This window comes from Roseobacter sp. SK209-2-6, from assembly GCF_000169455.1.
Lineage (GTDB): Bacteria > Pseudomonadota > Alphaproteobacteria > Rhodobacterales > Rhodobacteraceae > Pseudophaeobacter.
In genome coordinates, this window is record NZ_AAYC01000004.1 from 224626 (window position 1) to 280624 (window position 55999).

General features: G+C 59.4%; 50 protein-coding genes and 1 pseudogene (2 of these 51 running past the window's edge). 24 read left to right on the forward strand and 27 right to left on the reverse strand.

Features of this window, described 5'->3' with window-relative positions:
• Positions 1–353: the 5' portion of a threonine/serine dehydratase gene (locus tag RSK20926_RS08520; protein WP_008205858.1), read on the reverse strand. 568 nt of this gene lie to the left of the window's left edge; the window shows 353 of its 921 coding nt (coding positions 1–353); it begins with the start codon at positions 351–353; its stop codon lies beyond the left edge, outside the window.
• Positions 354–551: 198 nt separating this feature from the next.
• Here RSK20926_RS08520 and RSK20926_RS08525 point away from each other — a divergent pair, with 198 nt between their 5' ends.
• The gene (locus RSK20926_RS08525; RefSeq protein WP_008205861.1) at positions 552–1397 is read left to right on the forward strand and encodes an LOG family protein; all 846 of its coding nucleotides are present in this window, start codon (positions 552–554) and stop codon (positions 1395–1397) included.
• 73 nt (positions 1398–1470) lie between these two features.
• Here the strand turns inward: RSK20926_RS08525 and RSK20926_RS08530 are convergent, their stop codons facing one another.
• From RSK20926_RS08530 to RSK20926_RS08540, 3 genes are all read right to left on the reverse strand, one after another.
• A complete protein-coding gene (locus tag RSK20926_RS08530; RefSeq protein WP_008205863.1) occupies positions 1471–1689 on the reverse strand; it encodes a hypothetical protein in 219 nt (72 codons plus the stop codon).
• 177 nt (positions 1690–1866) lie between these two features.
• Entirely contained in the window at positions 1867–3057 is a 1191-nt protein-coding gene (rlmN, locus tag RSK20926_RS08535; protein WP_008205866.1) for a 23S rRNA (adenine(2503)-C(2))-methyltransferase RlmN, read from the reverse strand.
• 164 nt (positions 3058–3221) lie between these two features.
• Positions 3222–3755: an invasion associated locus B family protein gene (locus RSK20926_RS08540; RefSeq protein WP_008205868.1), complete on the reverse strand. Its 534-nt coding sequence runs from the start codon at positions 3753–3755 to the stop codon at positions 3222–3224.
• Between the two features lie 172 nt (positions 3756–3927).
• On the opposite strand from RSK20926_RS08540, the gene RSK20926_RS08545 reads away from it, so the two are divergent.
• Positions 3928–4926: an asparaginase gene (locus RSK20926_RS08545; RefSeq protein ID WP_008205869.1), complete on the forward strand. Its 999-nt coding sequence runs from the start codon at positions 3928–3930 to the stop codon at positions 4924–4926.
• Positions 4927–5058: 132 nt separating this feature from the next.
• Here RSK20926_RS08545 and RSK20926_RS23160 read toward each other — a convergent pair.
• From RSK20926_RS23160 to RSK20926_RS08555, 3 genes and pseudogenes are all read right to left on the reverse strand, one after another.
• A pseudogene (locus RSK20926_RS23160) lies at positions 5059–5384 on the reverse strand (hypothetical protein); the annotation flags it as partial.
• Positions 5385–5463: 79 nt separating this feature from the next.
• Positions 5464–7881 (reverse strand): DNA topoisomerase (ATP-hydrolyzing) subunit B, encoded by a 2418-nt coding sequence (gyrB, locus tag RSK20926_RS08550; RefSeq protein ID WP_008205871.1) that lies wholly within the window; start codon positions 7879–7881, stop codon positions 5464–5466.
• A gap of 84 nt (positions 7882–7965) precedes the next feature.
• Positions 7966–8559 carry an NAD(P)H-dependent oxidoreductase gene (locus RSK20926_RS08555; RefSeq protein ID WP_008205872.1) on the reverse strand — a complete coding sequence of 198 codons (594 nt, stop codon included), beginning with the start codon at positions 8557–8559 and terminating at the stop codon, positions 7966–7968.
• Positions 8560–8655: 96 nt separating this feature from the next.
• Here RSK20926_RS08555 and RSK20926_RS08560 point away from each other — a divergent pair, with 96 nt between their 5' ends.
• Entirely contained in the window at positions 8656–9249 is a 594-nt protein-coding gene (locus tag RSK20926_RS08560) for a TetR/AcrR family transcriptional regulator (protein WP_008205874.1), read from the forward strand.
• A gap of 55 nt (positions 9250–9304) precedes the next feature.
• Here RSK20926_RS08560 and recF read toward each other — a convergent pair whose 3' ends face one another.
• The 4 genes from recF to rpsT all read right to left on the reverse strand — a co-directional run bounded on the left by recF (position 9305) and on the right by rpsT (position 14188).
• Positions 9305–10402: a DNA replication/repair protein RecF gene (gene recF / locus RSK20926_RS08565; RefSeq protein ID WP_037254382.1), complete on the reverse strand. Its 1098-nt coding sequence runs from the start codon at positions 10400–10402 to the stop codon at positions 9305–9307.
• Positions 10403–10478: 76 nt separating this feature from the next.
• A complete protein-coding gene (gene dnaN, locus RSK20926_RS08570) occupies positions 10479–11600 on the reverse strand; it encodes a DNA polymerase III subunit beta (RefSeq protein ID WP_008205877.1) in 1122 nt (373 codons plus the stop codon).
• 302 nt (positions 11601–11902) lie between these two features.
• Entirely contained in the window at positions 11903–13372 is a 1470-nt protein-coding gene (gene dnaA, locus RSK20926_RS08575; protein WP_008205879.1) for a chromosomal replication initiator protein DnaA, read from the reverse strand.
• Between the two features lie 552 nt (positions 13373–13924).
• Positions 13925–14188 (reverse strand): 30S ribosomal protein S20, encoded by a 264-nt coding sequence (gene rpsT / locus RSK20926_RS08580; RefSeq protein WP_008205880.1) that lies wholly within the window; start codon positions 14186–14188, stop codon positions 13925–13927.
• Positions 14189–14457: 269 nt separating this feature from the next.
• On the opposite strand from rpsT, the gene RSK20926_RS08585 reads away from it, so the two are divergent.
• Positions 14458–15000, forward strand: a complete 543-nt coding sequence (locus tag RSK20926_RS08585; protein WP_008205882.1) for a hypothetical protein — start codon at positions 14458–14460, stop codon at positions 14998–15000.
• 142 nt (positions 15001–15142) lie between these two features.
• Here RSK20926_RS08585 and RSK20926_RS08590 read toward each other — a convergent pair whose 3' ends face one another.
• The 3 genes from RSK20926_RS08590 to RSK20926_RS08600 all read right to left on the reverse strand — a co-directional run bounded on the left by RSK20926_RS08590 (position 15143) and on the right by RSK20926_RS08600 (position 17501).
• Entirely contained in the window at positions 15143–15919 is a 777-nt protein-coding gene (locus RSK20926_RS08590; RefSeq protein ID WP_008205884.1) for an enoyl-CoA hydratase, read from the reverse strand.
• 63 nt (positions 15920–15982) lie between these two features.
• The gene (mutM, locus tag RSK20926_RS08595) at positions 15983–16834 is read right to left on the reverse strand and encodes a bifunctional DNA-formamidopyrimidine glycosylase/DNA-(apurinic or apyrimidinic site) lyase (protein WP_008205886.1); all 852 of its coding nucleotides are present in this window, start codon (positions 16832–16834) and stop codon (positions 15983–15985) included.
• The gene (locus tag RSK20926_RS08600) at positions 16827–17501 is read right to left on the reverse strand and encodes a hypothetical protein (RefSeq protein ID WP_037254454.1); all 675 of its coding nucleotides are present in this window, start codon (positions 17499–17501) and stop codon (positions 16827–16829) included. The genes mutM and RSK20926_RS08600 overlap by 8 nt, the downstream gene beginning before the upstream one ends.
• Before the next feature lie 85 nt (positions 17502–17586).
• On the opposite strand from RSK20926_RS08600, the gene ubiE reads away from it, so the two are divergent.
• The gene (ubiE, locus tag RSK20926_RS08605) at positions 17587–18339 is read left to right on the forward strand and encodes a bifunctional demethylmenaquinone methyltransferase/2-methoxy-6-polyprenyl-1,4-benzoquinol methylase UbiE (RefSeq protein WP_008205889.1); all 753 of its coding nucleotides are present in this window, start codon (positions 17587–17589) and stop codon (positions 18337–18339) included.
• A gap of 3 nt (positions 18340–18342) precedes the next feature.
• On the forward strand, positions 18343–19872 hold the full coding sequence (ubiB, locus tag RSK20926_RS08610; protein WP_008205891.1) for a 2-polyprenylphenol 6-hydroxylase: 1530 nt from the start codon (positions 18343–18345) through the stop codon (positions 19870–19872).
• Between the two features lie 134 nt (positions 19873–20006).
• Here the strand turns inward: ubiB and RSK20926_RS08615 are convergent, their stop codons facing one another.
• A complete protein-coding gene (locus RSK20926_RS08615) occupies positions 20007–21182 on the reverse strand; it encodes an acetyl-CoA C-acyltransferase family protein (RefSeq protein ID WP_037254457.1) in 1176 nt (391 codons plus the stop codon).
• A gap of 182 nt (positions 21183–21364) precedes the next feature.
• On the opposite strand from RSK20926_RS08615, the gene RSK20926_RS08620 reads away from it, so the two are divergent.
• From RSK20926_RS08620 to tdh, 3 genes are all read left to right on the forward strand, one after another.
• A complete protein-coding gene (locus tag RSK20926_RS08620) occupies positions 21365–21931 on the forward strand; it encodes a helix-turn-helix domain-containing protein (protein WP_008205895.1) in 567 nt (188 codons plus the stop codon).
• Positions 21932–22269: 338 nt separating this feature from the next.
• The gene (locus tag RSK20926_RS08625; RefSeq protein WP_008205897.1) at positions 22270–23457 is read left to right on the forward strand and encodes a glycine C-acetyltransferase; all 1188 of its coding nucleotides are present in this window, start codon (positions 22270–22272) and stop codon (positions 23455–23457) included.
• A gap of 23 nt (positions 23458–23480) precedes the next feature.
• Positions 23481–24506, forward strand: coding sequence for an L-threonine 3-dehydrogenase (tdh, locus tag RSK20926_RS08630; protein ID WP_037254459.1), 1026 nt, complete (start codon positions 23481–23483; stop codon positions 24504–24506).
• A 301-nt stretch (positions 24507–24807) separates the two neighbouring features.
• On the opposite strand, the gene RSK20926_RS08635 is transcribed toward tdh, so the two are convergent.
• The 4 genes from RSK20926_RS08635 to RSK20926_RS08650 all read right to left on the reverse strand — a co-directional run bounded on the left by RSK20926_RS08635 (position 24808) and on the right by RSK20926_RS08650 (position 29758).
• Positions 24808–25542 (reverse strand): metallophosphoesterase family protein, encoded by a 735-nt coding sequence (locus RSK20926_RS08635; protein WP_037254386.1) that lies wholly within the window; start codon positions 25540–25542, stop codon positions 24808–24810.
• Between the two features lie 14 nt (positions 25543–25556).
• Positions 25557–26735 (reverse strand): cytochrome P450, encoded by a 1179-nt coding sequence (locus RSK20926_RS08640; protein WP_008205902.1) that lies wholly within the window; start codon positions 26733–26735, stop codon positions 25557–25559.
• A 130-nt stretch (positions 26736–26865) separates the two neighbouring features.
• Complete coding sequence (gene serA, locus RSK20926_RS08645) at positions 26866–28461, reverse strand: phosphoglycerate dehydrogenase (protein ID WP_008205903.1); 1596 nt, start codon at positions 28459–28461, stop codon at positions 26866–26868.
• A 151-nt stretch (positions 28462–28612) separates the two neighbouring features.
• Positions 28613–29758 carry a phosphoserine transaminase gene (locus tag RSK20926_RS08650; protein ID WP_008205905.1) on the reverse strand — a complete coding sequence of 382 codons (1146 nt, stop codon included), beginning with the start codon at positions 29756–29758 and terminating at the stop codon, positions 28613–28615.
• A gap of 355 nt (positions 29759–30113) precedes the next feature.
• Between RSK20926_RS08650 and serB the strand changes: the two genes are divergently transcribed.
• The 5 genes from serB to RSK20926_RS08675 all read left to right on the forward strand — a co-directional run bounded on the left by serB (position 30114) and on the right by RSK20926_RS08675 (position 33266).
• Positions 30114–30989, forward strand: coding sequence for a phosphoserine phosphatase SerB (gene serB, locus RSK20926_RS08655; RefSeq protein WP_008205907.1), 876 nt, complete (start codon positions 30114–30116; stop codon positions 30987–30989).
• A 6-nt stretch (positions 30990–30995) separates the two neighbouring features.
• On the forward strand, positions 30996–31754 hold the full coding sequence (locus RSK20926_RS08660) for a TSUP family transporter (protein WP_008205909.1): 759 nt from the start codon (positions 30996–30998) through the stop codon (positions 31752–31754).
• 354 nt (positions 31755–32108) lie between these two features.
• A complete protein-coding gene (locus RSK20926_RS08665) occupies positions 32109–32441 on the forward strand; it encodes an ArsR/SmtB family transcription factor (RefSeq protein WP_008205914.1) in 333 nt (110 codons plus the stop codon).
• Positions 32442–32882, forward strand: a complete 441-nt coding sequence (locus RSK20926_RS08670) for an SRPBCC family protein (protein WP_008205916.1) — start codon at positions 32442–32444, stop codon at positions 32880–32882. It begins immediately after the preceding gene.
• A gap of 69 nt (positions 32883–32951) precedes the next feature.
• Positions 32952–33266, forward strand: coding sequence for a YciI family protein (locus RSK20926_RS08675; protein WP_008205917.1), 315 nt, complete (start codon positions 32952–32954; stop codon positions 33264–33266).
• Positions 33267–33362: 96 nt separating this feature from the next.
• Here RSK20926_RS08675 and RSK20926_RS08680 read toward each other — a convergent pair whose 3' ends face one another.
• The 3 genes from RSK20926_RS08680 to RSK20926_RS08690 form a co-directional block, all read right to left on the reverse strand.
• Positions 33363–34529: an alanine racemase gene (locus RSK20926_RS08680; RefSeq protein ID WP_008205919.1), complete on the reverse strand. Its 1167-nt coding sequence runs from the start codon at positions 34527–34529 to the stop codon at positions 33363–33365.
• Entirely contained in the window at positions 34526–35776 is a 1251-nt protein-coding gene (locus tag RSK20926_RS08685) for a D-arabinono-1,4-lactone oxidase (RefSeq protein WP_008205921.1), read from the reverse strand. Before RSK20926_RS08685 ends, RSK20926_RS08680 begins: the two co-directional genes overlap by 4 nt.
• Before the next feature lie 176 nt (positions 35777–35952).
• Entirely contained in the window at positions 35953–37326 is a 1374-nt protein-coding gene (locus RSK20926_RS08690) for an aspartate aminotransferase family protein (RefSeq protein WP_008203792.1), read from the reverse strand.
• A gap of 263 nt (positions 37327–37589) precedes the next feature.
• On the opposite strand from RSK20926_RS08690, the gene RSK20926_RS08695 reads away from it, so the two are divergent.
• The 3 genes from RSK20926_RS08695 (at position 37590) to RSK20926_RS08705 (ending at position 43798) form a co-directional block, all read left to right on the forward strand.
• On the forward strand, positions 37590–39068 hold the full coding sequence (locus tag RSK20926_RS08695) for a Y-family DNA polymerase (protein ID WP_008205924.1): 1479 nt from the start codon (positions 37590–37592) through the stop codon (positions 39066–39068).
• The gene (locus tag RSK20926_RS08700) at positions 39065–42523 is read left to right on the forward strand and encodes an error-prone DNA polymerase (RefSeq protein ID WP_008205925.1); all 3459 of its coding nucleotides are present in this window, start codon (positions 39065–39067) and stop codon (positions 42521–42523) included. The genes RSK20926_RS08695 and RSK20926_RS08700 overlap by 4 nt, the downstream gene beginning before the upstream one ends.
• A gap of 162 nt (positions 42524–42685) precedes the next feature.
• On the forward strand, positions 42686–43798 hold the full coding sequence (locus RSK20926_RS08705) for a class II histone deacetylase (RefSeq protein ID WP_008205927.1): 1113 nt from the start codon (positions 42686–42688) through the stop codon (positions 43796–43798).
• 94 nt (positions 43799–43892) lie between these two features.
• Here RSK20926_RS08705 and RSK20926_RS08710 read toward each other — a convergent pair whose 3' ends face one another.
• On the reverse strand, positions 43893–45443 hold the full coding sequence (locus RSK20926_RS08710) for an alanine/glycine:cation symporter family protein (protein ID WP_008205929.1): 1551 nt from the start codon (positions 45441–45443) through the stop codon (positions 43893–43895).
• Positions 45444–45452: 9 nt separating this feature from the next.
• Complete coding sequence (locus RSK20926_RS08715) at positions 45453–45890, reverse strand: universal stress protein (RefSeq protein ID WP_008205932.1); 438 nt, start codon at positions 45888–45890, stop codon at positions 45453–45455.
• A 185-nt stretch (positions 45891–46075) separates the two neighbouring features.
• On the opposite strand from RSK20926_RS08715, the gene RSK20926_RS08720 reads away from it, so the two are divergent.
• From RSK20926_RS08720 to RSK20926_RS08735, 4 genes are all read left to right on the forward strand, one after another.
• Positions 46076–46522, forward strand: coding sequence for an Lrp/AsnC family transcriptional regulator (locus RSK20926_RS08720; protein WP_008205933.1), 447 nt, complete (start codon positions 46076–46078; stop codon positions 46520–46522).
• Between the two features lie 38 nt (positions 46523–46560).
• Complete coding sequence (locus tag RSK20926_RS08725; RefSeq protein ID WP_037254392.1) at positions 46561–47439, forward strand: haloalkane dehalogenase; 879 nt, start codon at positions 46561–46563, stop codon at positions 47437–47439.
• A gap of 116 nt (positions 47440–47555) precedes the next feature.
• Positions 47556–49745, forward strand: coding sequence for a dehydrogenase E1 component subunit alpha/beta (locus RSK20926_RS08730; protein WP_008205936.1), 2190 nt, complete (start codon positions 47556–47558; stop codon positions 49743–49745).
• Complete coding sequence (locus RSK20926_RS08735) at positions 49742–50788, forward strand: ACP S-malonyltransferase (RefSeq protein WP_008205938.1); 1047 nt, start codon at positions 49742–49744, stop codon at positions 50786–50788. Before RSK20926_RS08730 ends, RSK20926_RS08735 begins: the two co-directional genes overlap by 4 nt.
• 99 nt (positions 50789–50887) lie before the next feature.
• Here the strand turns inward: RSK20926_RS08735 and RSK20926_RS08740 are convergent, their stop codons facing one another.
• The 3 genes from RSK20926_RS08740 to RSK20926_RS08750 all read right to left on the reverse strand — a co-directional run bounded on the left by RSK20926_RS08740 (position 50888) and on the right by RSK20926_RS08750 (position 53767).
• Positions 50888–52540 (reverse strand): DUF427 domain-containing protein, encoded by a 1653-nt coding sequence (locus tag RSK20926_RS08740; protein WP_008205940.1) that lies wholly within the window; start codon positions 52538–52540, stop codon positions 50888–50890.
• 260 nt (positions 52541–52800) lie between these two features.
• Positions 52801–53502, reverse strand: coding sequence for a winged helix-turn-helix domain-containing protein (locus RSK20926_RS08745; protein ID WP_008205941.1), 702 nt, complete (start codon positions 53500–53502; stop codon positions 52801–52803).
• A complete protein-coding gene (locus RSK20926_RS08750; protein ID WP_008205942.1) occupies positions 53474–53767 on the reverse strand; it encodes a hypothetical protein in 294 nt (97 codons plus the stop codon). Before RSK20926_RS08750 ends, RSK20926_RS08745 begins: the two co-directional genes overlap by 29 nt.
• 193 nt (positions 53768–53960) lie before the next feature.
• Between RSK20926_RS08750 and RSK20926_RS08755 the strand changes: the two genes are divergently transcribed.
• The 3 genes from RSK20926_RS08755 to RSK20926_RS08765 form a co-directional block, all read left to right on the forward strand.
• On the forward strand, positions 53961–54428 hold the full coding sequence (locus RSK20926_RS08755; protein WP_008205944.1) for a hypothetical protein: 468 nt from the start codon (positions 53961–53963) through the stop codon (positions 54426–54428).
• A 145-nt stretch (positions 54429–54573) separates the two neighbouring features.
• Positions 54574–55191, forward strand: coding sequence for a ribonuclease HII (locus tag RSK20926_RS08760; RefSeq protein ID WP_008205946.1), 618 nt, complete (start codon positions 54574–54576; stop codon positions 55189–55191).
• Between the two features lie 107 nt (positions 55192–55298).
• Positions 55299–55999, forward strand: the 5' portion of a protein-coding gene (locus tag RSK20926_RS08765) for a site-specific DNA-methyltransferase (protein WP_008205948.1). 406 nt of this gene lie beyond the right edge of the window; the window shows 701 of its 1107 coding nt (coding positions 1–701); its start codon is at positions 55299–55301; the stop codon falls past the right edge of the window.

Here is a 55999-nt window from a genome sequence, read left to right on the forward strand (position 1 = left end):
CCGGGCACAACCTGCAGATCGGCGCCGCTGTTCCGGATCAAGGAGATTTTTGCAGGGCCCGCCATTTCTGGCACATAAATTCGTGCGCGATGCCCAAGCTGATGCGCCGCATAGGCCACGGCTGCCCCATGGTTACCTCCAGATGCGGCAACCAATCCCGCCTCTGGCACATCATGGCTCAGCAGGGTGTTGAAGGCACCGCGCGCTTTGAAACTACCCGTGTGCTGCACCTGTTCGAGCTTTAGCTGGATTGGGAAATCTAGGCCAAAACCTGTACAGCTCAGCACGGGTGTTTTCTGGATATGGCTTGAAATACGCTCACTGGCTTTTGTGATTTCTGTGTTCCAGTCCATGGTATTCTCCGCCAATTGCTGTCTGTCCGCTTTGGGGGCGACCTTAGACGAGGGGGTATGAGGTGCAAGCCCTGGCGCCGCGTTACAAATCAGCGGGCTTGCAAGTTTCTTGACGCAGCAGAGAAGCAAGGCTGGTGTCCAGCCCCGTGCCGAGGTTAAGCTGAGGATCCGATTTTAGCCAAGGATTGCAAACCGCCCATGACTGATGACCGCCACAGCCGCTTCCCCGATGCTCATTCTGATCGAAGCCGCGCAGAACATGTTCCTCAGACACCGCAATCGGCCTCTCCTGCCTACCGACTGGCTTTTGCGGATGAGGATTTCCTGTGCCGGGAGGAATTGCGTCCGGTGCGTCTGCAGCTGGAGCTGCTAAAGCCGCAACTGCTGCTGGACGAGCAGGGTATTGAAAGCACCATCGTGATGTTCGGCGGCGCACGGATCCCAAGCCCTGCTAACAAGGACAAGGCCCGCACGCAGACTTTGGCGGATCTCTCGCATTTTTACGATGAGGCGCGGGAATTTGCGCGGATGATGACTGCGCAGTCCATGACCGAGGGCGGGCGCAAGAATGTCATCGTGACTGGCGGCGGCCCCGGCGTCATGGAGGCCGGCAACCGTGGCGCAGAGGATGCGGGCGGGCGTTCCGTTGGGCTGTCTATTGTGCTGCCGCACGAGCAGGCGCCAAATGGGTATGTGACGCCTGAGCTCAGCTTCAATTTCCACTATTTTGCGATCCGCAAGATGCATTTCCTGATGCGCGCGGCTGCCATCACCGTCTTCCCTGGCGGATTTGGCACGCTGGATGAGCTGTTTGAAACTCTGACGCTGATTCAAACCGGCCGGATGGAGCGGGTTCCGTTTATTCTGTTCGGGCGGGAATTCTGGGAGAAGATCATTAACTGGGAGGCGCTGGCCGATGCGGGCACCATCTCGGAGCAGGATCTGGATCTGTTCAAATTCGTCGAAACCGCTGAAGAGGCGGCCCAGATCATCAACGAATGGGTGCCTGAACCACCGCGCGACAGCCTGCCTGGCCGGGAGTGATAGGTACAGGTTACTGCGCTTCCCAGAACTGTGGGTGTGGGTGGAAGATCGGGAAGCGCAGGGTTTTTGGATCTTAGGCGAACTCGGCTGGGAGAACGCCAATCTCGGTGCCTTGTGGGAGGCGCGTCAGAATCTGCTCACCCGCAACCCGTTTGATTGCCAGGCCATAGCCCCGTAGGCGGAATTGCCACTCTCGTGGGCTGAGGGCCTTTTCCCGTTCGTCCCGGATAAGATCCAGAACACTGGGCTCCAGAGCGCTTGGGCGTGCGGTGTTGTCTGCGTTTGGTGACATGCTCGTTCCTCGTGAGAATCTTTTTGATTGTCTATGGAATCGAGACTGATTGTTTCTCGTGGCGGGATTTTATCCGGTTTGAGGAAAATTTGTGGCAGATGCCAGTTGTTCACATGCCAAAGAAAAGCCCCGCGCGGGTGGCGCGTGGGGCTCATTCAAAACGGTATTTTGGTTGCCTCAGGATTTAAGCCCAGCTTCTGCTTCAATCTGCTTGCGGCTTTTGCGGGCGCGCTCGGTGGCGGATTTCAACTGGCCGCAGGCGGCCATGATGTCATCGCCCCGGGTTTTGCGGATCGGCGAGGCATAGCCTGCCTGGTAGATGATATTGGCAAAGGCGCGGATCCGGTTGTTCGAAGAGCGCTGATATGGGCTGCCCGGCCATTCGTTGAAGGGGATCAGATTGATCTTGGCCGGGATATTGTAGCGTTTGATGTGCTCGATCAGACGGTGCGCGTCCTCATCGCTGTCATTCACATCCTTCAGCATCACATATTCAAAGGTGATCCGTTCAGAGTTCGAAGCCTTGGGGTAGTCCGCCAGCGCCTGCAAGAGCGCGTCGATGTTCCAGCGCTTGTTGATCGGCACCAGTACGTCGCGCACGTCGTTGGTGGTGGCGTGGAATGAGATCGCCAGAAGGCAGCCGATTTCCTGCGCGGTGCGGGCAATCTCGGGCACCACGCCCGAGGTAGAGAGCGTGATGCGGCGACGGCTGAGCTGGATGCCCTCCGGGTCCATGGCAATTTTCATCGCGTCGCGCACGTTTTCAAAGTTATACAGGGGCTCACCCATGCCCATCAGCACGATATTGGACAGAAGCCTGGTTTCGTCTTTGGGGGCGCCGGGGATGGGCCATTCTTCCAGATCATCGCGGGCCATCATCACCTGGCCGATGACCTCACCTGGGGTGAGGTTGCGCACCAGCTTTTGAGTGCCGGTGTGGCAGAAGGAACAGGTCAGGGTGCAGCCTACCTGGGAAGAGATGCAGAGCGTGCCGCGATCCTCCTCGGGGATATAGACCACCTCAACCTCATGGCCGCCAGCAATTCGCACCAGATATTTGCGCGTGCCATCGGTGGAGACCTGCTTGCTGACGACCTCCGGGATGCGGATTTCAAAATGCTCGTCCAGCTGGGCACGGTAGGCCTTGGCCAGGTTGGTCATATCCGCAAAGTCGCGCTTGCCCCACTGATAGATCCATTGCCAGATCTGGCCAACCCGCATCTTGGCCTGCTTTTCCGGGGTGCCATGTTCTATCAGCACTTCGCGCATCTTGTCGCGTGTCAGGCCCACAAGGTTGATCTTGCCGCCCTCAGGCTCTTTGCGGGGCACTGTCAGGATGTCCGGGGTGATCGGCGCTTTGGCGGTCATGGCTGGTCGACTCGACTGTTGGAGGCTGGATGGGGCTCTATATAGGAGATTATCCAGAGATCAAAAGAAATCCTTTGAAATCGGCAATCCGTGCCCAGCACAGACAAAAGAAAACCCCGGGCCTTGGCGCCGGGGCAATTCATTGATGAAGAGGGTGGCTTGCCTTACTGGGCGCAGCGTTTTTCCGCATCTTCGATTGCGGCGGTAAAGCCCAGCAAAGAGAAGGCGTCTTTGGTCTGGGTACCGCGGGCGGAGCGAGCGGTCAGTACGGCGCTGGCGCCGCGTTTCATGGCGGTTATAATCTTTGCATCATCCGCTGCGGTTGCGGGCCAGGCCCATTCGCCCTCGGTGAAGAGTTCAAACTCTGACTCACCGATTGCCATATTGACGGTTGAACCTGGTGCAAAGGGATAGCCGCCGGTAAATGTGACTTGCCCCTTGGCGCTGCTGTCGGGGCGGTAGAAAACAAAGAGCTGGATTGCGCTGCGTCGAACAGCGACAACCCGTCCGTCGCGAGTGTTGACGCTTTCCTTGGGTGCAGAGACTCCCCAGCATTCTTTCGGGCTATCACCCTGAAAGACGCTCCAGTCGACGTTAGCGCCAACCCGGTTGTCGGTTGTAGTCTGCTGCGCTGCTGCGGTTGTGGCCATAGCGGCCAGACACAGGCCCGCTACGATGCGGACGAGTTTCGATGCCATTTGTCCCGACTCCAAGACTGTCTTATACCTCAAATTGCCAGAGAGCGGGCGGCGTGAGACCGCCGTCTTTACCTGTTGCCCTCGCGTGCCTTACAGAAGCACACTAATGCGGCGAGCGCTACGGGCGAAAGGGTGATTTGGCAGGAAATCGCCAAGAAAAGAGGCTGAAAATATGACAAAACCGGTTCCAATGGCTGAGATATGGCGCGGAGAGCTGCTTGAGAGCCTTCATCTGGGCCATGCGGTGGTCTGCGATGAAGCTGGGCAAATTGTGCGCAGCTGGGGCGATCCGAAGGCGGTGATCTATCCGCGCAGCTCGGCCAAGATGATCCAGGCCCTGCCACTGATCACTTCAGGGGCGGCAGCTAAATACGGCCTCAACTCAGAGCAATTGGCCTTGGCCTGTGCCTCGCACAATGGGGCGCATATCCATACGGATCGGGTCAACGCCTGGTTGGATCAGCTGGGGTTGGCGGATGCGGATTTTCGTTGCGGGCCGCAACTGCCGGACGATATTCCTGCCCGCAATGAGCTGATTAAAACCGACAGTAGCCCTTGTCAGGTGCATAACAACTGCTCGGGCAAGCATGCTGGGTTCTTGACGCTGTCTCAGTTCTTGGGCGCTGGGCCAGAATACATCGAAATGGGTCACCCGGTGCAGCAGGCCTGCCTTAGCGCCTTTGAGGAGGCGACCGGGGAAAACAGCCCTGGCTATGGGATTGACGGTTGCTCGGCTCCGAACTTTGCAACCACCGTCCACGGGCTTGCGCGCGCTATGTCCTGGTTTGCCTCTGCCGGTGGGCGCAGCGACCGGGCCTCGCAGGCGGCAGCGCAATTGACATCCGCGATGGCCACCCACCCTGAACTTGTAGCCGGTGAAACCCGTGCCTGCACCAACCTGATGCGTGCCATGGGGGGTAAGGTTGCGATCAAAACCGGTGCCGAAGCCGTGTTCGTCGCGATCATTCCAGAGAAGAAGCTGGGTGTTGCCCTCAAGGTTGTGGATGGCGCAACCCGGGCAAGCGAATGTGCGATTGCCTCTATCCTTGTTGGTCTTGGGGTTCTGGAGGCGGATCATCCGGCCACCGGGAAATACATGAATGTACCAATACTGAACCGCCGCAAAGTCAACTGTGGATCCGTTCGTCCAAGTGCGGAACTTCTGTTCTGAGCAACTGTCTCGCCGAGGGGGGGGGCGGGGCCTGTGGGAGTGCCCCCCTGGGCGAGGCTCTGTTGCCCAAACCGGGTGATGGGCGCGCCCATTGCCCAGCAGGAGATTTCTGCAAGAAATCTGCCGGGAGGGACCGATGTTGCTGGCAGTGACTTCGACGGCGCGCACTCTCAGAGTTTCTTCGTCGATCACCATGTTTATCTTACGCCAAATCCGGCGTTTCGGGCCGCCCGCTGCCTGGCAGCACATGTATTGCTAGTGTGAGAGGGAGCTTTCGGGTGTTCTGCTCACTTTCACTTTCACTTTCACTTTCACTTTCGCCCTCGACCTTAATCCTGTGCTATCCCAGCTTACCGGTGCCGCCGCGATAGGGCAGGCTCACATTCAGGCGCTTCTGGCGGTGGCACCCAAACCATCTCGGGATCAAACCAGATTGACAGCGATCCATGCCGCTTCAAGTTGGCATTGTAAGCCCGCCAGTTCGTGGTCTTGTACTTCGTAGGAACCCCGCAGAGCTATGGGGATCCCTACAAGTTTTTAGAAATCCAAGTTTTCCACGCTAAGCGCATTCTTCTGGATGAACTCGCGCCGAGGTTCGACGACGTCGCCCATGAGCTTTGTAAAGAGGTCATCGGCTTCAACCATGTCATCGACGCGTACTTGCAGCAGGGTTCGGGCGTCTGGGTCCAGTGTGGTTTCCCAGAGTTGATCCGGGTTCATCTCGCCGAGACCTTTGTAGCGCTGCAGCGACAGGCCCTTTTCGCCCTCTTCCAGAATGGCTTTCAGCAAGTCCAGTGGTCCGTGGATCATCTGGACACGGTCGCGGCGGATGAGCTGCCCGGTGGTGCCGTAGATTTCCTGCAGGCTTTGGGTAAAACTGCCGGTCTTGCGGGCCTCGCCAGAGCGCAGCATCGGGCCGTCCAGGGTACGGACTTCCTCGACGCCGCGCAGGATGCGGGCCAGGCGAATACCGTGATCCTGGGTGATCCGCCCCTGCCAGCCGCGCTCGTACTCCAGCGCAATGGCGTCGAGCCGCTGGGCAACCTTGTCGGCCACACCCTGCAGGTCGGAATCGACTGCACCGGGCACAAAGGCACCGGCTACGGCGGCCTGCTCCAGAATGTGGCGCGGATAATGTGTCGGGAAGGCATCCAGCACACGCTTCAGCTGGCGGGCTTCGTCCACGATTCGGGTGAGGTCGGCACCTGCGATCTCGGAACCATTACCCAGTTTGAGCACCGCGCCATCAACGCCCTGGTTGATCAGGTAATCATCAAGTGCCGCCTGGTCTTTGAGATAGACCTCGGATTTGCCACGCGCGACCTTAAAGAGGGGCGGCTGCGCGATATAGAGATAGCCGCCCTCGATCAGCTCCGGCATCTGGCGATAGAAGAAGGTGAGCAAGAGCGTTCGAATGTGCGCGCCGTCCACATCCGCATCAGTCATGATGACGATTTTGTGGTAGCGCAGTTTTTCGATGTTGAACTCGTCCCGGCCGATGCCGGTTCCCAGCGCCATCACCAGGTTGCCGATTTCCTGTGATCCCAGCATCCGGTCAAAACGGGCGCGCTCCACGTTCAGGATCTTACCACGCAGCGGCAAAATGGCTTGTGTCATCCGGTCCCGGCCTGTCTGGGCGGAGCCGCCGGCGGAGTCACCCTCGACCAGGAAGACTTCGGTCTTGGAAGGGTCCTTCTCGGAGCAATCCTTCAGCTTGCCCGCGAGGAAGTTCACATCCATCGCCGTTTTGCGGCGAGTCAACTCGCGCGCTTTGCGGGCGGCTTCGCGAGCCAGGGCGGCCTCGACGATCTTGCCAACGATCTGTTTGGCCTGGTTGGGGTTTTCCTCAAACCACTCCGCCAGCTTCTCACCCATCAGGCTTTCGACCACCGGCCGCACCTCGGAGGATACCAACTTGTCCTTGGTTTGGCTGGAGAATTTCGGATCCGGCACCTTGACGGACAGAACGCAGGTCAGGCCTTCGCGGGCGTCATCACCGGTGAAAGAGACCTTCTCTTTCTTGGCGATGCCGGAGGATTGCGCGTAGTTGTTGATGGTCCGGGTCAGCGCACCGCGGAAGCCCGCCACATGGGTGCCGCCATCGCGCTGCGGGATGTTGTTGGTAAAGGGCAGCACCGTCTCGTGGTAGCTGTCGTTCCACCACATGGCGATCTCAACGCCGATGTCATCCTTTTCGCCCACGATATAGACCGGGGCTTCCATCACCGGTGTCTTGTGTCGGTCGAGGTATTTGACGAATTCCTTGACGCCGCCGTCGTAAAACAGTTCTGCCGTCAGCTTCTCTGCGGGGCGTTCATCTTCCAGAATGATGCGCACACCGGAATTCAGGAAGGCCAGCTCGCGCAGGCGCTTTTCCAGGGTCTCGAAGGAGTATTCCAGATTCGAAAACGTGTCGGTCGAGGCCATGAAGCGCACTTCGGTGCCGGTGCGGTCGCCACAATCGCCGACCACCTCCAGGTGCTTGGCAGTATCGCCACGCTCAAAGCGGGCGACATGTTCCTTGCCGTTGCGCCAGATGCGCAATTCCAGCCAATCGGAGAGTGCGTTCACAACCGAGACACCCACGCCGTGCAGACCGCCCGAAACCTTGTAGGAGTTGCTGTCGAACTTACCGCCCGCGTGCAGCTGGGTCATAATGACCTCGGCGGCGGACACACCTTCTTCGGGGTGGATATCCACAGGAATTCCGCGCCCGTTGTCGCCGACCGAGACACTGGAATCGGCGTGAATTTTCACTGTGACATGGTCAGCATGGCCCGCGAGGGCCTCATCGATGCCATTGTCCACCACCTCATATACCATGTGGTGCAGGCCGGATCCGTCATCGGTGTCACCGATATACATTCCGGGGCGTTTGCGAACAGCTTCCAACCCTTTGAGAACCTTAATGGAATCGGCACCATATTCGGCTGGGCTTTGCTCGTTCTCGGACATTCGCGTCTTCCTGTATTGCTTCGGGATTTTATACGCAGTCCGGGGGGGAATGTCACCTCCATCCCCCCTTTTTTCTTAGCGGATTCAGGCCGCTTTTGCCCCTAGGAGAGCGGCTTTGCTCAGCCAGGCCTTCACTTTGCCCTCAGGCGCCTCAGAGGCCGGAGCAAAGGCGGTAAACCTGGTTGGCTTGATCCCGACGAAGCCAAGGATCTGACGGCTGATCACGTGTTTGATTGCATTGGCATAAAACAGTCTGAGCCAGATGCTGGGCGTGTCTGAGGTCAGGAAGACCCTGGCGGTTTTGCCATTCAGCATTGGGGCAGGGAGGCCCAGGGAATTCCGGTTGCGGGGATCAAAGGCGACGCCTGGTAGCAGAGCACGGTCAAACAGGCCCTTGAGCTTTGCAGGAATGGCGCCCCACCACATCGGCGTGGCCATCACAATATGATCCGCCCACTCCAGATCACTCTGAAAAGCTGTCAGGTCAGGTTCAAGTGATTTGGTGTTCTCGTAACTCCCTTGGCCAAAATCCGGATCAAAACGCATATTCGGCAGCTCATGCAGCCTAACCTCGTGACCTTCGCGCTCAGCCGCCTCTCGATAGGATCGGCAGATAGATTGCGAGAGGGAGGTTGAACCAGGGTGCCCATTCAAAATGATGATCTTTCGTGCAGACATTCGTTGCATCTCCTTATAAACTGACTGTGGTCAATTTAGGAGTAAAGTGACCGTGGTCAAGTTTAAATTTGACCACGGTCATTATTTTGGAGCATCATGACACGCGCACCCCAAAAACGTCGTCTGGAAACGAGAGCCGCGTTGCTACGCGAAGCGGAGGGTCTGATCCTGGAAAATGGGTTTTCCGCTCTCAGGGTTGAGGATGTTGTGGAAAGAGCAGGTGTGGCCAAGGGTACGCTCTTTTCCCACTTCAAAGACAAGGACGGCTTGCTTGCTGTGCTGATTGGCGCACGCGTGATGGCACTGATGGACGAAATGGAAGCACAGCCCAGTCCTGAGGATGTCGAGGATCTCTGTGATCTCCTCTCGCCGCTCTTGTGCTTCATTGCGCAGGACCGAGTGGTTTTTGATATCCTGCTGCGCTACTCAGGATCTACCAGCGCTGTAATTGATGAGACAGTCACGCAGAGTTTCCATCGTCAGATCAATCAGTTGTCGGCTTGGATTTCGGTGTTACAAAATACCGGTCAAATTCGCCAGGATGCCGCGCCGGAGCTGCTGGCGGAAGGCATTCAGGCCTTTCTCAACCATGTCCTGGCGCTTTGGTTCTGTGTAGATCACGAGAATGGAGAAACCCCAAGTTCTGCTTTGTTGCCCCTTTTGCAAACCTGGTTGGCGGCCCCGGCTTAAGGCGTTGTTTGAAAGAAATCTTTCTGGGGGCGCTACGAAATGGCAAGAACACCTGTCATCCGTCTGACAGCTTGGAGATGCCAGCGTCCTCGGAGACTTCCAACATCTGTGCACGATCTTTGAGTTCTGCAAAGAGTTCAGATCCCGTTCCAGTCATCCATGCCTGAGCTCCCAGCGCGCAAATCTCATCATAGAGGGCTTGGCGCCGGTTGGCATCGAGATGGGCCGCGACCTCATCCAAAAGCACAAGTGGCGGTGCTCCTGTTTCCTGCATCAAGGCGCGAGCATTTGCCAGAATCAGTGAGACAAGCAGGGCCTTTTGCTCACCGGTTGAACAGTCTTTTGCAGCAACACCTTTGGCGGCATAATGGCCGAGAAGATCACTGCGATGCGGGCCGATCAGTGTGCGACCCACCGAAAGGTCCCGCGATCTATTTTCTGCCAGAGCATCCACGAATTCTGCTTCACTCTGTGGCATTTCCCCTTCGGATTGCAGTAGTTGCAATTCCGCGACGGGAAATGCGGTTTCGGCCTTTCTCTGCGCGTCCAGCAATTTCTCGATGGCATGCGTGCGGGCCATATGAATGCGATGACCTGATGCGGCCATCTGCGCTTCCAGAACACGATACCAGACAGGGTCGCGCACTTGCTCTTTCAAAAGTTTGTTGCGCTCGCGCATGGATTTTTCATAGGTGAGCGAGGCCTCAGCATGGGCGGGATCAAAGCTGAGGGCGATACGGTCCAGAAACCTACGCCTGCCCTCTGCCGCTTCCACCCAAAGGCGATCCATTACTGGAACCAGCCAGACGACGCGGCAGATCTGTCCCAGTGCAATCTGATTTGCCGGCTTGCCATCGATGCGGACCTGCCGCGCTGCGCCCTCATCCGACCAGGTCTCTATTTCATAGGGTTGGGCAGAGGTCTGCAAAACGCCCTTCAGCTTCCAGCCCAGGCCCTCAGGACGGCGGGTCATCTCGGCGGCACTGGCACGGCGAATCCCGCGACCGGGTGAAAACAGTGAAACCGCTTCCAGAATATTGGTCTTGCCTGCGCCATTCGCCCCAAAGAGGGCAACAGGCCTGCCGTCCAAATGCATTTCCGCCCGCAAATGCGAGCGGAAATGAGAAAGAGTCAGGGAGGTCAGTGCCTGCATTGCGCGGATTCCGGTTTCATCTTTCCCCAAATATCCCCGCCGGAGGCAGGGCCAAAAGGCCCTTCAACCCTTCAGATCACACACGCATCGGCATGACGACGTAGACAGCGCTTTCGTCATTGCCTTCACGCATCAGCGTTGGATCGCCGGAGGAGTTGAACAGGAAGACCGCGTTTTCGCGGTCCACCTGGCTGGCGATTTCTAGCAGATATTTGGCATTAAAGCCGATCTCCAGGCGCTCATCGCCATAGGCAACCGCCAGCTCTTCTTCGGCCGCACCGCTATCAGGCGCATTCACGGACAGAACCAACCGGTCTTCTTCAAGCTGCAGCTTTACAGCGCGGGAGCGTTCGGAGGAAACGGTCGCAACCCGGTCAACGGCCTTTGCGAATTCAGAGGCATCCACCTCCAGACGGCGGGTGTTTCCAACCGGAATCACACGCGTGTAATCGGGGAAGGTCCCATCGATCACCTTGGACGTCAGGGTGATATTCGGGGTGGCAAAGCGGACTTTGGTTTCCGAAACCGAGACGGCGATATCCATCTCATCATCGTCCAAAAGCTTGCGCAGTTCGCCCACGGTCTTGCGGGGTACGATAACGCCGGGCATATCTTCGGCGCCCAGTGGCAAAGGCGCGTCGATCCGGGCCAGGCGGTGGCCATCTGTCGCAACACAACGCAGCGCCTTACCGCCTTCGGCAGCATCTGACACATGCATGTAAACGCCGTTCAGGTAATAGCGGGTCTCTTCGGTAGAGATGGCAAATTTCGACTTATCAAAGAGCCGCCGCAGCATCGCAGCATTGGCGGTGAAATTCGAATGATACTCAGAGGTGGCCATGACCGGGAAATCTTCGCGCGGCAGGGTGGCCAGCGAGAAGTTGGAGCGGCCTGCATCCACCGACAGGCGTCCGGTTGCAGCATCAGAGGTCAGGGTGACCAGCGCCCCGTCGGGCAGCTTACGCACGATTTCATGCAGAGTGGTGGCGGCAACGGTCGTGGCGCCGGCGCGCTCTACCTGTGCAGGTGCCTTGTCCACGACTTCAATGTCCAGATCGGTTGCGCGGAATTGGGCGGTATCGCCCTCGGCTTCAATCAACACATTGGCCAGAATTGGGATGGTGTTGCGGCGCTCTACTACCGATTGGGCCTGCGCAACGGCCTTCAGGAGCGTGCCGCGTTCAATGCTGATCTTCATGTCGCTTTTCCTCTTCGTCAAACCCTGCGCATCCGCATGGTCACCGCCCGTTGCAACAGACAGAGACCGGGACCGGTAAGGTAACGGTTTACCCCTGCTGCACAAGGTCTTTATCGAGTTTTCCTAAGGAAATTCAGCAGCGTCAAGGCCTGCTCCGCACCGCGTGCGGGAAAGCTGTAAAACGTTGCTGTGGAACACCCAGGATTTTCATCACAATAAAAAGCGGCCCAGGTGAAACCCGGGCCGCTTTGTAAGAAAAACGTACCCAGAGCGCGCCAAGACGCGCACTGGGTTCAATGTTTTTATGACTCAAGAGAGCGGCGCAGCATTTCCACATCTTCGGCGATTTGGCCGTCAGTGCTCTTCAGCTCTTCGATGCGGCGCACACCATGCATGACCGTCGTGTGATCGCGACCCCCAAAACGGCGGCCAATCTCAGGCAGGCTACGGCTGGTCAGCTGCTTGCAGAGATACATCGCAACCTGGCGCGGACGTGCATAGGAGCGCAGACGCTTTGGGCCGATGATATCCGACATGCGGATATTGTAATACTCGGAGACCTTACGCTGGATTTCTTCGACGGTAATCTTACGCTCGGAAGCGCGCAGAACATCCGCCAGACAATCCTGGGTCAGATCCATGTCGATTTCACGCCCAACCAGCGAAGCAAAGGCAAAGAGCCGTGTCAGCGCACCTTCGAGCACGCGGACATTGGTAGAAATCCGGTGCGCAAGGAACTCCAGCACGCCATCGGCAATCTGTAGATCCGGATAGGTGGCCTGCTGCATCTGAACCTTGGTCTGCAGAATGCCCAGTCGCAGTTCGTAATCTGTGGGGTGCAGGTCGACGACCAGACCACATTGCAGGCGTGATTTCACCCGATCCTCAAGATCCTTGATCTCACCGGGGGCGCGATCTGCGGAGATGATGATCTGCTTATTCTGATCCACCAACGCGTTGAAGGTGTGGAAGAACTCTTCCTGCGTGGAATCCTTGCCCGCGATGAATTGCACATCATCCACCATCAGCACATCCACCGAACGGAACAGATGTTTGAAATCCATCATCTTGCGCTCGCGTAGCGCCTGGACAAAGCGATACATGAATTGTTCCGCCGACAGGTACAGCACATTGAGATGGGGGTTCTTCTCTGTCAGTTCCCAGGCAATCGCATGCATCAGGTGCGTCTTACCCAGGCCAACACCGCCATACAGCACCAGCGGGTTGAACGTGACTGGTCCACCTTCGGCAACGCGGCGCGCAGCGGCATGGGCCAGTTCGTTGGGCTTGCCGACAACAAAGCTGTCAAAGGTAAAGCGCGGATCCAGCGGTGCTGCCTGCAGCGAGCTCAGAGGGTCCCGCGCGCTGGCCTGAGCCGAAAGAGAGCTCCCAGAGGCAGAACTCTTAGAAGGTGCTTCCGCCCAATCCGTACGCGAATCTGTGGTCCCGCCAGTCGCGTGTCCGGCAGTCGTGAGTTCCGCATAGGGTTCTGCTGGTTGATCCGCTTCACGTGCCGGCCGGGCCGGTGAATTGGCTGCAACCTTAAAGGCCAATCTCTGTACAGGCTCGCCTGAGAGATTGAACTCATGCAGGATCAGATCCGCAAAGTTCTGGCTGACATAGTTGCCCATGAAATTGGTCGGTACATGGAATAGAGCAACACCATCATCCACAGAGCTAAACTCTAGCGGTTCGATCCAGGTGGTAAAATTGTTTTGGCCCACGGTCTTTAGGAGCCGGGTTCTGAGTTGTCCCCATTTTTCTTCAGTCATGCTGCGCCTCACGCATCCCCAAAAGCAGCGGCCAATAGTCATTGGCCTGTCATTTCATCTTCGTGCCCGTCCCAGGGCAGCTTCACTCACAGCATGTACGTCTACTGACAGGAGAACCTGCAGCATTCCCTTGCGGGTAACGGATCGTTCCAACAAGGGCCCCATCCAATTGGATTGCAGCCCTTCAACACCTAAGGAACCGTTATTCTGTACACAAATGGAACAGGGCTGCCTAACAACCTTCGCTCGAAAGCGTCGCGCAAAAAACCAACGGAGCCCTATGGCCCCATTCGTTTTCCTGCGCGTTCAGTGACCTTAATGCCCGTCAAAGTCACCTAGAGCAGCCTGTCCCCTAGCGAGTGAATCGCTGTAACAGTGGTAGCAATTCAGAAGGGGCAGCGGCAACGAAACTCTGCGGTTGACTCCCGCTTTCGCGCTAAAGAATCTCTCGCACCTGCAGCAGGCCTTGAGTCCTTTGAGGAAAATGAAAAAGGCGCCGCAAAAATGCGACGCCTAGGATTTTTATGAGCCTGTAATGCTGGCTCAGAAGAATCAGCCGATGGCTTTGACGCGTGCTGCCAGACGGGAAACTTTCCGCGAAGCGGTGTTCTTGTGGTAGACGCCTTTGGTCACGCCGCGCATCAGTTCAGGCTGAGCAGCGCGCAGAGCTGCGGTTGCCGCTTCTTTGTCGCCGGAGGCGATCGCTTCTTCAACTTTACGCAGGTAGGTGCGGATGCGCGAACGACGGGCTTTGTTGACTGCAAAGCGCTTTTCGTTCTGACGTGCGCGCTTCTTTGCTTGGGGGCTATTTGCCATGGTGAGTAACCTTATCTCGGGTTCTGTTTCTATTTCGGACGCAATGCCAGCCAGCCCCGGGGTCGTTCACCGGTGTGATTCTAGCCTAAGCGGGCTGCACGCGCATGTATGACGGCGGTCTATACAAGGGGGGGCAGGGTTTTGCAAGTGGGTCGGCGACACCTATCAGAGGCATTGCCAAGTAAATAGGCAGTCTAGAAAAACTGCTAGTTAGCTTCAAGCTAGTCCTGGTCATTGAGATTAACCGCTCCTCATGCGACAGGAGAAGCATGGACAAGAAAAAACCTCCAACCGCACAAAGAGGAATACCGACGAGGCGGCAACGCTGGCAAGTCGGGGCAATAGTCGAGATACCAATTGGCGAAAACTGTTGGGCCTATGGGCAATTGGGCGAGGAGTATGTCGTCGCAGTTCTTGATGGGTTTTTCTCCGCGCGCCCGTTTATAGAGGATGTGACGCAGCTACCTATTTTATTCAAGTCAATTGTCTATCGAGACGTTGTTAGCAAAGGGTATTGGGTAAGAATCGGTCGAGCTGAACCTCGAAGTGATGTGCTACAGGAAGATTACTGTTTCAAGCAGGACCAATTTACCGGAGCTCTTTCGCTCTATCATTCTGACTTTTCGGAGCAAGGATGGGAAAAACCGGCACTTTTGAGCGAATGCCTTGGGTTGGAATGTGTGGCTGTTTGGGAAGCTGGTCACGTTGAGGACAGGATCATCGCAACGCGTGATGGCTTGAAATGTCGTTGGGTCAGTTCCTTGGCTATCGACTTGTCTAGAGTACCGGCGCACCAGAATGACGTTCACTAATTGTGACAAAGGATAGCAGCCTAGCCTTTCCTTCCCATTCCGGCTCTTTCCAGCAAAGCGGGCAATGTAGATACAAGACTCGGGCAAACAAAAAGGCCCCCGCTTGGCGGAGGCCTTTCAACGAATCTTTGTCAGCCCTGGCTCACTTGTCCCGGAACTGCGCCTCGCGTTTTTCCAGGAAGGCGGCCATGCCCTCTTTCTGGTCTTCGGTGGCAAACATCGAGTGGAAAACACGCCGCTCGAACAGCATGCCTTCGCTCAGGGGTAGCTCGTAAGATCGGTTGACCGCTTCTTTGGCCGCCATCGCCGTGAGCAGGGATTTCTCTGCAATCTTCTGGGCTGCGCCCATGGCTTCTTCGATCAGCTTCTTGGCAGGTACCACGCGGGACACCAGGCCTGCGCGCTCGGCCTCTTCGGCGCCCATAAAGCGGCCGGTCAGGTTCATATCCATGGATTTGGACTTACCCACAAAGCGGGTGAGGCGCTGGCTGCCACCCATGCCGGCAATAACGCCCAGATTGATTTCGGGCTGTCCGAACTTGGCGGTTTCGGCGGCGATGATGAAATCGCACATCATGGCAACTTCGCAGCCACCGCCCAGCGCATAGCCCGCCACAGCCGCGATGATCGGCTTGCGGATTGCGGCGATACGATCATTGGCATCGGCAAAGAGATTGCTGGTGAAAACATCCGTAAAGCTCATCTCGGACATTTCTTTGATATCCGCACCAGCCGCAAAGGCCTTTTCCGACCCGGTCAGGACGATGCAGCGTACCTTGTCGCTTCTGTCGGCCTCTTCCAGGGCGGTGCACAGCTCACTCAGGAGCTCTGCGTTGAGAGCATTCAACGCCTCGGGGCGATTCAGTTTGATAAGACAAACGTGGTCCTGCACATCGACGTTGATCGTCTCATAGGCCATGATTTTTGCTTTCGTTGTTCCGTCTAGGGAAGAGTCCTTATCATGCGTACATTCGCATTCAAGCTATCTTTGGCACTTGCCACAATAGAAAGAAGAGCGCCCCGATTGGGTGATTCTGCTGATTGTGCCACCACAGCCATCGCGTCGGCAGGCCTCTCCTTCGCGACCATAGACATCAAAGCTATGCTGAAAATATCCAAGCTCTCCATTAGCTTGGCGAAAATCTTTGAGGGATGAGCCCCCCGCGGCAATGGCATCTTCCAGCACTTTGCGGATGACAGGAACAAGGCTGGCAACACGGGTCTCGCTGATCTGTCCTGCCTTGCGTTTTGGGGAGATTGCGCAACGGTAAAGGGCTTCGCAGACGTATATGTTACCAAGTCCGGCAATGATTCCCTGATCCAGTAGCGCAGACTTCACCGGCGTGTTTTTGCCCCGAAATGCCGCAATCAGGTGCTCTTCGTGAAAGTCATTGCCCAGAGGCTCTGGCCCCAGCACCGCGAGCAGTTTGTGAGAATCGGCAGTTGCCGTCTCCAAGAGGTCCATGGCGCCAAAGCGGCGCGGGTCGTTAAAGGTGATGCGCGCGCCGTTCGCCATATCAAAGATGACATGGTCATGTTTTTGCGCTTGCGGGTGCTCATGCACGAATTGCCCCAGAGGATCGCCAGAGACGGTCATGCGCCCCGACATGCCCAGATGTATCAGCAGGGTCTCTGCGGTATCCAGCTCCGCCAGGATGTATTTCGACCGCCGCCGCAACGCCACAACCCTCGCCCCCGTCAGCCGTTCTGCCATACGTTCGGGGAAAGGCCAGCGCAGATCAGGCCGGTTCACCCGCGCTTCTTTGATCACGGCCCCTTCCATCGAAGGCTGCAAACCCCGCATCACGGTCTCGACCTCGGGCAGTTCAGGCATGTTCGGTCCTAATTAGGCAGTTGTCCAATGCACAGTCATGAGGGTAAAATGGTTCAGCAGCAACAAGGATTGCTTGGGCACCCGTCATATGAGCACTCAGATCGATTGAACGCTTGCCGGTAAACCTGAGTTGGTAGTTGCGAGGCGACTTTCTGGTTAGCAACACCCCCTCCCGTTTGCTGATGTCCTCAAGTTTGTAAGGACCTTTTCGCAGGCTTGGCTTTAGACCGCCTGAGGTCCAGATCTCGCCTTTTTGCAGTAAAATGCGATACGTTGCACAATGGATAGTTGCACCACAGCCAAGGGCAAAAACACCAAGGCCCATGATTGCTCCTAAAAAGCGTATTGATGTTAGATCCTCAGCGCCTCCAACAAGCACGAAAAACAGCACAATACCCCCACCACTAACTGCGAGGGCGCCGGAAGCCAACGCATGCCCAATAGGGTAGCGGGACACGACTACCCCGTCAGGGTTTGTCGCGGGGCGCTCAGAACCGATCCAGAAAAGCCCTGACAACGCCGCAACTAACCCTACAGTAAATGGGGGGATAGCGGCATATCCCAGGGCGCCGCCCAGGTTAGAAGCTCCCCAGATGCCAAAGCAGAAAAGAACGCTTCCCCAAAGAAACCGCCGCCCAAACCTGTCTTGCCAAAACAACGCCTTCATCCAAGCCCCCTGATGAACATTCGCCCAATTGTGTTCCCGGTCTTGGTCTCTATAAGAGGGGGCGGCATTCGCAGAGGCAAGTCCCATGGCAGAGAGATCAGACAACACCACCCATTTTGGCTTTGAAACCGTACCCGAGCATGAAAAGGCCGGGCGGGTTCAGGGGGTCTTTAATTCGGTGGCCTCGAAATATGACATCATGAATGATGTGATGAGCGTCGGCATTCACCGGATCTGGAAAGATGCGATGATGGATTGGCTGGCGCCGCGCCCGGGGCAGCGGCTTTTGGATGTGGCCGGCGGCACTGGGGATATCTCCTTCCGCTTTCTGAAACGCGCGGGCTATGGCCATTCCACTGTGCTGGATCTGACTCGTCCAATGCTGGAAGAGGGCCGGAAACGCGCCGAGGCCGAGCAGATGGCCGAGAGCCTTGATTGGGTGACTGGCGATGCTATGGCACTGCCGTTCAAGGACAATACCTTTGACGTCTATACCATCTCTTTTGGCATCCGGAACGTGACCCGCCCGCAAGAAGCCCTGAACGAGGCCTACCGCGTGCTGAAACCCGGTGGTCGCCTGATGGTGCTGGAGTTCAGCCAGCTACCGAATGAGGGCATGCAAAAGCTCTATGATCTCTACAGCTTCAACGTGATCCCGCGCATGGGGCAGCTCATCGCTAATGACTATGACAGCTACCAATATCTGGTGGAATCGATCCGCAATTTCCCGGACCAAGAGACCTTCCTCGGAATGGTGAAAGAGGCGGGTTTTGCCAATGCCAAGTATCGCAATCTCTCTCTGGGCATCGCTTGCCTGCACTCGGGCTGGAAAATCTGACCGATGCGCGGCCCTCACAATATCATCCGCCTGATCCGAACCGGCGCCACGTTTGAGCGCACCGGCGCGATGAACCTGGTGCTGGATGCTTTTGAAACACCCAAGCCTCTGCGGATCCTGGCGCATACTTTGGGCTGGCCCTTCAAGTGGCTGGGCTACAAGGGCGACCCCACAATGCCGCCCGCCACCCGCGCGCTTACCGCGCTGGGGCCTGCCTATATCAAGTTTGGTCAGGTGCTCTCTACCCGTCCGGATGTGGTTGGCAGCGATCTGGCGCAGCAGCTGCGGGTGTTGCAGGATCAACTGCCGCCCTTCTCTCGCGCTGAAGCCATGGCCGAGGTGGAGAGAGAGCTGGGTCGACCGATCAATCAGATCTTCTCGGAGTTCAGTGATCCGATTGCTGCTGCCTCCATCGCGCAGGTCCATCGCGCCCGGTTGGTGGAAACCGGCGAGGATGTAGCGGTCAAGGTATTGCGTCCCGGCATCGAGCGCGCCTTCAACAAAGACGTTGACGCCTTCTACTTTGCCGCCCGCATTGCGGATCTCTTTGCTCCGGGCGCCAAACGCCTGCGCCCGATGGAGGTGATCGAGCATTTCGATGGCGTGGTGCAGGGAGAGTTGGATCTGCGCTTGGAAAGTGCTGCCGCCTCTGAGTTTGCCGCCAATACTGAAGGCGATGCGGGCTTTCAGCTGCCTCAGGTGCGCTGGGCTTACTCAGCGCGCCGGGTGATGACCCTGGGCTGGGCCGATGGGGTGGCGCTGGGCGACAATGCTGCATTGGATGCGGCTGGCCACGACCGCACAGCGCTGGGCAAAAGGGTGCTCTCGCTGTTCCTGCAGCATGCGCTGCGCGACGGCTATTTCCATGCCGATATGCACCAGGGCAACCTCAAGGTCGCCGCCAATGGCGATATCATCGCCTATGATTTCGGCATCATGGGGCATATCGACGAATACACCCGCCGGGTCTATGCCGAGATCCTCTATGGTTTTATCAAACGCGATTACAAACGCGTGGCGGAGGTGCATTTCGAGGCTGGTTATGTACCCGCCGACCGTGATGTCGATGAGTTCGCCCGCGCTATCCGCGCCGTAGGGGAGCCGATCTTTGGCATGGACGCCAGCCATATCTCCATGGGCAGTCTGCTGAACTACCTCTTTGAAGTGACTGAGCGTTTCGGCATGGAGACCCGTACCGAGCTGATCCTCTTGCAGCGCACCATGGTGGTGGTCGAGGGCGTCGCCCGTTCGCTGGATCCGCACATCAATATCTGGGAAGCGGCTCAGCCGGTGGTCGAAGACTACATCAAGAAGAGCATCGGCCCGCGAGCTGTGGCCGCTGACCTCTTGAAAACAGCAAAAGTCCTGGCCCGGTTTGGCCCCAGACTGCCAGCGTTGATGGAGCAAGCGCTCATCGCGCAGGGGCAGGACCCTGCCGCACAAAAGAAGCCTCGCCGTTCTTGGCGGCGCGCAGCCGCTTTGGGGGCCGCTGCAGGCGCATTGGTGACTCTGCTCCTCACTCAACTGGTTTGAATTGTCTTGGGAAAGGGGCAGCCAGCAGCTACGCCCCTTTCAGCTTCTTTCAAATATTCTGGGTTAATGGCCCTCTAGGGTTCCAGTGGGCCAGAGGGCAAAGCCCCTCCTCCTCCGTATGTCTTCTTGTGGCTTCAGATCCGCTCAATTGCCAGGGCAATGCCCTGACCACCACCGATGCACATGGTGATCAAAGCCTTGGAGCCGCCGGTGCGCTCCAGCTCATAGAGGGCTTTCAAGGTGATGATCGCGCCTGTGGCGCCCACGGGGTGGCCCAAAGCGATGGCGCCGCCATTGGGGTTTACCTTGGTCGGATCCAACCCCAACTCCTTGTTCACCGCCAAGGCCTGGGCGGCAAAGGCCTCGTTGCTTTCGATGACATCAAAGTCACTGGCGCTAAGGCCGGTTTTGGCCAGCAGGTTCTGAACCGCGGGAACCGGACCAATCCCCATGACCTCCGGCCGCACGCCCGCATGGGCATAGCCCAGAACCCGCGCCTTTGGTTTCAGACCTGCGTTCTCAGCGGCTTCTGCGCGCGCCAGCACCAGAGCCGCAGCGCCATCATTGATTCCGCTGGCATTGCCGGCGGTGACACGGCCATCCTTCTGGAACACGGCCCGCAACCCGGATAGCGCCTCCATTGAGGTGCCTTTGGGGTGCTCGTCCACTTCAAAGGGCACCATGTCGCGCTTGACCTTCACCTCAACCGGGGTGATCTGGCTCTGGAAGTGTCCCGCCTCAATTGCCGCGGCTGCGCGGGTCTGGCTGGCCAGGGCAAAGGCGTCCATCTCTTCGCGGGTGATCTCATGCTCGTCAGCGACATTTTCCGCAGTGACCCCCATATGGCCGGTGCCAAAGGGACAGTTGAGCGCGCCCAGCATCATGTCGAGCGATTTCACATCACCCATCTTCGCGCCCCAGCGCTGCTGGGTCATGATGAAGGGGCTCTTGGACATATTCTCCGCCCCGCCGGTCAGCGCGTAATCCGCATCTCCCAGCATCAAGGATTGGATGCCCGACACAATCGCCTGTGCGCCGGAACCGCAGAGACGGTTCACATTCATCGCAGGTGTGCCATTGGGAATACCTGCCTGCATCGCTGCCACCCGGCTGAGGTACATATCGCGGGGTTCGGTATTGATGACATGGCCAAAGACCACATGACCGATCTGGTCAGGTTCTACCCCCGAACGCTCCATTGCAGCCTTAGAAGCCGTTGTGGCCAGGTCAATGGGGCTGGTATTGGCCAGGGAACCCCCAAAAGTGCCGATGGCGGTGCGGGCTCCATCCAGGATGACAATCTCTGACATGATCTCTCTCCTCATGTATTGGTTGTCCTCATTATGCAGGCGCAGCATCACCCTGTCTGCCCCTTGACCGCAGGACGTTCCGTCACCGGTAGTGCATCTGTGATGTCGGTACATGGTAGGGGTGCTGCAATCAAAAGGATGGGGATTTGACAAACGCTCCCTAAAGGCGCAGAGAATCCATCATGACGGAAAAAACAGACGATATCCTGACATTGCTGCCCGCCCGCCTGAAGGAGGCCCGGCGCGCCCAGGGCCTCAGCCTGGAGGCGGTGGCCAATCTCTCGGGCGTCAGCCGCTCGATGGTGAGCCAGATCGAGCGCGGCGAAAGCTCTCCCACCATTGCGACGCTCTGGAACCTCACCCGCGCGCTGCAGGTGGATTTTGCCGGCCTTTTGGAAGATGGCGGCATGAAAGACCGCATCGAAGTGCTGCGCGCCGGAGATGTACCCAAGATCGAGAACATGGGCCAGGGCTGCCGCATCCGTATCCTGTCACCCCCGGAAGAGGCCGGCGGCCATGAGGTCTATGACATCCGCTTTGATCAGGGCGGCGCTCTGGTGAGCCAGCCCCATACCCGCGGCGCAATGGAACAGCTGACGGTGCTGGAGGGCGATATCGAGGTGAGCTCCGGCAATGCCAAGGATACCCTGCAGGCAGGCGACACCGCGCGCTACGCTGCCGATGTCACCCATGCGATCACTGCGCCCAATGGGCCAGCACGGGTGTTTTTGATCGTGAAGAACGCTTAGAGCCGCGCCCTCCGGTAGAAGGCCAGGCAAGATATACGAGGCTTAACTTATCTTCCTGTCCGCCTGGAGCATATGCGCCAGGCACGCGTCCGTCGGCCCCACGGCGGGCGCCCATTTTTTACCTCCAGTTCCAATTCCCTGCCACGTTCTGGGCTGAAAGCCTGGACAGCGCCCGACCCTCCCCACGGGAGGGCGCTTCACGCCCACCCAGGGTCAGGCGCTGCCCTCTGAGAGGTAAATCCATCTTCACGGATTTTTTTCCGAAATAGTGAAATCTTCTATTTGGGAATTTCATCCGTTATGGTAGATGCGATTCCACGGATAAGGAGTTTCCCGCCATGAGCACTGCATTTCTGAACGACATCTCTGAAACGCTGGCCCAGATTGAGGCTGACGGCCTTTATAAGCGGGAACGAATGATCACCTCCCCGCAGGGGGGCGAGATCAAGGTGGGGGACCGCGAGGTCATCAACCTTTGTGCCAACAACTACCTTGGTCTGGCGGATCACCCGGATCTGATTGCCGCTGCACGCGGCGTGATGGATGACAAGGGCTTTGGCATGGCCTCGGTCCGCTTCATCTGCGGCACCCAGGACATTCACCGCGAGCTGGAGCAGCGCCTTGCCAAATTCCTGAACAAGGATGACGCCATCCTCTTTGCCGCTTGTTTTGACGCCAACGGCGGGCTGTTCGAGCCGCTCCTGGGGCCAGAGGATGCGATTATCTCCGACAGCCTCAACCATGCGTCCATCATTGACGGGGTGCGGCTCTGCAAGGCCAAGCGCTACCGCTATCTGAACAGCGATATGAGCGATCTGGAGGCCTGGCTGAAACAGGCGCGCGAAGATGGCGCGCGGCATATCATGATCGCCACCGATGGCGTCTTCTCGATGGATGGCTACCTGGCCAAACTGCCGGAGATCCGCGCCCTTGCGGACAAATACGATGCCATTCTGATGGTGGACGACTGCCACGCCACCGGCTTTATGGGGCCGAACGGGGCGGGCACTCCGGATCACTTTGGTGTGGATGCGGATATTCTCACCGGGACTTTGGGCAAAGCACTTGGGGGGGCCATCGGCGGTTATATCGCCGGGCCGCAGCCAGTGATCGACCTGCTGCGGCAGCGGGCGCGGCCCTATTTGTTCTCCAATTCGCTGCCGCCCTCCATTGTTGCCGCCGGGCTGGAGGCCATCCGCCTGGTGGAACAAGGCGCTGATTTGCGCGCCCAGCTGTTTGAGAACGCCCGCTACTGGCGGTCCGGGCTGGAAAAACTTGGCTTTGACATCCTGCCGGGGGAACACCCGATCATCCCGGTGATGCTGGGTGAAGCACAGCTGGCGCAGGACATGGCGGCAAAGCTGTTTGACGAAGGCGTCTATGTTTCAGGCTTCTTCTTCCCGGTGGTGCCGCGCGGCCAGGCCCGCATCCGCACCCAGATGAATGCGGCCCTCACCCGCGAAGAACTGGACCGTGCCCTGGCCGCCTTTGGCAAGGTGGGCCGCGAACTGGGGGTGATCTCATGACCAGCTGGGCCAAGCCAAACAGCATGAAGGCGCTGGAAAAGAGCCATCCCAAGGAAGGCCTGTGGATGGTGCAGGCGCCGGTGCCGGAGATCGGCCCGGACGAGGTCTTGATCAAAGTGAACAAGACCGGGATCTGCGGCACTGATATACACATCTGGAACTGGGATGAATGGGCGGCGGGCACGGTGCCGGTGCCGATGATCACCGGTCATGAGTTTGCCGGTGAAATCGTTGAACTGGGCAAGGATGTGACTGGCCTTTCGATTGGCCAGCGCTGCTCGGGCGAAGGGCATCTGATCGAGCATGACTCGCGCCAGAGCCGGGCAGGCAAGTTCCACTTGGATCCCGGCACCCGTGGCATTGGCGTCAACGAGCAGGGGGCTTTTGCCCAATATCTGCGGTTGCCGGCCTTCAACGTGGTGCCCCTGCCCGATGACATCCCGGATGAGATCGGAGCTATCCTCGACCCCTTGGGCAATGCGGTGCATACGGCGCTGAGTTTTGAACTCTTGGGCGAGGATGTGTTGATCACCGGCGCCGGCCCCATCGGCATAATGGCCGCCGCCGTTGCCCGTCATGCAAGTGCGCGCAATGTGGTGATCACCGATGTGAACCCGGACCGGCTAGCGCTGGCGGAAAAGGTTGCGGATGTGCGCACGGTGAATGTCGCCCAGGAAGACCTGAACGACGTGATCTCAGAGCTGGGTATGAGCCAGGGCTTTGACGTCGGTCTTGAGATGTCCGGCAACCAGGCCGCCTTGGACCAGATGGTTGAGGCCCTGGTGATGGGCGGCAAGATCGCCCTCTTGGGGATCCCGCCCGGCAAATCACCAGTCGACTGGAGCCGTATCGTGTTCAAAGCCATCACGCTGAAGGGCGTCTATGGACGCGAGATGTTCGAGACCTGGTACAAGATGATCGCCATGCTGCAGAACGGGCTGGATGTGAGCCGGGTGATAACCCACCGCTTTGCCGTGAATGAGTTTGAACAGGGTTTTGCAGCGATGAAATCCGGCAGCAGCGGCAAGGTTGTTTTGGACTGGTCTTGAGGCGCTGAAGCCGGTGCCCCAAAACGCAGGGCCTCTCGATCAGTGAGGGGAAGAGGCTTTGGCGGTGCCAAATTGGTAGCGCATTAGGACAGGTTTCATCAAAAAATTCGCCCGCCTGGGAAAAGGCGGGCGATTTGCGCCACAAACGTGGCCAGCGGCTAAACATAAGCCTCACCATCGGGGACCCTTGAAAGTAAAACTGGTTACTGGGCCGCCAACCACAACACCACCATAGGATGAAATTCGTAAACCGCACGACAACAACAGCACTCAATCGTTTGTTTTTGCGCTTTTTTCATTCTTAGGTGGCGGGCGTGAGTGGGTGTCGACCTTCTGCCGTCAGGACCCAGGTTTCGCGCCCCTCAAAGACCGCGACCGTCAGTGGTCTCCCATAGCCCGCACCGCTATCGAGGTTGATGCGATTGCCATAGTGGGTTGGTTTTTTCACCGGGGTATGGCCATGCACGATCAGTTTTGGGTGCGGATCCGTCACCTGGTGAAAGGCTTGTCTGATCCAGATCAGGTCATTTTCGTTCTGTCTATCAAGCGGCACTCCGGGGCGGATCCCAGCGTGAACAAAAGCAATTTCCTTGGTTTCGTACATTGGCTTAAGGGACCGTAAGAAGTCCACATGGGCCTCAGGAACCAGAGCCTTGGCCTTTGTGTGCAGATCTTCCAGCCGGGTACGGTCGGCAAATGTGGCGCCATAGTTGGCAAGCGTATCACTGCCTCCCAGCTTTTCGTGCAGCCAGTGATAGCCAATCAGCAGATGTGGGTCATGGCGGGGCACCTCCTCCATGAACCAGGCAAACATGCGGTCGTGATTGCCCAGAAGGGTAATCCAGTCCCGCCCCTCTGCCTGGCCTTCGATCAGCCGGTCAATGACGCCAGGACTGTCCGGCCCGCGATCGGTATAATCCCCAAGGAAGACAATGCGCGCATCCTTGCCGCCATCCGCCTCGATCCGGGCAAGCGCCTGGTCCAGCATCTCCAGTTGGCCGTGGATATCGCCGATGGCGTAAATGGGAGAAGTCATAGAAATTCCGGTTTTCAAGCAAGCGTAACAGGCAGGGACAGCGGGCCACGGAAGGCAAAGCCGTACCAGGGTACCGCCGCCGGGTCAGCCAAGGACATATTCGGATAGCGCTCGAAGAGCAACGGCAGCAGGATCTGTGCCACCATCATCCGCGCCACATGGGTTCCTTGGCAAAAATGCGGGCCGCTGGCAAAGCTTTGATGGGTCTTGTTTGCGCGGAAGAGGTCAAAGACCTCCGGGTTTTCGTGGATCTCCTCGTCATGCCCGGCACTGGCCTGGATCGTCATCACAATCTGATCCTTGGTGATGGGGAAGCCGCGGATCTCTGTCTCTGCCGCAGCGCGGCGCGAGCTGGTCTGGATCGGCGCCACCCAGCGCACCCCTTCCTCGAAGGCTTCGACAAACCACTTGGGATCTTCCTTGACCGCAGCAGTGTTTTCAGGGTTCTGCAACAAGCCAAAGAGGATGGTGCAAAAGGCATCGCGCGGCTCATTGATGCCGCCGCCGATAGCGATCTTAAGATTGGCCCGGATCTGCGATAGCTCCAGCGGATCCACCGCGTTGACCATAGCGGAGAGGGCTGACGGGCCCTGTTCTGCCAGATGCCGCTCGCTCTCACGGTCAAAGAGCGCATTCATCTCTTCGTGGGCCGCATCGGTTGCTGCAAATGGCGCCGGGTCCCAGGCGAAGTTCCCGGCCCCGTCAATCAGGGCCTGCGACCAGCCTATCAGCTGGGTATTGCTGGCACTCTCGATCCCCAAGAGATGCGCCAGGCAGCGGGCGGCAAAGGGCGCAGCCAGGGCGCTGAACAGATCTGCCGTGCCGCTCTTTGGCAAATCATCCAGGCAGTCATTTGCGATCCGGGTGTAAACTTCTTGCCAATGGTTCCGGATAGTCCGCGGCGAAAAGGCCGGGGCCATGGCCAGCCGGTCGCGCTGGTGTTCTGCGCCATCCTTGCGCATCAAAGTCACCGCCTGAAAAGCCCGCTCCATCGGTGTCTCGGTCCCGCCGGACCGGAACAGATCCGGGTTGTCTTTGACCGCCCGGATGTCCGTCGCCTTGGTCAGGAATATGCGCCCCAGGACAGGCACCTCCATCACCGGTGCCTCGTGGCGCAGGCGGCGGTAGACCGCATAGGGGTCAAGGTGCAGCGCCCCGACCGTGATCGTGGGATCTGAAGGGATCTTTGGCATTTCCGGCCTCCTGCAGTTGAGGCCAGCATAACAAAACTCGTTAACAAAGCAATTTACTCAGAGGCGCCTGCCCGAAATAGGAAACGCCCCTCTCTGAGGGGCGTTTCCCGGAATGAAAAGCTGACGCGCCTCAGGCGACGTCGAACTGCAGCGGCTTGATCTGGTTGAAGAGATCTGTCTCCGCCAGTTTGGCGCGGGCCTCTGCCGGGACCGGCTCGTCCACATAGAGGAGCGCGATGGCTTCGCCGCCGGCCTCGGACCGGCCCAGGGTAAAGTTGGCGATATTGACGCCATGCTCGCCCATGGTCTGTCCCAAAGAGCCGATGATGCCCGGCACATCGTTGTTGGTGGTATAGAGCATATGGGCGCCGACCTCGGCGTCGATATTGATGCCCTTGATCTGGATGAAGCGTGGCTTGCCGTCAGAGAAGACGGTGCCGCCAACCGAGCGCTCGCGCTTTTCGGTCACAGCTGTCACCTTGATGTAGCCGTCAAAGGTGCCGGATTTATCCTGATTGGTGGTGGAGATCTGGATGCCGCGCTCCTTGGCCACCACGGGGGCAGAGACCATGTTCACATCCGGGTTCACCTTTTTCATGATGCCGGCAACCACGGCGCAGTTCAACGCATCAAGGTTCATTTCAGAGGCCACACCATCATAAAGGATGTTGATCGCCTTGATTGGCTCATCGGTCATCTGGCCGACAAAGGCGCCCAGATGATCAGCCAGCTTGATCCAGGGGCCCATGATCTTGGCCTCTTCGGCGGTCACGGAGGGCATGTTCAGCGCGTTTTCCACGGCACCGGTCAAGAGGTAGTTCGACATCTGCTCGGCCACCTGCAGGGCGACGTTTTCCTGCGCCTCGGTGGTGGCGGCACCCAGATGCGGCGTGCAGACCACATTGGGCAGGTTGAACAGGGCGTTCTCCTTGGCGGGCTCTTCGGAGAAGACGTCAAAGGCCGCACCGGCTACATGGCCCGAGGTCAGGGCCTCGGCCAGGGCGCCCTCATCCACCAGGCCGCCGCGGGCACAGTTGATGATGCGCACGCCTTTTTTGGTTTTGGCGAGGTTCTCTTTGGAGAGGATGTTGCGGGTCTGATCGGTCAGCGGAACATGCAGGGTGATGAAATCGGCGCGCGCCAGGAGGTCATCCAGCTCGACCTTTTCGACGCCCATCTTGTCGGCCTTTTCCTGCCCCAGGAAGGGGTCATAGGCTACGACCTTCATCTTGAGGCCGCGGGCGCGGTCGCAGACGATACCGCCGATATTGCCCGCACCGATGACGCCCAGGGTTTTGTTGGTCAGCTCGGTGCCCATGAATTTGGACTTTTCCCATTTACCCGCATGGGTGGAGGCGGAGGCCTCGGGGATCTGGCGCGCCACTGCAAACATCATCGCAATGGCGTGCTCGGCGGTGGTGATCATATTGCCAAATGGCGTGTTCATCACGATCACGCCACGCTTGGAGGCCGCTTCCTTGTCGATGTTGTCGGTGCCGATGCCGGCGCGGGCGATGACCTTGAGGTTATCAGCATTGGCCAGGATCTTTTCCGTCACCTTGGTGGCGGAGCGGATGGCGAGGCCGTCATACTGGCCGATCACTTCGGCCAGCTTGTCCTTGTCCTTGCCGAGATCCGGCTGGAAATCGACCTCGATGCCGCGGTCGCGGAAGATCTGCACCGCTGCTTCGGAGAGTTTGTCGGAGATGAGTACCTTGGGAGCCATTTTTGAGCATCCTTTTATGCGGGGGCCTTTGGGGCCTGAATGATGTCGCTTAGGGGAGCGCCTGACCCTGGGCGGGTGCGAAGCGCCCTCCTGTGGGGAGGGTCGGGCGCTGCCCGGCGGTACCGCCGGGCGGCAGGATCAGCCTTGAAAATCAGCCCTGTGCGGCGATCTCGGCCTCAAAGGCCCAGGCGAGCCAGGGCAGCATGGCCTCGATGTCTGAGGTCTCTACCGTGCCGCCGCACCAGATCCGCAGACCGGCGGGCGCGTCGCGGTATGCGCCTACGTCCAGGGCCACGCCATTTGTCTCCAGCCGTTTGGCAACGGCCTTGGCAAATGCCGCCCCGTCCTGAATGCGGCCATCGGTGAACTTCAGGCAGACCGAGGTGTTTGAACGGGTTGTGGGATCTGCGGCCAGATTGCCGATCCAATCATTGGCATCGGTGAAATCATGAATGGCCTGCGCATTGGCATCCGCCCGCGCCTTCAGCCCTTCAAAGCCGCCAATCGAGCGGGCCCAGTCCAGCGCCAGCAGGTAATCCTCTACGGCCAGCATCGAGGGCGTGTTGATCGTGGCACCAGTAAAGATCCCCTCGATCAGCTTGCCGCCTTTGGTGAGGCGGAAGATCTTGGGCAGGGGCCAGGCGGGGGTATAGCTTTCGAGGCGCTCTACTGCACGCGGAGAGAGGATCAGCATGCCATGGGCCGCTTCGCCGCCCAGCACCTTCTGCCAGGAGAAGGTGGTTACATCCAGCTTGTCCCAGGGCAGATCCTGCGCAAAAGCCGCCGAGGTTGCGTCACAAATGGTCAGGCCTTCACGGTCATTGGCGATCCAGTCGCCATTGGGAACCTTCACACCCGAGGTGGTGCCGTTCCAGGTAAAGACAACATCATTGGCGGGATTGACCGAAGCAAGATCGGGAAGCGCACCGTAATCGGCAGTTTTCACTTCGGCATCGATCTTCAGCTGTTTGACCACATCCGTAACCCAGCCGGCACCAAAGCTCTCCCAGGCCAGCATCTCGACCTTACGTTCCCCCAAGAGGTTCCACAGCGCCATCTCGACCGCGCCGGTGTCTGAAGCCGGCACGATGCCAATCCGGTAATCGGCGGGGATGCCCAGGACCTCGCGGGTGCCTTCGATCGCGGCCTTCAGCTTGTCCTTTCCGACAGCGGCGCGGTGCGAACGGCCCAGCGGCGCGCCTGCGAGTTTAGAGAGATCAAATGCGGGGGGTTTGGCGCAGGGGCCGGAAGAAAAACGCGGATTGGCCGGCCGCGTAGCCGGTTGCTGAGTAGCCATCAATGCTATCCTTACAGATATATGCCTCTCGTTGGGGAGAGGTGTCCCACGCACAGAGCTAGGGTGCTGCAACGCGGCGCGCAAGCGGGAAAATGGGAAAATAGCGACTGTTTGCGTGCGATCTGCGGCTAAAATTTCGCCTTTCGGAAACTCACGCTCCATTTTGGTACAGAAGAGATCAGGGTGTAGGTTGAGAGAGTTTCAACAATTAACAGTATGTAAATAAAAGATTTTACAAGACCGTCTCTCTGTGATTGGGAGTTCTTCTAGCGCTTGGGGCAGAAGTGTCGGGCTGGTTCCTCTGGTCGCTCAGGGCTAAGAGAGAGCAGAATCATCCAATGACCGGAGCCTGCCGATGTTTATTGCGACCCTGCTGTGCAACCCTGCCAACCCGGTCCTGGACCCAGCCCTGCCCGAGAACCTGCGCAATGCCTGGGGCGGCGGAGAGGTCAAATGGCTTGCACCGGGCATCGCGGCGGAATTTCCGCTGGGGGCGCAGCCGGAGAACCAGTGGCAGGTTTGGGAAGATCTGCAGAAATTGGGCATTGATCTTGTGCTCACTCCAGCTGAGGGACGGCGTAAAAAGATGCTGCTGGCCGACATGGACTCGACCATGATCCAGCAGGAATGTATCGACGAGCTGGCCGAGGAGGCGGGCGTCGGTCCTCGGGTGAAGGAAATCACCGCGCGTGCCATGAATGGTGAGTTGGATTTCGACGGGGCTCTGACCGAGCGGGTTGGCCTGTTGAAGGGGCTGCCGGAGGAGGTCATCACAAAGGTGCTGGAAAACCGCATCACCTTGATGCCGGGTGGTCCTCAGCTCCTGGCGACGATGAAGGCGAATGGCGCCTATGCAGCCCTTGTATCAGGGGGCTTCACTGCCTTTACTGCCCGCATCGCGGAGCTCTTGGGGTTTGACGAAAACCGCGCCAACACTTTGCTGGTTGAAGCGGGCAAGCTCACAGGCGCACCGGGCCTACCGATCCTGGGTCGCGAAGCCAAGGTCGAAGCCTTGGAGCAGATCACCGCAAGGCAGGGCCTCTCTGAGGCGGATGTGATTGCCGTTGGCGACGGGGCCAATGATCTGGGCATGCTGAAACGCGCGGGCTTTGGTGTAGCGCTGCATGCAAAACCATCGGTCGCGGCAGAGTGCAGCATCCGTATCAACCACGGCGACCTCACCGCACTGCTTTATGTGCAGGGCTACGCCCAGGACGAATTCAAAGGATAGGACCTCATGTTGGAAGTGGGTTTTGAAACCCTGCTGCTCCTGCTGGCGGCAGGATTCGTTGCGGGCTTTATCGATGCGGTTGCTGGGGGCGGGGGGCTGATCACCGTGCCAATCTTGCTGATAGCAGGCGCCAGCCCGGTGACTGCTCTGGCGACCAACAAGATCCAGGGGCTCTTTGGGGCCGCGACAGCGGCGCTGACCTATGCTCGCGGGGGCTATGTGGATCTGCGCAGCCAGGCCGGATCCGCTCTTATTGCCTTTTTCGCCTCGATTGCCGGTGCTTTGCTGATCACAGTGCTGCCGACGGAATGGATCCGGTTGATCCTGCCGGTTTTGCTTATTGGCATCGCCCTGTTCTTTGCCCTGAAAAAGGGCCTGGGCGATCTGGACCGCGCACGCCGTATCAGCCCGATGCTTTTTGCCATGACCATGGTGCCGCTCTGCGGCGCCTATGACGGGCTACTTGGCCCTGGGGCCGGCAGTTTCTACATGCTCGCCTTTGTGTCACTGGCGGGCTATGGGATCCTGAAGGCCACGGCCCATACCAAACTGTTGAATCTGGCGTCCAATGCGGGTGCGCTCTGTGCCTTTGCACTGGTGGCCACGCCTTGGTGGTTTACCGGGTTGGCCATGGGGGTGGCGCAGATCGCCGGCGCCCATGCCGGGGCTCGACTGGCGCAAAACAAAGGCGCCACACTGATCAAACCTTTGCTGGTCCTGACTTCGATTGCGCTCGCGCTGAAGCTGCTCTGGGATATGCTCTAACGGGTGCTGCAAACCAGCCTAGCAAAGGGTCCCCCAGGCTGGTTTGGGTGTTGCGGCCCCTTTAGGGGCAGTAGGGGTAGGCCATCGCTCTAGGCTGGAATGAGAACCGTCCAGAGCAAAAGGAATAACAGGGTGAGGATCGTGACCGGGCCAATTGCGGCCAGTGTTTCCTTGTGGTGCAGCAGTGACAGCACTGCCGCCGACATGATTGCAACGCCCAGGAGAGCCCCCCAGGTGGTCGCCGTTCTACATTCGCAATGAAATGTTTTGTGTTTTTGGTGGCTTAGGGTCACCCAACCAATTCTTTTAAAATTAACACTTTCATTAATTAACGCTTTGGTTAATATGATAGGTATGAAACCGCTTTTGAAAACCTTTTCTGCCCTCGCGGATGAGACCCGCATGGCCATCGTGGAACAGCTGATGGATCACGGAGAGCTTGCCGCTGGCGATCTTGTGCGTGGGGCCAGCATCTCAGCGCCTGCGATTTCCAGACACCTTAAGGTGCTGCGGGAAGCTGGCCTGATCGATCAGCGGGCCAAAGGCACCAAACGGTATTACTCGGCGCGACCAGAAAGCCTGCGCCTGATCGCAGATTGGACCCAGTCACGGCGGGCCTTTTGGGAAAGCAGTCTGGACCGGCTGGAGGCAGCCTTGCTTGACGATGTCGAAAATGGAGATAGCTAGATGAACGTTGCTCTGACTGATTTGCAGCTCAACCGCAGTTTTCCGGTATCGCCAGAGCGGCTCTTTGCCTGGGTGACGCAGGCTGAGAAGCTGATGCAATGGTGGGGACCTGAAGGGGTTGATGTGGTTGAGAGCGCATTGGACCTGACCCGTACCGGGCCCTATTTTGCCAAGATGCAGGGAAGTGAGGGACAGATCTATCATGTCTCGGGCCATGTGACCCATGTTACGCCCTCGCGCTCTGTCGGGTTTACCTGGGCTTGGCATGATGATGCCGGGGTGCGGGGCGCAGAAAGTCATGTCACCTTCACGATCGAAGCCGAAGGGGAGGGGGCGCGGCTGGTAATTGACCATCGCGACTTGCCCGATGGGGAGTTGGCGCAAAGCCATCGCCGAGGCTGGACCTCAACACTCGACAAATTGTCACGCAAGATCGCCTGAGCAAAAGCCCGGTAGGCGAAGGGTCGCCAAGTCAGAGATTTCAGCAAGACCAAAGAAAGGGAGAAAGTCATGCCTCAGTTTATTTTCGCCTATCATGGCGGCAAAGCACCTGAATCCGCAGAAGAAGGCGCAGCGGTGATGGAAGCCTGGAAATCCTGGATGGGAGATCTCGGCACGGCCCTGGTCGTTCCTGGCAACCCTGTTGGTCTGTCCAAGACGGTCAGCGGAGCGGGAGTGGCAGATGACGGTGGTGCAAACCCCGTTTCGGGCTATTCGGTGGTCGAAGCCACTGATCAGGCTGCGGCCTGCGAGATGGCCAAAGGCTGCCCAATGGTAGTGAGCGGCCATGGCTCGGTCGAAGTTGCGGAGCTGATAGAGATGTAACATTGCCGGGCCTTGGGTCTTGGCACCCAGGACGGCATCTAGAATAGGCAGGGCCACGCAATTGCGGAGGCCCTGTTTTTCGTTCGACTGGCCCCGCTACAACTGGCATGAGGGCGAAAAACAGGGCCAATGCTCCAACTCTTGCTGTTCACTCACGACCAGTAATTCGCCAAACTCAGGCAAGATGGCTTCGCTTTGATCCGGGCGCAGAAAGGCATAGCCACCTACCGGTGACTGTTTCAGCCTTGGCCCGCTCCAAACCTCCTGATTTGAGGAGCGGCCAAAAATGCCAGAGTAGCCGTAGTCTTTGGGATAGACCGGGCTGGCCTTCCAATACCCACCATAGATCGCCAGATCGGCACGATTGCGAAGACCTGTGAGGGGGGAGAGCGCCTCCAACCCCGGAATGGGATTGCGGGGCATGTATTTCAATACTGGTGTGGCAATGAAAAGCGCTGGTGCAAAGCCTTCCGTAGCAGGAAGACCAAAGTCCTTGGGCTTTACCAGAAGTGAGCCGAGGGCCACTTCACTCACCCCATGCTGCGGGCCGTAGCGATCAAAGGTCAGGCTGCCTCCGGTGTTGATGATCGGGGTATTACAATGCACCTGCAGCATCTCGCGCGCCAGTTTGAGGCCACTTTCAACACGGCGGCGGGCTGCGGCGCGCAGCAGGGCTGGCAGTTTTGCAAGATGCGGCTCATAGCCCATTGCCCCCTGCAGCCGTAGCCCTTTCAGTGTGCTGATCGCCTCAATCGCGGGGGGCAGCGTCTTGGTGGTAAACCCGCCACGATGCAGACCAACATCCAATTCCACTGCGATGGGCAGCACAAGGCCCCGCTCCCGTGCCAGCGCATCATATTGCTGTGCTCGTTCCAGTGTGTCGATCAGCCAGATCACCTGATCTCGGGCTCTGACATTGCGATCCAGAATGCGGGCTGCGGCCGGGGCGGGCAGGGGCTTGCCCAATAGATGCTCTGCATTGGGTCGCAGGTGGAGCAGCTCCTCCAGCATGGGGGCTGAGAAACTCATGACGCCACGCGCATCCAGTTGTTCCATGGCAAGGTCCAGCAAGGGCGGCGCGGCCAGGGATTTTGCCACGACCCGGACCTCAACACCGGGGTGCAGCCTCTCCCTTGCAAGCGCCAGATTGTGCATCAGCCGCCCCTTGTCGAGGATCAGACAAGGGCCCGTGACGCCGGTTTGGCGCAGCATCTCTTCCCAGAGCTTAAAATCCGGAAGGGAACCGTTCCTGTGGGGGCTCATGGGTGAAAGATCCGGGCCAGCTCCGGCGACAGGAACCGGTCCTTGGGGTCCATGCGGGCGCGCAGGGCGTCGAACCTGCCCAGATCGGGATAAAGCTCCTCCAGATCCTTACGGGTGAGGCCGTGCAGCTTACCCCAATGCGGGCGGCCCCCAGCGGTGCGGAACAGGGCCTCGCAATCGCGGAAGAACCCCTCATACTGTTGCGCAGCATGCATATGCACCGCGATGGAGACACGCGGGCCATGCTGGAAAGGCGACAGCCAGGCGCTGTCCCCCGCTGTCTGGCGGACTTCGATGGGAAACCAGACATCGCTGTGACGCGTCTCGATCAGTTGGGCGATCTCTTTCAACACCCCGGCAGCATTTTCGGGCGGCAGATGATACTCCATCTCATTGAACCGCATCGCGCGGGTGGAGCTGAGCACCCGCCAGCTCTCGCCTGTGAAATCCTCCTCTCCCTGCAGCTTCAACATCAGCGAGAGAAGACGTTTCTGGATGCCGGGGTGAAAGCGGCGCAGCTTGCTCGCCAGCTTCATCACTCCCAGGCCGAGGGCATCCAGATCCAGCGGAGGCTTGTCCGGCAGCGCCTCTGTGATGTCGTGGGAAATCCCGATGCCCTTACCGCTATGGGGCAGCAGGAAGAATTCATAGCAGCGGTGCGCCAGCCATTTCTCGTGCATGCTCTCCAAGAGCTGGTCAAAGGATCGCACTCCAACCCGGCGGCGCAAGTTGAAGGCCGGTACGGTGTTGAGCTCGATTTCCAAGAGCACCCCCAGAAGACCCAGGCTCACCTGCACACCGGGCAGATCCTCGGTGCTGACCTCGATGACCTCGCCATTGCCGTTCAGGAGCTTGGCGCCTGTCATCTCGGCTGAAATGCAGGGCAGGGTTCTGCCGGTGCCATGGGTCGCGGTGGACATGGCACCCGCCAGGGACTGCACATTGATATCACCGAGGTTGCGAAAGGCCTGGCCCTCCTGTCCCAGCGCCTCCGACAATTGGTGCAGCGGCGCATTGGCATTGACCCTGGCCCGGCCTTCGCAGAGGTCCAGCACCAGAGGCGTATCCAGCTGATCCAGCCGCAGAATATGCGCGCCGCCAGTGACCAGCGGCGTAAAGGAATGTCCGGCCCCGACCGGCCGCAGCACTTCCTTGCCTCGGCTCAGAAGAGCCTGCAGCTCCGCAATCGAGGAGGCCGCCATGACCGCAGCGCCTGAGTTCTGATTGCCCGACCAGTTTCGCCACATTACCGCTATCCCCTGTTGCGCCCGCGCATTTGCCACAGTCTAGTCCGGCCTCCCCCCGCCCTGCCAAGTTTGACCGCGCGTCAAGGCTGGCTTGACCCGGCGAAGAGTTCACCCTGAATACAGAAAAAGGGCCGGAAATCCCCGGCCCCTCAGCTGCTGTCTGATCTGCTTCGGTGTTACCCGAGCACGGATTTGACCGCCCTCTGGGTTGCGGCAACCACCTGATCGGCCTCTGCGCGTGTCAGGCAGAAGGGCGGGGCGAAGCCCAGGATGTCACCCTGCGGCATGGCGCGGGCAATGACCTTGTCCTGCTCCAAAAGCTTGGCCGAGATCTGCGGGCCGATCTTGTCAGCAGCGTCAAAGAAGGTGCGGTTGTCCTTGTCCTTCACAAATTCCACCGCACAGAGCATCCCCTCACCGCGCACTTCACCGACATGGGCATGACCCGACAGCGCCTCTGCCATGCAAGCGTTCAGATAGGCGCCCACCTCGCCGGCGTTTTGCACCAGGTTCAGATCGTCAATCAGCTTGAGGTTGGCAACACCGGCTGCGGCCCCGATAGGGTGGGCAGAGTAGGTCCAGCCGTGGCCGATCGGTCCGTTCTCATCCGTGCCCTGCTCCAGCACCTTCCAGACCTTGTCCGAAATGATCGAGCCGGAGAGCGGCGCATAGGCCGAGGTCAGCCCCTTGGCGATGGTGATGATGTCGGCCTCGATGCCGTAGTGGTCAGAGCCGAACATGCTGCCAAGGCGCCCGAACCCGGTGACAACCTCATCCGCCACCAGCAGGATGTCGTGCTTTTTCAGAACCGCCTGAATGGCGTCCCAATAGCCTGCGGGCGGCGGCACAATGCCACCGGTGCCCAGAACCGGCTCGCCGATGAAGGCGGCGATAGTGTCTGCGCCTTCGCGCTCGATCAGCGCTTCCAGCTCCGCCGCGCAATGGGCCACGAACTGCTCTTCGCTCTGGTCCAGATTGTCCCGGCGGTAGTAATAGGGCGCCTCGGTGTGGATCACCTGTTCCACCGGCAGGTCGAACTTCTTGTGGAACAGCTCCAACCCGGTCAACGAGCCGGTGATCAGGCCCGAGCCATGATAGCCGCGCCAGCGGGAGATGATCTTCTTCTTCTCCGGGCGGCCCAGGATGTTGTTGTAATACCAGATCAGCTTGACGTTGGTTTCATTCGCGTCAGAGCCGCCAAGGCCGAAATAGACCTTGGACATATTCTTCGGCGCCCGGTCCAGGATCATCTTGGACAGGGTGATCGAGGCCTCGGTGCCGTGGCCAACGTAAGAGTGGTAATAGGCCAGCTCCTTGGCCTGATCACCGATGGCCTCGGCGATCTCCTGGCGCCCGTAGCCGACGTTGACGCAATAGAGCCCGGCAAAGGCATCCAGCAGCCGGTTGCCGTCGCGGTCCTCGATAAAAACGCCGGAGGCAGTCTTGATCACCCGGTTGGGGCTTTCGCCGCGGGCGTGCTGGGCCAGATGGGTTGAAGGGTGAAAGAAATTCTCGCGGTCCCACTGGTCGAGTTGGTCATTCTTCAGCATGTCTTTTCCTTACGATTTGCAGGAGAATTTGCCGGATCTGCGCAGAGGATGTGACTGAAATTTCTATGTCTGGCAGGCGAAACATCTGTCTGCCTGACCGTTGTGACTGCTGCTTATTGGCGGGTATGGGCTGCATTCTGAGCGCTGCGCTAGGCGTCTTCTGGTCGATGCCCCTTGCAACTGCGACTCGACTCTCTTGCGGGAACTGGCGTAAAAGAACAAAAGATGAACATTACCTAGATCTACCTATATGAGTCTGAGAGATGCCAGCCGAGAGCACGCGCCGCATTCTGTCCCTGTGGTTTCCCCGGATGGCCAGCGACCGGGCCCTGCGCTCGCGCCCGGTGGAGGGGCCCTTTGCGCTGACCCTGCATGAGAAGAATGCCAGCCGGATCTATTGCCTCAATGAGACGGCGGAGCGCCTGGGCCTCAACCGCGGTATGCCCCATGCGGATGCCCGTGCCTTTTGCCCCGAGCTGCAAAGCCGCCTGGCAGAGCCTGAGGCGGAGCAGCAGTTCCTCCTGGCCCTGCGCCGCTGGGCCCTGCGCTACAGCCCTTGGGCGGGCCTGGAGCGGCGCGACGGGCTGGTGCTGGATATCAGCGGCGCGGCGCATCTCTTTGGCGGCGAGGCCGCGATGCTGGCGGATATGCGCCAGCGGCTGATGCGGGCCCAGGTCACCGCGCGCATCGGCCTGGCGGACAGCCGGGGCGCAGCCTGGGCCCTGGCGCATTTTGGCGAGGGCGTGGCCCCTGCGGGTGAGATGCTCAGCGCGCTTTGCGAACTGCCGATGGCGGCCCTGCGCCTGGAGGAGAAGACCTGCACCGCCTTGGGGCGCCTGGGGCTGCACCGGATCGGGGATCTGGAGGGGGCCGCCCGCGCGCCCCTGGCGCGGCGCTTCGGGCCGGATCTGCTGCTGCGGCTGGACCAGGCCCTGGGACGGCAGCCGGAGGAGGTCTCCCCGCTGGAGGAACCGCCGCGCTACCGTGCGGCCCTGTCGCTGCCGGAGCCTATCGGCCTCGCGAAGGATGTCATGGCAGGCACCGCCCGCCTGCTGGAGCGGCTCTGCGCCCGGCTGAAAGCGCAGGAGGCGGGGGCACGGGTGCTGCTTTTGACCCTCAGGCGGGTCGATCAGGACAGCCAGCAGGTGGAGCTGCGCCTGGCCCGGCCCCTGCGGGATGCAAAGCGCATCCTGCCGCTGTTTGAACGTGGCATCAGCGGGGTTGAGGCGGGCTATGGCATCGACCGGATGCTGCTCGAGGCGGTGCAGGCAGAACCCCTGCCGGTGCGGCAGATCAGTCATATGCGCGAGGCCCGCACCGATCAGCTGGATGATCTGATCACCCGCCTTGGCACCCGGATCGGGCTGGAGAATGTGCAGCGTCTGCTGCCCGCCGACAGCCATATCCCCGAACGTAGCTTTATCGTGGCGGCTGCCGCCTATTGCGACCCGGCAGAGACCTGGCATGCCCCGCAGTCCCGACCGCTGCGCTTGTTTCCACCTGAACCCATTGCCGCCACAGGCGCTGCCCCGCCCCGGCAGTTTCGCTGGCGCCGTATGCGCTTCACCACGGCAGAGGTAACCGGGCCTGAACGGATCACTCCGGAATGGTGGCTGGAGGATGAGGATTGGCGCAGCGGGTTGCGCGATTACTGGCGGGTGGTGACGCGCCAGGGCCGCCGCCTCTGGCTGTTTTACACGCCGCAGAGCCCGGGCTGGTTTGTGCAGGGGGAATTTGCATGAGCAGCCGGTCTGCACAGGAGACAGGCGCAGCGCCTGCGGTAGGCCAGGACGCCTTGGCAGAGTTCCAGACCACCCGCGAGGCGCCGCCACCCGGCTATGCAGAGCTGGCTGTCACCAGCAATTTCACCTTTCTGACCGGCGCCTCCCACCCGGAAGAGCTGGTGGCCCGCGCGGTTGAGCTGGGGCTGGCGGCTATTGCTATCACCGACCGCAATTCCCTGGCGGGATCAGTGCGCGCCTTTGCCGCCCTCAAGACCCTGCGCCAGCAGCGGGAGGAGGCGGCGGAGGAGCAAGCGAAGGAAGCGCAGGCGGAGACTGAGACAGCCGCGCTGCGGATCCGCTCGCAATACCGCACCGACAGCAGCTCGCGGCAGGAAAGTGGGCCAAAAGAAGCCTTAGAAACCTCCAAACTGGCACCACTGCCACAGCTGATCACCGGCTGCCGCCTGGTCTTGCGCGACAGTCCGGTTCACTGGCTCGCCCTGCCGCAGGATCGGGCTGCCTATCACCGGCTCAGCCGCCTTTTGTCCCTGGGCAAGCTGCGCGCCGAAAAGGGCCAATGCCACCTGGATCTGCAGGATATGCTGGCGGGCTGCAGCGGCATGACCCTGATTGCCCTGCCGCAGGTGCCGTTGCAGGAGGCGCAGGTGCTGCAGCATCTGCAAGCTGTCGTCCGGCAATATCCCGGCCAGGTCTTTCTGGGGGCGGCTCCGCGGTATGACGGCAGCGATCAGGCCTATTTTGCCCAGTGCCACCACTTTGCCCGCCGCGCTGCCGCACCCATGGTGGCGGTGGGGGATGTGCTGATGCACCGGGGCAGCCGCCGCCAGCTGGGGGATGTGCTGACCTGCATGCGCGAGAAGCTCACCATTGATGCAATCGGCACCCGCGCCCTGCCCAATGGCGAACGCCGCCTGAAAGCCCCCGCCGATATGGCGCGCCTCTTTCGCAGCTACCCGGCAGCCCTGCGCCGCAGCCTGGAGATCGCCGCGCGCTGCAGCTTCTGCCTCAGCCAGCTCTCTTATGAGTACCCCAGCGAGATCTCCGCAGAGGAGCCGCCGCAGGTGCGGCTGGAACGGCTGGCCTGGGAGGGGCTGGCGCGGCGCTGCCCGGATGGCATTCCCGCTCGCTACCGCGCCATGGCCGAAAAAGAGCTGCGCCTGGTGGCGGACCTGGGCTTTGCCGCCTATTTCCTGACGGTGCGCGATATCGTGGACTATGCGCGCAGCCAGGAAATCCTCTGCCAGGGGCGCGGCTCTGCGGCCAATTCCATCCTCTGCTATGCGCTCTTCATCACCGATGTGAGCCCCGAGCAGATCTCCATGGTGTTTGAGCGCTTTGTCTCCAAACACCGGGGCGAGCCGCCGGATATCGACGTGGATTTCGAACATGAGCGGCGCGAGGAGGTGATCCAGCATATCTATGAGAAATACGGCCGTCACCGCGCCGGGCTGTGCTCCACGGTGATCCATTTCCGCTCCCGCGCGGCGATCCGCGAAGTGGGCAAGGTCATGGGGCTGAGCGAGGATGTCACCGCCAGCCTGTCAGGGCAGATCTGGGGCCAGTCCAACCGGGGCGCCGATCCCGAGCGCATGAAGGAGCTGGGCCTGGACCTGGAGGACCGGCGCCTGGCCCAGACCATCCGCCTGATCGGGGAGATCATCGGCTTCCCGCGCCACCTGTCGCAGCATGTGGGCGGCTTTGTCATCACCCGGGGGCGGCTGGATGAGCTCTGCCCGATCGAGAATGCCGCGATGGAGGACCGCACCATCATCGAATGGGACAAGGATGACATCGACACCTTGGGCATCCTCAAGGTGGATGTGCTGAGCCTCGGCATGCTGACCTGCATCCGCAAGAGCTTTGACCTGCTGGAGCAGCATGAGGGCGGGGAGCGCTGGAGCATCGCCACCGTGCCGCAGGATGACCATCCGACCTATGACATGCTGTGTCTTGCGGATGCGGTAGGGGTGTTTCAGGTGGAAAGCCGGGCGCAGATGAACTTTCTGCCGCGCATGCGCCCGCGCCGCTTTTATGATCTGGTGATCGAAGTGGCTATCGTGCGCCCCGGCCCGATCCAGGGTGGCATGGTGCAACCCTATATCAAGCGCCGCCAGGGCCGTGAGAAGGTGGAATACCCCTCCAAGGAGCTGGAGGAGGTGATGGGCAAGACCTTGGGCGTGCCGCTGTTTCAGGAACAGGCAATGCAGATCGCGGTGGTGGCGGCAGGTTTCACGCCCGAGGCGGCGGACCAGCTGCGCCGCTCGCTGGCGACCTTCCGGCGCATGGGCACCATCAGCAGTTTCCGTGACCGCTTTATCAATGGCATGCTGGAGCGGAACTACGACGCGGAGTTCGCCGCCCGCTGCTTTGCCCAGATCGAAGGCTTTGCCGATTACGGCTTTCCCGAAAGCCACGCAGCGGCCTTTGCCATGCTCACCTATATTTCCGCCTGGCTGAAATGCCATCACCCGGCGGTCTTTGCCTGCGCCCTGCTGAACTCCCAGCCCATGGGGTTCTATGCCCCGGCGCAGATCGTGCGCGACGCTCGCGACCATGGCATCGAGGTGCGCCCGGTCTGCGTCAACAGCAGCACCTGGGACAACAGCCTGGAGCGCCGGGCTGACGGGGCCCTGGCGCTGCGGCTGGGCTTCCGGCAGATCAAGGGCTTCAGATCCGAAGACGCCGAGTGGATCATTGCTGCGCGCGGCAATGGCTACCGCGATCCGGACGCCCTCTGGCTGCGGGCCGGGCTGCGCCCCGATGCACTGGAGCGTCTGGCCGAGGCCGATGCCATGGCCGATATGGGGCTGGGCCGCCGCCAGGCGCTCTGGCAGGTGAAGGCGATCCGGGGCCAGGTGCCCCTGCCGCTGTTCAGCGACCCGCTGGAAGGCGAAGGCCTGCGCGAGCCCGATGTGGTGCTGCCACCGATGAACCTGGGCGAGGAGGTGGTCGAGGACTACGTTGCTCTGCGCCTCACCCTCAAGGCGCATCCGATGGAGTTGCTGCGGCCGCTGATCCCGGATCTCACTCCCCATGACCAGCTGGCGCGGGTGCCGCTGGGGCAGACCGCGGTCTGCGGTCTGGTGATCACCCGTCAGCGCCCCGGCACCGCCTCCGGGGTGGTCTTCCTGACATTGGAGGACGAGACCGGCGTCAGCAATGTGGTGGTCTGGCCCAAGATCTACGAGCGCTTCCGCCGCAGTGTCATGGGCGGGCGCCTGCTGCGGGTCAGCGGCTATCTGCAGCGCGAGGGCATCGTGGTGCATCTGATCGCTCAGAAGATCGAGGATCTGTCGCATAAGCTGGCGGAACTGGGCCACCCGATGGATGAGGCGGTGGGCATCACCCAACCGCAGGCGGATGACGCGCCCCGCCCCCGGCGCAGCCAGCCCAGTGCGCGCCACCCCCGCGAACAGGCCAAGCGGCTCTTCCCCAGCCGGGATTTTCACTAGCATAGATCTTGCCGCTGATCCCGCGTGTGCACCTTTGGCAAGGGCTTGTGGCAAGGGGCTTGGATTTCGCGGCAAAACGTCAGAGGATCGCCTGCGGATCGGGGCAAAGCCCCCGTAGGAAATTCTCGCAGTTACATGCGTCTAAAACGAGAGGGAGGGGACATGAGCGAGAAAACAGCTTTTGTTTGGGATGAGAAGTGCTTTTGGCATTTTGGTGGCAACTATGCGCTTTTGGCCCCTGTGGGCGGATTGGTTCAGCCCATGGTCGCGGGTGGCTTGCCAGAGGCACCGGAAACCAAACGCCGCCTGAAGAACCTGATGGATGTGACGGGCCTCTCTGATGAGTTGTTGCTGACAAGTGCAAAGCCCGCGAGTTTTGAGGATCTGCTGCGGGTCCATCCCCAGAGCTATCTCGATGCCTTTAAGGAGAAATCCGACAGTGGCGGCGGTGAACTGGGCCTGCGCACCCCCTTTGGTCCCGGCGCCTTTGAAATCGCGGCCCTCTCGGCGGGGCTGGTGAGCAAGGCAATCGAACTGGTTCTGACCGGAGAAGCGAGGAACGCCTATGCCCTGTCGCGGCCACCAGGACATCATTGCCTGCCGGATTACCCAAATGGGTTCTGCCTACTGGCCAATATCGCCATCGCTATCGAACAGGCACGTCAGGCAGGACTGGGTAAGCGCTTTGCGGTGGTGGATTGGGATGTACACCATGGTAATGGCACAGAGGCGATCTTTCTGGACCGGGAGGATGTTCTGACAATTTCGCTGCATCAGGAGCGGTGCTACCCGCCTGATACAGGCGAGGTCAGCGAGATTGGGACGGGCGCCGGGGCCGGCTACAACATGAACATTCCGCTGCCACCGGGTTGCGGGCACAGGGCCTATCTCGATGCGATGGAACGGCTGGTGCTGCCGAAGCTGCGGGCGTTTGATGCGGATCTTGTCATCATCGCCTGTGGTTTTGATGCCAGCGGTTTTGACCCTCTGGCGCGGATGATGTGCTCAGCCGAGACCTATCGACTGATGACGCGCCAGATCATGGAGGTTACAGGCGGGCGCATGGTGGCAGCGCATGAAGGCGGCTACTCGGAGCTTTACGTGCCCTTCTGCGGTCATGCCATGCTGGAAGAAATGTCAGGCTCAAGCATCCGGGCAGAGGATCCGCTCGCGGCTCGGATCGCGACCCAGCAGCCAAACGCGAAGGTGGATGCCTTCCATCGCGATATTGTCTCGCAGATGGCAGAGGAACTGCGGCAAAGCGGGGTGCTGTAGGGCCAACGCGCCCTATGTGGGGCGATTGAAGTGCATATATGAAATGCATAAGGGGTAAAATTCCGGCGCAGGGGGCTGCGCCGGAAAGATCTGTTTAGGCAGAGTGCTTCTTCAGCTCGCCGGTCTGCAGGCGGGCGGTATAGGCAAAGAGCTCTTTCTTCACCAACTTCATCAAGAAGTAGAGGCAGAAGATGTTCACCACAGCCATTGCAAAGATTGCCGCATCGGAGAAGTCGATGACCGGACCCAGGCTGGCCGAAGCGCCGATGACTACGAAGATGCAGAAGATGACTTTGAAGGTCAGTTCAGCAACTTTGCCCTCACCAAAGAGGTAGGTCCAGGCTTTCAGACCATAGTAGCTCCAGGAGATCATGGTCGAGAAGGCAAAGAGCACCACGGCAATGGCCAGAACATAGGGGAACCAGCTGATGCCGGAGGCAAAGGCCGCCGAGGTCAGCGCCACGCCGGAGTTGCCGTCGACGGTGGCGATGGCGGTGCCCGCTTCGTTCAGCATGTAGTTGCCGGTTGCCGGATCGATGATCATCTGCTGCGAAATCACGATGACCAGGGCGGTCATGGTGCAGATCACAACGGTGTCGATCAGAGGCTCCAGCAGGGAGACAAAACCCTCGGTGATCGGCTCGTTGGTTTTCACCGCAGAGTGCGCAATCGCCGCCGAGCCAACGCCCGCTTCGTTGGAGAAGGCCGCGCGCTTGAAGCCCTGGATCAGGGCGCCAACCATGCCGCCAGCAACGCCGAGGCCGGTAAAGGCGCCGTCAAAGATCTGACCAAAGGCCCAGCCGATCTTGTCGTAGTTGACCACCAGGATGACCATTGCGGCGCCGACATAGAGAACGCCCATGAAAGGCACGATTTTTTCGGTCACATGGGCGATGGATTTGATGCCGCCAACGATCACGGCAAAAACAACGCCGGCAAAGACGATACCGGTGATCCAGCCGGGATAGTCACCCACAATGCCAGAGATCTGCGCATGTGCCTGGTTGGCCTGGAACATATTGCCGCCACCCAGGGCGCCAAGGATGCAGAAGATGGCAAACAGCACGGCCAGGAAGCGCCCGCCGGGCAGGCCCAGCTCTTTGAAGCCCTTGGAGATGTAATACATCGGGCCACCAGAGACGGTGCCGTCTGCATATTCATTGCGGTACTTCACACCCAGGGTGCATTCGGTGAACTTCGAGGCCATGCCCAGAAGGCCCGCAAGGATCATCCAGAAGGTGGCACCCGGTCCGCCGATGCCGACCGCAACCGCAACACCTGCGATATTGCCGAGGCCAACGGTGCCGGAAAGGGCAGTGGCAAGCGCCTGAAAATGGCTGACTTCACCGGCATCGTTGGGGTCAGAGTAATCACCTTTGACCAGCTGGATGGCGTGTTTGAAATAGCGGAATTGCACAAAGCCGAAATAGAGCGTGAAGATCGAAGCCGCGATCACCAGCCACATCACGATCCAGGGGAATGTGGTGCCGGGGAAGGGGGCAAAAATCAGGCTCACAAAGGGGCCAGTCAGATCGGCAAAGACCTGATTGACCTTCTGATCGATGCCAATGGCTTCTTCAGCCGCCAGCGGTGCGGCGGCGAGGGTGGCTGCTGTGGCGAGGCCCAGCGTTTTGAAATTATTCATGATGGGTCCTCATCCAACAACCGTGACCGGCACATCCGCGTGCATCACCAAATTCTGTGTTGAGCTGCCAAAGATACGTTTGGCAAACCCATCCGAGGAGACGCGGCCCACAATGATCTGGGAGCCACCGTTTTCTACGGTGATCTTATTCAGGGTTTCGGCCACATCACCATGGCGCACCACGCCTGTGGCGTTGAAACCGGCCTCTTTCAGGGCAGCGACGGCGGGTTCGACAATCCGGGCATTGGCCAGATTGATCTCTTCCTCGCGCCGCTTGTGGCGTTGGGCATTCTCTTCCGGTGTCTGGAACGTAAATGGTGACCATTCGATGACATAGGCGGCGATCAGATCGCAGGCACCCATTTTGGATGCCAGATCTTTTGCAAATGCAAGCGCGCGTTCACCGGTGTCTGTCCCGTCAAGTCCGATGACGATTTTGACAGTCATTCTGTCCTCCGTGTGCGTTTTTGGGCTTGGGGAGTCTCTGCTCCCAGAGTGAGGGCGCCTCAATACATTGACAGGCGTGATCCTCAACATCATTATCAGTGATAATCACTAGCAAATGGGCATTTTCTTAGGCTTTTCACAGGCATTCCTCTGGAAACCTGGGCCATCTACAGGGAATTTCACTGATGAATAGGGAATTGGACAGGATTGATCTGCGTATCCTGGAAGAGCTGGAATCGGACGGGCGACTTTCCATTGTGGAGCTTTCGCAGCGGGTAAACCTGACCAACACCCCCTGTTCAGAACGGGTGAAACGACTGGAGAAGGCGGGCTACATCAGCGGCTACCGGGCTATCCTGGATAAGGAAAAACAGGGGTTGGGTCATCTGACCGTGGTGCAGGTCTCGCTCTCGGCGACTGGGGGAGACAACTCGCTGGATGCATTTAACGCGGCAGCTCTAAAGGTTCCCGAGATTGAAAGCTGCCTGATGATTGCTGGGTCTTTTGACTACCTTCTGACGATCCGGACGCGCGATATCGCACATTTCCGTCAGGTTCTAGGTGACAAGATCAATAATCTTCCGAATATCCATCAGACCAATTCTTTTACGGTGATGGAGACCGTCAAATAGCGCTGAGCAAGCACGGTACAAAGCGGAAGGGAAAGAAAATGGCGCAGAGTTTTCGAGACAGAAAGAAGTTCACCCAGGTGCATGGTCGCAACATGGCCTATATCGATGAGGGTGAGGGCGACCCCATCGTTTTCCTGCACGGTAACCCGACCTCCTCTTACCTTTGGCGCAATGTCATGCCGCATTTGGCGGGCATGGGACGGCTGATCGCCCCGGATCTGATCGGCATGGGTGATTCCGAAAAACTGCCGGACAGCGGGCCGGCCTGCTACACCTACGTTGAGCACCGCAAATACCTCTTTGCCTTGCTGGAGCAACTGGGCGTGACAGAAAATGTCACTTTGGTCATTCACGACTGGGGCTCGGGCCTGGGTTTCCACTGGGCGCATATGCACCCCGAAGCGGTCAAGGGCATTGCCTTTATGGAGGGCATCGTCGCCCCGGTTCCCGGCTGGGACAGCTTCCCAGAGGCCCCGCGCGAGATCTTTCAGGCGCTGCGCTCCCCTGCAGGAGAGGAGATGGTGCTGGAAAAGAACCTCTTTGTGGAGGCGATCCTGCCCGGCTCTATCCTGCGCAAGCTCTCCGAAGAGGAGATGCAGGAATACCGCCGCCCCTTTGCCAATGCTGGCGAAGACCGCCGTCCGACCCTGACCTGGCCGCGTCAGATCCCGATTGGCGGTGACCCAGCGGATGTGACCGGGATTGTCGCTGCTTATTCCGCCTGGCTGCGCGAAACGGAAATTCCCAAACTCTTTGTCAATGCAGAGCCCGGCGCGCTGATCGCAGGCCCGGTACGCGATTATGTCCGTGCCTTTCCAAACCTCAGTGAGGTGACGGTAAAGGGCAGTCATTTCATTCAGGAGGATTCACCGGATGAGATTGGCGCAGCCATTCGCGATTGGATAAAGGCGCTCTGACAGCAGCAGATGCCGCCCATTCATTCCGAAAACGCATGAATGAGCAGCATTTTCTCATTGGAACTCATGAGTGTTCTATCCGATAACGGATCGGAAGATTTCTCATGAGGTGACCAATGGACCGCGCCCAGATCGTGCATGACAATTTCCTCAGGCGGGTTGCGGCGGGGGATTTGCCCGCTGGTAACGCGCCCCGCGATGGGCTGCCTCCGGAAACCGCTGTAGCCATCTACCGCGCGCAAGTGCTGAGCCGTGCCTTGGATATCACCAGCCGCGCCATGCAGAAGGCGGGGCAAGGATTCTATACCATCGGCTCCTCGGGGCATGAAGGAATGGCAGCGGTGGCGCGGGCGCTCCGGCCCGATGATATGGCCTTCCTGCATTACCGCGATGCCGCCTTTCAGATTGCCCGCGCCGACCAGGTGCCGGGGCAGCGCATTGCCTGGGATATGCTCCTGTCCTTTGCCTGTTCTTCCGAGGATCCCACCTCAGGCGGGCGGCATAAGGTACTGGGTTCCAAGGTGCTCAATATTCCGCCGCAGACCTCGACCATTGCCAGCCATCTGCCAAAGGCCGTTGGTGCCGCCTATTCCATTGGCGCGGCCAAGCGCCACCGGCCTGAGCATCAGGCCATGGCGGATGATGCTATCGTGATGTGCTCCTTCGGCGATGCCTCGGCCAATCACTCCACCGCGCAGGGGGCGTTTAACACTGCTGGCTGGACCTCGGTGCAATCCACCCCGCTGCCGCTGCTGTTTGTCTGCGAGGACAACGGCATCGGCATCTCCACCAAGACCCCCAAGGGCTGGATCGAGGCTTCGATGAGCGCGCGGCCCGGCATCAAGTATTTCAAGGCCGACGGCCTGGATATCTACGCGGCCCACGCTGTGGCGCAGGAGGCCACCGAATATGTCCGCAGCCGCAGGAAACCTGCATTCCTGCACATCGGCACCGTGCGGCTTTATGGTCATGCCGGGGCGGATGTGCCCACAACCTACCTCAGCAAAGCGGAGGTCGAGGGTGATGAGGGCAATGATCCGCTGCTGCATTCGGTGCGCCTGCTGGAAGCATCCGGCGCGCTGACCCGTGAAAAGGCGCTGAAGATCTACAACGAGACCTGTGCGCGGGTGGAGCGGATCCGGGCAGAGGCGGTGACCCGCCCGCATCTGAAGACCGGTGCTGATGTAGTGGCAAGCCTGATCTTGCCCAAGCGCGTCTGCAAGCCGACGAATGGCCCCAGCGACGAAGCACGGGCAGAGGTCTTTGGCGGGGACATGCGCGCCATGGCGGATCCGCAGCCGATGTCGCGTCTGATCAACTGGGCTCTGACCGATCTGATGCTGGAGCATGGCGAGATTGTCATGATGGGTGAAGACGTGGGCCGCAAGGGCGGCGTCTACGGCGTCACCCAGAAACTGCAGCAACGCTTTGGCTCTGACCGGATGATCGACACGCTCTTGGATGAGCAGTCGATCCTGGGCCTGGCCATCGGCATGGGGCACAATGGTTTTGTGCCGATGCCGGAGATTCAGTTCCTGGCCTATCTGCACAATGCCGAGGATCAGCTGCGCGGCGAGGCGGCGACGCTGCCGTTCTTCTCCAACGGGCAGTTTTCCAACCCCATGGTGTTGCGCATCGCGGGCCTGGGCTATCAGAAGGGCTTTGGCGGCCATTTCCACAATGACAACTCGCTGGCAGTGCTGCGCGACATTCCCGGTGTTGTGATCGCCTGTCCTTCTGATGGGGCAGAGGCCGCTATGATGATGCGCGAGGCGGTGCGTCTGGCGCGCGAAGAGCAGCGGGTGGTGGTCTTTGTCGAACCCATCGCGCTCTACCCGATGCGGGATCTGCACGAAGCCAAGGACGGCGGTTGGATGCGCAGCTACCCGGCACCAGATCGCTCCATCGCGCTGGGCGAAGTCGGAGTGCATGGTGACGGAACAGATCTGGCTATCGTCACCTATGGCAATGGGCGCTACCTCTCGACCCAGGCCCAGTCAGAGCTGGAGGCGCGGGGCATCAAGAGCCGCATCATTGACCTGCGTTGGCTGGCCCCCCTGCCGACAGAGGCGCTGATCAAGGCTGCCAAGGGCTGCAAACACGTTCTGATCGTGGATGAGTGTCGCACCACCGGCAGCCAGTCCGAAGGGCTGATGGCACTGTTCGCCGAAGCTTCAGGCATTCCTGCAGCGCGCATCGCCGCAGAGGATTGCTTTATCGCAACCGGTCCGGCCTATGCCGCAACGCTGCCCTCAAAAGAGAGCATTCTGCAGGCAGCCCTTGATCTGGTAGGAGACAAATCATGACCCGCACTGCTGTTTTGATCTGTCCCGGACGCGGCACCTACAACAAGCCGGAACTGGGCTACTTGCACCGGTACCATGCGGAGAAATCCGCGCTGTTCGCTGGCTTTGATGCGGCGCGGGCGGAGCTGGGCCAGGAAGAGGTCACAGCGCTTGATGGGGCGAAGCGATTTTCTGTGTCAAAATACTCGCGCGGGGATGTGGCCTCACCGCTGATCTATGCCTCAGCCCTGGCGGATGCCCAGTCGTTGGCGGAGGATATCGAGGTGGTGGCGGTCACCGGCAATTCCATGGGCTGGTATATTGCGCTGGCCGCTGCGGGCGCGCTCTCACCGCAGGATGGGTTTGAGTTGGTCGATACCATGGGCAGCCTGATGCAGGAGCATCTGATTGGCGGCCAGCTGGTCTATCCCTTTACCGGCGCGGATTGGCGGGCGGATCCTGTGCGCAAGGCAGAGCTGCTGGCGTTGGTGGCAGAGATCAATACCCGCGAGGGCCATGTGCTGGCCCTGTCGATTGATCTGGGCGGCATGCTGGTACTGGCGGGTGATGAGGCGGGGCTCTCTGCCTTTGAGGCTGCGGTGCCCACGGTAGACGAGCGCTTTCCGATGCGTCTGGCCAATCACGCCGGGTTCCATACGGCTCTGCAGGAACCAGTCGCGCAGGAAGGCCGTGACCGCCTGGATGGCGGCAAGCTGCGCCAGCCACAGCTGCCGCTGATCGACGGCCGCGGTGCCATCTGGCAGCCCGGTGCCACGGATCTGGAGGCACTTTGGGACTACACCCTCGGCCATCAGGTGGTGGAGAGCTATGATTTCTCCCGGGCGGTGCAGAATGCAGCGCTGGAATTTGCGCCGGATCTCTTCATCGTGACCGGACCGGGCACGACCCTGGGCGGAGCGGTTGCGCAGTCTCTGGTGCATCAGGGCTGGCGCAGCATGGAGGACAAGGCGGGTTTCAAAGCCAAACAGGCTGAGGCACCTATGCTGGTTTCAATGGGAGATGAAGCGCAGCGTCCGCTCGCTACCGGATCATCCAGAGGCTAAGCGGGGCTCCCGCGTGCAAAACCAGTTTTGGCTAGCCAAAACTGGCCCTGCCCTTGGGCCCGGCGCCGCCCTTGCAGGGCGGCGCGGTGGCGCGTCATCTTAATCTTTTGCCAGTCTGACCACCGGCGCAGAGCCGACAGTTTCGGGCTCTTCGCGCGGGGCTGGAGCCTGCAGGAAGGGCGAGACCGCATAGCTCTCCACCTTGGCGCTGACATTGTGAAGCTCAAGCGCGCCCAGGGCGATAGCTTCGGTGCCAGCGGGCAGGCTGTTCTTGCTGATCAGAATGGAATGGCCTAGGGATTTGCCATAGTCGCCAAGCCGCGCGGCCACATTGGCCGCCTGGCCGATGACGGTGAAATCCAGCCGCTCGCGGGAGCCGACATTGCCATAGGTCACGGTGCCAAAGGCGATGCCGCTGGCGCATTCGAGACTGGTGATCTCATACTCTTGCGCCACGGCCTGCAACGCGGGCGCGATACTGCGGGCAGAGGCCAGCGCATGATTGCGCGCCCGCTCTGGGTCGGCACCTGCCGGGAAGACGGCCAGCACCGCATCGCCAATAAATTTCAGCACCTCGCCACCGTTGTCATGCACAATACCCGAGGCTACATCAAAGAAACTGTTCAACAGCTTGATATAGGCCTGACGCCCCAGCTGTTCCTCCAGCAGGGTAGAACCGCGCAGATCACAAAACATGATGGCTGCATCAATGTCGTCGCCTTCACCGCGGCGGATCTTGCCACCAAGTACCCGCGCACCAGTGCGCTTACCCACATAGGTCTCCAGCAGGGACTGCGCATTCTCGCGCTGCATGAAGACCTCATAATAACGGGCCACCACCGCAGAGCATTCAAAGATCAGACCCAGATTGGCCGTTGAAAAACCATTGGGGTGATCGCTGGCGACGGTGAGCACGTTGATCCGCCCGTCCGAGAAGGGCAGCGGCATGGCGACATAATCGGTGGCACCGGCGGCACGCAGATCCGCGAGAATCGGAAAGGCATCCTCACTGTCTTCCTCATCAATGCGGTGGCGTACACCGCCCAGGCCCTTTGACACATGACGCAATGGACTGGCGTGATAGGCCGGGTGATCATAGATCTCATAGCTGGGCGCATAGGTGGTCACTTCGCCGGTGGCCTTTTCCCAAATGAAATTCTTGCCAGCAATCTGCGGATGTAGTGACCAGGCCAGCACCGAGAGGCGGGAGAGATAGACGCCCTGCTCCAAGAGCTTCTCTGCGAGCGCCCTGGTGAAGTCCGCAGGGGTTGCAATGAAAGCGGCCTCTCGCAGGAGCCAATCAACCAGTGGGCCGGAAATATTGCCGTAGTCCGGTGGGGATATCACGTTGCTGCCGAGGTCAAACGCGGTGAGCTCATCGGGCATGAACCCGACGTAACCCTCAATGGCCGAGGCTTCAGGCAGGGTGTTTTCATAGACCCAAACCGCTCCAGGAACCCTTTCATCCTCTAGCTTCAGATCATGATAACAAGCTGTGCCTTTGAAGGGGCAGAAGGTCTGCTTCTCCAGTTTGCGAGACAGATCAACTGCAAGATCTTCTTTGGGAAAATAGATAGTGGGCGGCAGGCGGGTTTCATACATCACCCGCGCACGGCTGCTGGAGGCCAGGATTATCCCGTTGCGCTCTGCCTTGACGGTGCCGCGCAGATTCTCCACCAAAATTCCATAGCCGCCATTGGGCGTGGCTGGGCCGGCGGAGCCGTTGCCTTTGGGCGGGAGTTGCACATTCATCAGGTCTGTCCTTTTGACCTTGGCCCGCTCTCCACCAAGAGGAAGGCAGAGGCGGCGTTGCAGGTTGCGACTTCCCTAGAAGATGGGAACTGCGCAGAGGCATCGCAAAGAGGCGCCTGATCAGGCGCTGTGAGCTTCGCCATTATGTGGGGCTAGCGGCTGGAATTTCCAGTGGCTGGAAGGATCACTTCTGTAGGAGCAGATGTGCGGAATTGCTGAAACCCAACTGACAGAAAAGATCCGTGGAGGTTCAAACAGGCTCAGATGATCCGAATCACATCCTTGCTGATCGCCAGAACATAACCGCGTTTGGCGATATTCTTCACTAGAAGCTCGCTGACCATCTGGTTGCCAAGGGTGTCGCGCAACCGCTTGATTCGGGTGGCACCCGCGGCCTCTTCGCAGTCGCTGCTGTCGCGCCCTGATATCACCGCTTCGATCTCGGCTCCCGAAAGCACATCATCGTCCATGCGGGCTTCGGCCAGGGCAGAGAGGGTTTCCATCGCCGCTGGGGTCAGTTTGAACCCCATATTGTTCAGATAGACCGTCTTCTCTTCGCGGCTGATCAAAAGCTCGGTGACCTGGATGCCGGCGCGCTCGATCTGCGCCATGCGCCGGTTCAGCACCATCAACATGGCCAGAACCACCAAGGCGGCAATCATCATTGCGGTGGCAAAAACCAAAAGAACAAAGATCACCACTCGGTAGCTGGCCAGGGTATCGGCAAAGGCGGTGCCGGATTGGGCCAGGATCTCCAGCAGTTTGATCTCTGCCTGGGTGGTCAGGTCATTCTCGACAAAGAGCTGCTCTACCCGTGCATTAAAGGCATTGGCATCGGGCAGCGCCAGCAAAAGCACGGTGCCCGCAATGGCCAGGAGTGCGGCAATGACTGCAATGCCAAGGGCAATGACCCTGCTGCCGGCGCTACGGGCCTCAGAAACGGAGATAGTAGGGTCCGGCATCGGCTTTCCTTTGCTGCAGACCTTCCGGCCCAAAAACCGACATGATGTTCAACAGGGTCCACCCTTGGGCGTTGAGCCGTGCCTGTGCTTCGGCCTGGGCAGAGGCACGAGAGCATTCGCCGCGTATTTGCAGGACGCCGTAATGCAGTTTCAGCGGGTTGTTTTGCTTTGCCTTGTAGTCAGCATAGCAATCGGCGGCGAAGACTGGGCTGGAAAGCGCCAGTAAGGCCGCGCATGTAAGCGGTATGGCAAGGATCTGTTTCATGACGGCATCCTGCGCGGAACTGCCGCAGTATTCAATAACAACAGGGGTTTGAGCAGCCGGTTATCTGATAACAGGGCCCTGTTATTGCCTGTCTGAGGGGTTCGGAGGGAGGCTGATCGCATCGGTTCAGACGCCAGCCACATCTGGTGTCACATAGCCAGCGAAATGACAGACCCTCAGGAAAGGTCAGAACATGACACAGAGTAATCGCCCCCAGCATCATCGCAAATTCATCGCCATCGTTTTGTCCGCCGCCCTCGCGGTGACAGGTATCTCTGCTGTTCCGGCCCGTGCGGACAATGATGTCGGCAAAGTGGTGGCCGGGATTGCCGTCTTGGGGATACTTGGGGCAGCGTTGCATCGGCATAATACGCGGGATCGCCGCCATCAGCAGGTGACTCGACCCTATCAGCCACAGCACCCCAAGCCGATTCCACAACATTTCCGCCGCTATGATCTGCCCGCGCGTTGTGTGCGTTACTTCCCCAATTACAGCCATGAGGAAAACCTGGTGGCACGCGGCTGTCTGCGTAAAAACTACCAGTATGAGGCCTCACTGCCGCAGCAGTGCCGCGTAACCTTCTGGAATGGCGACAAGCATCGCACTGGCTATCGGCCCAAATGCCTGACCAAGCGCGGCTACCGGCTGATTACCCACTAGGTGCCTATCCATCACGGCAGGGCACCTGTCATATCTCGGCAACGGATCGAGCAGGACTTGGGGGGCTTCGGCCCCTCCTTTTTTCTTTTGTAACGGGGTAAACCAGCCGCTTGCATTTCAAAGCGGAATTGGCTCTGACAGGAGCATGGAACAGCCTGATGACAGCCTAGAGCAAACCGCCCGAAAAAATGGTTATCCGCGTATCGCAGGTGTGGATGAGGTCGGGCGTGGCCCGCTTGCTGGCCCGGTGACCGCTGCGGCGGTGATCTTGCCCCTAGAAGGCTACCCGCAGGGACTCAACGACAGCAAAAAGCTGAGTGCCAAGAAACGCGCTGTCTTGGCCGAGGAGATCTTGCAAACAGCCGAGGTCTCCATTGCTGAGGCCAGCGTGGAAGAGATTGATAGCATTAACATTCTGAAGGCGTCCCACCTGGCGATGGAACGGGCAGTGGCGGCGCTGGATCCGGCACCGGACTATCTGTTGATTGATGGCAATCTGATCCCCGCTGGTCTGACCATCCCAGCCGAAGCGGTGATCAAAGGGGATGGCAAATCAGTCTCCATCGCGGCGGCCTCCATTGTGGCCAAAGAAGCCCGCGACGAATGCATGGTGGATTTGGCGCAACAGTTTCCAGGATATGGATGGGAGAAAAACGCGGGTTACCCTTCAAAGCAACACCGTGAGGCGCTGCAAGAATTGGGGGTGACACCACATCATCGCAAATCATTTAAGCCGGTACACAAGATATTGTATCAAGAGTGAAGAGCGAAACTCTTTTCTAAAAAACAAATTGACCTCGAATCCGGGATGACTCATCCTGTGGATAACCAAATGAGCGCAAAAATGCGCCGCGGTTTTGAGGCAGAGCAATGAATAAAACAATGACGAAGGGCGCCACCTCGGCGCTCCCTTTGAACACGATTCTTGATGGCGATTGCATCGAGGTCATGTCTGGGCTTCCGGATAATTCCGTCGATCTGATTTTTGCGGATCCGCCCTATAATCTTCAGCTCAAGAACCAGTTGCACCGACCGGACAACAGCAAGGTCGACGCGGTGGATGATCATTGGGATCAGTTTTCGAGCTTTGCCGCCTATGATGATTTCACCAGCCGCTGGCTGCATCAGGCTCGCCGGATCCTGAAGCCGAACGGCGCGATCTGGGTGATCGGCAGCTACCACAATATCTTCCGCGTCGGCACCGCGATGCAGGATGAGGGCTTCTGGATCCTCAATGATGTGGTCTGGCGTAAATCCAATCCGATGCCGAATTTCCGCGGCAAACGCTATACCAATGCCCATGAGACCATGATCTGGGCCTCGAAATCCGAGGGTGGCAAATATACCTTCAACTACGAAGCGCTGAAGGCCCTGAACGAAGGCATCCAGATGCGCAGCGACTGGGTGCTGCCAATCTGCACCGGTCATGAGCGCCTGAAGGATGAGAATGGCGACAAGGCCCATCCGACGCAAAAGCCCGAGAGCCTGCTGCACCGGATTCTGGTGGGTTCCACCAATCCTGGCGATGTGGTCCTAGACCCCTTCTTCGGCACCGGCACCACGGGTGCGGT

What these genes read in the sequence shown, in the direction of transcription:
- RSK20926_RS08525 (WP_008205861.1), top strand. Translation starts at nt 552, where the DNA reads ATGACTGATGACCGCCACAGCCGCTTCCCCGATGCTCATTCTGATCGA.
- RSK20926_RS08530 (WP_008205863.1), bottom strand. Translation starts at nt 1,689, where the DNA reads ATGTCACCAAACGCAGACAACACCGCACGCCCAAGCGCTCTGGAGCCC.
- rlmN (WP_008205866.1), bottom strand. Translation starts at nt 3,057, where the DNA reads ATGACCGCCAAAGCGCCGATCACCCCGGACATCCTGACAGTGCCCCGC.
- RSK20926_RS08540 (WP_008205868.1), bottom strand. Translation starts at nt 3,755, where the DNA reads ATGGCATCGAAACTCGTCCGCATCGTAGCGGGCCTGTGTCTGGCCGCT.
- RSK20926_RS08545 (WP_008205869.1), top strand. Translation starts at nt 3,928, where the DNA reads ATGACAAAACCGGTTCCAATGGCTGAGATATGGCGCGGAGAGCTGCTT.
- gyrB (WP_008205871.1), bottom strand. Translation starts at nt 7,881, where the DNA reads ATGTCCGAGAACGAGCAAAGCCCAGCCGAATATGGTGCCGATTCCATT.
- RSK20926_RS08555 (WP_008205872.1), bottom strand. Translation starts at nt 8,559, where the DNA reads ATGTCTGCACGAAAGATCATCATTTTGAATGGGCACCCTGGTTCAACC.
- RSK20926_RS08560 (WP_008205874.1), top strand. Translation starts at nt 8,656, where the DNA reads ATGACACGCGCACCCCAAAAACGTCGTCTGGAAACGAGAGCCGCGTTG.
- recF (WP_037254382.1), bottom strand. Translation starts at nt 10,402, where the DNA reads ATGCAGGCACTGACCTCCCTGACTCTTTCTCATTTCCGCTCGCATTTG.
- dnaN (WP_008205877.1), bottom strand. Translation starts at nt 11,600, where the DNA reads ATGAAGATCAGCATTGAACGCGGCACGCTCCTGAAGGCCGTTGCGCAG.
- dnaA (WP_008205879.1), bottom strand. Translation starts at nt 13,372, where the DNA reads ATGACTGAAGAAAAATGGGGACAACTCAGAACCCGGCTCCTAAAGACC.
- rpsT (WP_008205880.1), bottom strand. Translation starts at nt 14,188, where the DNA reads ATGGCAAATAGCCCCCAAGCAAAGAAGCGCGCACGTCAGAACGAAAAG.
- RSK20926_RS08585 (WP_008205882.1), top strand. Translation starts at nt 14,458, where the DNA reads ATGGACAAGAAAAAACCTCCAACCGCACAAAGAGGAATACCGACGAGG.
- RSK20926_RS08590 (WP_008205884.1), bottom strand. Translation starts at nt 15,919, where the DNA reads ATGGCCTATGAGACGATCAACGTCGATGTGCAGGACCACGTTTGTCTT.
- mutM (WP_008205886.1), bottom strand. Translation starts at nt 16,834, where the DNA reads ATGCCTGAACTGCCCGAGGTCGAGACCGTGATGCGGGGTTTGCAGCCT.
- RSK20926_RS08600 (WP_037254454.1), bottom strand. Translation starts at nt 17,501, where the DNA reads ATGAAGGCGTTGTTTTGGCAAGACAGGTTTGGGCGGCGGTTTCTTTGG.
- ubiE (WP_008205889.1), top strand. Translation starts at nt 17,587, where the DNA reads ATGGCAGAGAGATCAGACAACACCACCCATTTTGGCTTTGAAACCGTA.
- ubiB (WP_008205891.1), top strand. Translation starts at nt 18,343, where the DNA reads ATGCGCGGCCCTCACAATATCATCCGCCTGATCCGAACCGGCGCCACG.
- RSK20926_RS08615 (WP_037254457.1), bottom strand. Translation starts at nt 21,182, where the DNA reads ATGTCAGAGATTGTCATCCTGGATGGAGCCCGCACCGCCATCGGCACT.
- RSK20926_RS08620 (WP_008205895.1), top strand. Translation starts at nt 21,365, where the DNA reads ATGACGGAAAAAACAGACGATATCCTGACATTGCTGCCCGCCCGCCTG.
- RSK20926_RS08625 (WP_008205897.1), top strand. Translation starts at nt 22,270, where the DNA reads ATGAGCACTGCATTTCTGAACGACATCTCTGAAACGCTGGCCCAGATT.
- tdh (WP_037254459.1), top strand. Translation starts at nt 23,481, where the DNA reads ATGAAGGCGCTGGAAAAGAGCCATCCCAAGGAAGGCCTGTGGATGGTG.
- RSK20926_RS08635 (WP_037254386.1), bottom strand. Translation starts at nt 25,542, where the DNA reads ATGACTTCTCCCATTTACGCCATCGGCGATATCCACGGCCAACTGGAG.
- RSK20926_RS08640 (WP_008205902.1), bottom strand. Translation starts at nt 26,735, where the DNA reads ATGCCAAAGATCCCTTCAGATCCCACGATCACGGTCGGGGCGCTGCAC.
- serA (WP_008205903.1), bottom strand. Translation starts at nt 28,461, where the DNA reads ATGGCTCCCAAGGTACTCATCTCCGACAAACTCTCCGAAGCAGCGGTG.
- RSK20926_RS08650 (WP_008205905.1), bottom strand. Translation starts at nt 29,758, where the DNA reads ATGGCTACTCAGCAACCGGCTACGCGGCCGGCCAATCCGCGTTTTTCT.
- serB (WP_008205907.1), top strand. Translation starts at nt 30,114, where the DNA reads ATGTTTATTGCGACCCTGCTGTGCAACCCTGCCAACCCGGTCCTGGAC.
- RSK20926_RS08660 (WP_008205909.1), top strand. Translation starts at nt 30,996, where the DNA reads ATGTTGGAAGTGGGTTTTGAAACCCTGCTGCTCCTGCTGGCGGCAGGA.
- RSK20926_RS08665 (WP_008205914.1), top strand. Translation starts at nt 32,109, where the DNA reads ATGAAACCGCTTTTGAAAACCTTTTCTGCCCTCGCGGATGAGACCCGC.
- RSK20926_RS08670 (WP_008205916.1), top strand. Translation starts at nt 32,442, where the DNA reads ATGAACGTTGCTCTGACTGATTTGCAGCTCAACCGCAGTTTTCCGGTA.
- RSK20926_RS08675 (WP_008205917.1), top strand. Translation starts at nt 32,952, where the DNA reads ATGCCTCAGTTTATTTTCGCCTATCATGGCGGCAAAGCACCTGAATCC.
- RSK20926_RS08680 (WP_008205919.1), bottom strand. Translation starts at nt 34,529, where the DNA reads ATGAGCCCCCACAGGAACGGTTCCCTTCCGGATTTTAAGCTCTGGGAA.
- RSK20926_RS08685 (WP_008205921.1), bottom strand. Translation starts at nt 35,776, where the DNA reads ATGTGGCGAAACTGGTCGGGCAATCAGAACTCAGGCGCTGCGGTCATG.
- RSK20926_RS08690 (WP_008203792.1), bottom strand. Translation starts at nt 37,326, where the DNA reads ATGCTGAAGAATGACCAACTCGACCAGTGGGACCGCGAGAATTTCTTT.
- RSK20926_RS08695 (WP_008205924.1), top strand. Translation starts at nt 37,590, where the DNA reads ATGCCAGCCGAGAGCACGCGCCGCATTCTGTCCCTGTGGTTTCCCCGG.
- RSK20926_RS08700 (WP_008205925.1), top strand. Translation starts at nt 39,065, where the DNA reads ATGAGCAGCCGGTCTGCACAGGAGACAGGCGCAGCGCCTGCGGTAGGC.
- RSK20926_RS08705 (WP_008205927.1), top strand. Translation starts at nt 42,686, where the DNA reads ATGAGCGAGAAAACAGCTTTTGTTTGGGATGAGAAGTGCTTTTGGCAT.
- RSK20926_RS08710 (WP_008205929.1), bottom strand. Translation starts at nt 45,443, where the DNA reads ATGAATAATTTCAAAACGCTGGGCCTCGCCACAGCAGCCACCCTCGCC.
- RSK20926_RS08715 (WP_008205932.1), bottom strand. Translation starts at nt 45,890, where the DNA reads ATGACTGTCAAAATCGTCATCGGACTTGACGGGACAGACACCGGTGAA.
- RSK20926_RS08720 (WP_008205933.1), top strand. Translation starts at nt 46,076, where the DNA reads ATGAATAGGGAATTGGACAGGATTGATCTGCGTATCCTGGAAGAGCTG.
- RSK20926_RS08725 (WP_037254392.1), top strand. Translation starts at nt 46,561, where the DNA reads ATGGCGCAGAGTTTTCGAGACAGAAAGAAGTTCACCCAGGTGCATGGT.
- RSK20926_RS08730 (WP_008205936.1), top strand. Translation starts at nt 47,556, where the DNA reads ATGGACCGCGCCCAGATCGTGCATGACAATTTCCTCAGGCGGGTTGCG.
- RSK20926_RS08735 (WP_008205938.1), top strand. Translation starts at nt 49,742, where the DNA reads ATGACCCGCACTGCTGTTTTGATCTGTCCCGGACGCGGCACCTACAAC.
- RSK20926_RS08740 (WP_008205940.1), bottom strand. Translation starts at nt 52,540, where the DNA reads ATGAATGTGCAACTCCCGCCCAAAGGCAACGGCTCCGCCGGCCCAGCC.
- RSK20926_RS08745 (WP_008205941.1), bottom strand. Translation starts at nt 53,502, where the DNA reads ATGCCGGACCCTACTATCTCCGTTTCTGAGGCCCGTAGCGCCGGCAGC.
- RSK20926_RS08750 (WP_008205942.1), bottom strand. Translation starts at nt 53,767, where the DNA reads ATGAAACAGATCCTTGCCATACCGCTTACATGCGCGGCCTTACTGGCG.
- RSK20926_RS08755 (WP_008205944.1), top strand. Translation starts at nt 53,961, where the DNA reads ATGACACAGAGTAATCGCCCCCAGCATCATCGCAAATTCATCGCCATC.
- RSK20926_RS08760 (WP_008205946.1), top strand. Translation starts at nt 54,574, where the DNA reads ATGGAACAGCCTGATGACAGCCTAGAGCAAACCGCCCGAAAAAATGGT.